This window comes from Streptomyces sp. NPDC001536, from assembly GCF_042894505.1.
Taxonomy (GTDB): domain Bacteria; phylum Actinomycetota; class Actinomycetes; order Streptomycetales; family Streptomycetaceae; genus Streptomyces.
On record NZ_JBIAVQ010000014.1, the window covers coordinates 230,687 to 287,151 of the forward strand.

General features: G+C 71.3%; 51 protein-coding genes (1 of these 51 cut by a window edge). 16 read left to right on the forward strand and 35 right to left on the reverse strand.

Annotated elements, in window-relative coordinates; genetic code table 11:
• Nucleotides 1–59: 59 nt before the first annotated feature.
• Together pruA and ACFY0U_RS33555 are read right to left on the reverse strand one after the other, a co-directional pair.
• Complete coding sequence (pruA, locus tag ACFY0U_RS33550; RefSeq protein WP_388642208.1) at nt 60–1,691, reverse strand: L-glutamate gamma-semialdehyde dehydrogenase; 1,632 nt, start codon at nt 1,689–1,691, stop codon at nt 60–62.
• Between the two features lie 51 nt (nt 1,692–1,742).
• Nucleotides 1,743–2,669, reverse strand: a complete 927-nt coding sequence (locus ACFY0U_RS33555; RefSeq protein ID WP_388642210.1) for a proline dehydrogenase family protein — start codon at nt 2,667–2,669, stop codon at nt 1,743–1,745.
• A gap of 127 nt (nt 2,670–2,796) precedes the next feature.
• On the opposite strand from ACFY0U_RS33555, the gene ACFY0U_RS33560 reads away from it, so the two are divergent.
• Both ACFY0U_RS33560 and ACFY0U_RS33565 read left to right on the forward strand, forming a co-directional pair.
• A complete protein-coding gene (locus ACFY0U_RS33560; protein WP_388642212.1) occupies nt 2,797–3,993 on the forward strand; it encodes a PucR family transcriptional regulator in 1,197 nt (398 codons plus the stop codon).
• 112 nt (nt 3,994–4,105) lie between these two features.
• Nucleotides 4,106–4,747, forward strand: coding sequence for a LysE family translocator (locus ACFY0U_RS33565; RefSeq protein WP_388642214.1), 642 nt, complete (start codon nt 4,106–4,108; stop codon nt 4,745–4,747).
• Nucleotides 4,748–4,859: 112 nt separating this feature from the next.
• Here ACFY0U_RS33565 and ACFY0U_RS33570 read toward each other — a convergent pair whose 3' ends face one another.
• On the reverse strand, nt 4,860–6,269 hold the full coding sequence (locus ACFY0U_RS33570; RefSeq protein ID WP_388642216.1) for a PLP-dependent aminotransferase family protein: 1,410 nt from the start codon (nt 6,267–6,269) through the stop codon (nt 4,860–4,862).
• Nucleotides 6,270–6,316: 47 nt separating this feature from the next.
• On the opposite strand from ACFY0U_RS33570, the gene ACFY0U_RS33575 reads away from it, so the two are divergent.
• The 5 genes from ACFY0U_RS33575 (at nt 6,317) to ACFY0U_RS33595 (ending at nt 12,422) form a co-directional block, all read left to right on the forward strand.
• Nucleotides 6,317–7,495 (forward strand): MFS transporter, encoded by a 1,179-nt coding sequence (locus tag ACFY0U_RS33575; protein ID WP_388642217.1) that lies wholly within the window; start codon nt 6,317–6,319, stop codon nt 7,493–7,495.
• A gap of 66 nt (nt 7,496–7,561) precedes the next feature.
• Entirely contained in the window at nt 7,562–9,043 is a 1,482-nt protein-coding gene (locus ACFY0U_RS33580; RefSeq protein WP_388642219.1) for an ABC transporter substrate-binding protein, read from the forward strand.
• Nucleotides 9,040–10,800 (forward strand): ABC transporter permease subunit, encoded by a 1,761-nt coding sequence (locus tag ACFY0U_RS33585; protein ID WP_388642220.1) that lies wholly within the window; start codon nt 9,040–9,042, stop codon nt 10,798–10,800. Before ACFY0U_RS33580 ends, ACFY0U_RS33585 begins: the two co-directional genes overlap by 4 nt.
• Entirely contained in the window at nt 10,790–11,761 is a 972-nt protein-coding gene (locus ACFY0U_RS33590) for an ABC transporter ATP-binding protein (protein ID WP_388642221.1), read from the forward strand. Before ACFY0U_RS33585 ends, ACFY0U_RS33590 begins: the two co-directional genes overlap by 11 nt.
• Nucleotides 11,748–12,422, forward strand: a complete 675-nt coding sequence (locus ACFY0U_RS33595; RefSeq protein WP_388642223.1) for an ATP-binding cassette domain-containing protein — start codon at nt 11,748–11,750, stop codon at nt 12,420–12,422. Before ACFY0U_RS33590 ends, ACFY0U_RS33595 begins: the two co-directional genes overlap by 14 nt.
• On the opposite strand, the gene ACFY0U_RS33600 is transcribed toward ACFY0U_RS33595, so the two are convergent.
• Nucleotides 12,409–12,993: a TetR/AcrR family transcriptional regulator gene (locus ACFY0U_RS33600; protein WP_388642225.1), complete on the reverse strand. Its 585-nt coding sequence runs from the start codon at nt 12,991–12,993 to the stop codon at nt 12,409–12,411. The two genes, ACFY0U_RS33595 and ACFY0U_RS33600, sit on opposite strands and share 14 nt — an antisense overlap.
• A 96-nt stretch (nt 12,994–13,089) precedes the next feature.
• On the opposite strand from ACFY0U_RS33600, the gene ACFY0U_RS33605 reads away from it, so the two are divergent.
• On the forward strand, nt 13,090–14,637 hold the full coding sequence (locus tag ACFY0U_RS33605) for an MFS transporter (protein WP_388642226.1): 1,548 nt from the start codon (nt 13,090–13,092) through the stop codon (nt 14,635–14,637).
• A gap of 62 nt (nt 14,638–14,699) precedes the next feature.
• On the opposite strand, the gene serA is transcribed toward ACFY0U_RS33605, so the two are convergent.
• The 6 genes from serA to ACFY0U_RS33635 form a co-directional block, all read right to left on the reverse strand.
• Entirely contained in the window at nt 14,700–16,289 is a 1,590-nt protein-coding gene (gene serA / locus ACFY0U_RS33610; RefSeq protein WP_388642228.1) for a phosphoglycerate dehydrogenase, read from the reverse strand.
• 234 nt (nt 16,290–16,523) lie between these two features.
• Nucleotides 16,524–17,522: a ketol-acid reductoisomerase gene (gene ilvC, locus ACFY0U_RS33615; protein WP_388642230.1), complete on the reverse strand. Its 999-nt coding sequence runs from the start codon at nt 17,520–17,522 to the stop codon at nt 16,524–16,526.
• 117 nt (nt 17,523–17,639) lie between these two features.
• The gene (gene ilvN / locus ACFY0U_RS33620) at nt 17,640–18,164 is read right to left on the reverse strand and encodes an acetolactate synthase small subunit (RefSeq protein WP_266821643.1); all 525 of its coding nucleotides are present in this window, start codon (nt 18,162–18,164) and stop codon (nt 17,640–17,642) included.
• 21 nt (nt 18,165–18,185) lie between these two features.
• A complete protein-coding gene (locus ACFY0U_RS33625; RefSeq protein ID WP_388642232.1) occupies nt 18,186–20,036 on the reverse strand; it encodes an acetolactate synthase large subunit in 1,851 nt (616 codons plus the stop codon).
• A 233-nt stretch (nt 20,037–20,269) separates the two neighbouring features.
• Complete coding sequence (locus tag ACFY0U_RS33630) at nt 20,270–23,263, reverse strand: putative bifunctional diguanylate cyclase/phosphodiesterase (protein WP_388642234.1); 2,994 nt, start codon at nt 23,261–23,263, stop codon at nt 20,270–20,272.
• Nucleotides 23,264–23,656: 393 nt separating this feature from the next.
• On the reverse strand, nt 23,657–24,643 hold the full coding sequence (locus tag ACFY0U_RS33635) for a 2-hydroxyacid dehydrogenase (RefSeq protein WP_388642236.1): 987 nt from the start codon (nt 24,641–24,643) through the stop codon (nt 23,657–23,659).
• Nucleotides 24,644–24,720: 77 nt separating this feature from the next.
• Between ACFY0U_RS33635 and ACFY0U_RS33640 the strand changes: the two genes are divergently transcribed.
• A complete protein-coding gene (locus tag ACFY0U_RS33640; RefSeq protein ID WP_388642237.1) occupies nt 24,721–25,719 on the forward strand; it encodes an aldo/keto reductase in 999 nt (332 codons plus the stop codon).
• Nucleotides 25,720–25,849: 130 nt separating this feature from the next.
• On the forward strand, nt 25,850–27,013 hold the full coding sequence (locus tag ACFY0U_RS33645) for a PQQ-dependent sugar dehydrogenase (protein WP_388642239.1): 1,164 nt from the start codon (nt 25,850–25,852) through the stop codon (nt 27,011–27,013).
• A gap of 8 nt (nt 27,014–27,021) precedes the next feature.
• Here the strand turns inward: ACFY0U_RS33645 and ACFY0U_RS33650 are convergent, their stop codons facing one another.
• From ACFY0U_RS33650 to ACFY0U_RS33680, 7 genes are all read right to left on the reverse strand, one after another.
• The gene (locus tag ACFY0U_RS33650) at nt 27,022–27,210 is read right to left on the reverse strand and encodes a DUF6191 domain-containing protein (RefSeq protein WP_388642240.1); all 189 of its coding nucleotides are present in this window, start codon (nt 27,208–27,210) and stop codon (nt 27,022–27,024) included.
• An 88-nt stretch (nt 27,211–27,298) separates the two neighbouring features.
• Nucleotides 27,299–30,334 carry an AAA family ATPase gene (locus ACFY0U_RS33655; RefSeq protein ID WP_388642304.1) on the reverse strand — a complete coding sequence of 1,012 codons (3,036 nt, stop codon included), beginning with the start codon at nt 30,332–30,334 and terminating at the stop codon, nt 27,299–27,301.
• 353 nt (nt 30,335–30,687) lie between these two features.
• Nucleotides 30,688–30,873: a hypothetical protein gene (locus ACFY0U_RS33660; RefSeq protein ID WP_388642242.1), complete on the reverse strand. Its 186-nt coding sequence runs from the start codon at nt 30,871–30,873 to the stop codon at nt 30,688–30,690.
• A 196-nt stretch (nt 30,874–31,069) separates the two neighbouring features.
• A complete protein-coding gene (locus ACFY0U_RS33665; RefSeq protein WP_388642243.1) occupies nt 31,070–31,675 on the reverse strand; it encodes a hypothetical protein in 606 nt (201 codons plus the stop codon).
• Between the two features lie 35 nt (nt 31,676–31,710).
• Nucleotides 31,711–32,283: a GNAT family N-acetyltransferase gene (locus ACFY0U_RS33670; protein ID WP_388642244.1), complete on the reverse strand. Its 573-nt coding sequence runs from the start codon at nt 32,281–32,283 to the stop codon at nt 31,711–31,713.
• A complete protein-coding gene (locus tag ACFY0U_RS33675; RefSeq protein WP_388642246.1) occupies nt 32,261–34,489 on the reverse strand; it encodes an MMPL family transporter in 2,229 nt (742 codons plus the stop codon). Before ACFY0U_RS33675 ends, ACFY0U_RS33670 begins: the two co-directional genes overlap by 23 nt.
• 191 nt (nt 34,490–34,680) lie before the next feature.
• Nucleotides 34,681–34,983 (reverse strand): hypothetical protein, encoded by a 303-nt coding sequence (locus ACFY0U_RS33680; RefSeq protein WP_388642248.1) that lies wholly within the window; start codon nt 34,981–34,983, stop codon nt 34,681–34,683.
• 138 nt (nt 34,984–35,121) lie between these two features.
• Here ACFY0U_RS33680 and ACFY0U_RS33685 point away from each other — a divergent pair, with 138 nt between their 5' ends.
• On the forward strand, nt 35,122–35,931 hold the full coding sequence (locus ACFY0U_RS33685; RefSeq protein ID WP_388642249.1) for a methyltransferase domain-containing protein: 810 nt from the start codon (nt 35,122–35,124) through the stop codon (nt 35,929–35,931).
• A 49-nt stretch (nt 35,932–35,980) separates the two neighbouring features.
• Here ACFY0U_RS33685 and gatB read toward each other — a convergent pair whose 3' ends face one another.
• The 10 genes from gatB to ACFY0U_RS33735 all read right to left on the reverse strand — a co-directional run bounded on the left by gatB (nt 35,981) and on the right by ACFY0U_RS33735 (nt 47,316).
• Nucleotides 35,981–37,495 carry an Asp-tRNA(Asn)/Glu-tRNA(Gln) amidotransferase subunit GatB gene (gene gatB, locus ACFY0U_RS33690; RefSeq protein ID WP_388642251.1) on the reverse strand — a complete coding sequence of 505 codons (1,515 nt, stop codon included), beginning with the start codon at nt 37,493–37,495 and terminating at the stop codon, nt 35,981–35,983.
• 15 nt (nt 37,496–37,510) lie between these two features.
• A complete protein-coding gene (locus ACFY0U_RS33695; protein WP_053747884.1) occupies nt 37,511–37,750 on the reverse strand; it encodes a hypothetical protein in 240 nt (79 codons plus the stop codon).
• Nucleotides 37,747–39,249: an Asp-tRNA(Asn)/Glu-tRNA(Gln) amidotransferase subunit GatA gene (gene gatA, locus ACFY0U_RS33700; protein WP_388642252.1), complete on the reverse strand. Its 1,503-nt coding sequence runs from the start codon at nt 39,247–39,249 to the stop codon at nt 37,747–37,749. The genes ACFY0U_RS33695 and gatA overlap by 4 nt, the downstream gene beginning before the upstream one ends.
• Before the next feature lie 5 nt (nt 39,250–39,254).
• Complete coding sequence (gatC, locus tag ACFY0U_RS33705; RefSeq protein ID WP_007384860.1) at nt 39,255–39,551, reverse strand: Asp-tRNA(Asn)/Glu-tRNA(Gln) amidotransferase subunit GatC; 297 nt, start codon at nt 39,549–39,551, stop codon at nt 39,255–39,257.
• A 127-nt stretch (nt 39,552–39,678) separates the two neighbouring features.
• Nucleotides 39,679–41,919, reverse strand: coding sequence for a putative bifunctional diguanylate cyclase/phosphodiesterase (locus ACFY0U_RS33710; RefSeq protein ID WP_388642254.1), 2,241 nt, complete (start codon nt 41,917–41,919; stop codon nt 39,679–39,681).
• Nucleotides 41,920–42,189: 270 nt separating this feature from the next.
• Nucleotides 42,190–44,382: an NAD-dependent DNA ligase LigA gene (gene ligA / locus ACFY0U_RS33715; protein ID WP_388642256.1), complete on the reverse strand. Its 2,193-nt coding sequence runs from the start codon at nt 44,380–44,382 to the stop codon at nt 42,190–42,192.
• A gap of 15 nt (nt 44,383–44,397) precedes the next feature.
• On the reverse strand, nt 44,398–45,396 hold the full coding sequence (locus ACFY0U_RS33720; RefSeq protein WP_388642258.1) for a methionine synthase: 999 nt from the start codon (nt 45,394–45,396) through the stop codon (nt 44,398–44,400).
• Entirely contained in the window at nt 45,393–46,082 is a 690-nt protein-coding gene (locus ACFY0U_RS33725) for an SDR family oxidoreductase (RefSeq protein WP_388642260.1), read from the reverse strand. The genes ACFY0U_RS33720 and ACFY0U_RS33725 overlap by 4 nt, the downstream gene beginning before the upstream one ends.
• A 26-nt stretch (nt 46,083–46,108) precedes the next feature.
• Nucleotides 46,109–46,648, reverse strand: a complete 540-nt coding sequence (locus tag ACFY0U_RS33730; RefSeq protein ID WP_388642262.1) for a TIGR00730 family Rossman fold protein — start codon at nt 46,646–46,648, stop codon at nt 46,109–46,111.
• Nucleotides 46,645–47,316 (reverse strand): class I SAM-dependent methyltransferase, encoded by a 672-nt coding sequence (locus ACFY0U_RS33735; RefSeq protein ID WP_388642263.1) that lies wholly within the window; start codon nt 47,314–47,316, stop codon nt 46,645–46,647. Before ACFY0U_RS33735 ends, ACFY0U_RS33730 begins: the two co-directional genes overlap by 4 nt.
• Before the next feature lie 76 nt (nt 47,317–47,392).
• Between ACFY0U_RS33735 and ACFY0U_RS33740 the strand changes: the two genes are divergently transcribed.
• Both ACFY0U_RS33740 and ACFY0U_RS33745 read left to right on the forward strand, forming a co-directional pair.
• The gene (locus tag ACFY0U_RS33740) at nt 47,393–47,719 is read left to right on the forward strand and encodes a DUF427 domain-containing protein (RefSeq protein ID WP_388642265.1); all 327 of its coding nucleotides are present in this window, start codon (nt 47,393–47,395) and stop codon (nt 47,717–47,719) included.
• 29 nt (nt 47,720–47,748) lie between these two features.
• Nucleotides 47,749–48,531 (forward strand): alpha/beta fold hydrolase, encoded by a 783-nt coding sequence (locus ACFY0U_RS33745; protein ID WP_388642267.1) that lies wholly within the window; start codon nt 47,749–47,751, stop codon nt 48,529–48,531.
• On the opposite strand, the gene mnmA is transcribed toward ACFY0U_RS33745, so the two are convergent.
• Entirely contained in the window at nt 48,521–49,648 is a 1,128-nt protein-coding gene (gene mnmA, locus ACFY0U_RS33750) for a tRNA 2-thiouridine(34) synthase MnmA (RefSeq protein ID WP_388642268.1), read from the reverse strand. The two genes, ACFY0U_RS33745 and mnmA, sit on opposite strands and share 11 nt — an antisense overlap.
• A gap of 60 nt (nt 49,649–49,708) precedes the next feature.
• Between mnmA and ACFY0U_RS33755 the strand changes: the two genes are divergently transcribed.
• Nucleotides 49,709–50,371, forward strand: coding sequence for an N-acetylmuramoyl-L-alanine amidase (locus ACFY0U_RS33755; RefSeq protein WP_388642270.1), 663 nt, complete (start codon nt 49,709–49,711; stop codon nt 50,369–50,371).
• A gap of 43 nt (nt 50,372–50,414) precedes the next feature.
• Here the strand turns inward: ACFY0U_RS33755 and ACFY0U_RS33760 are convergent, their stop codons facing one another.
• The 4 genes from ACFY0U_RS33760 to ACFY0U_RS33775 are packed head-to-tail and all read right to left on the reverse strand — an operon-like array spanning nt 50,415 to nt 52,318.
• Nucleotides 50,415–50,564 (reverse strand): hypothetical protein, encoded by a 150-nt coding sequence (locus ACFY0U_RS33760; protein WP_388642272.1) that lies wholly within the window; start codon nt 50,562–50,564, stop codon nt 50,415–50,417.
• 58 nt (nt 50,565–50,622) lie between these two features.
• Nucleotides 50,623–51,792 (reverse strand): cysteine desulfurase family protein, encoded by a 1,170-nt coding sequence (locus ACFY0U_RS33765; RefSeq protein ID WP_388642273.1) that lies wholly within the window; start codon nt 51,790–51,792, stop codon nt 50,623–50,625.
• 52 nt (nt 51,793–51,844) lie between these two features.
• The gene (locus ACFY0U_RS33770; protein WP_388642275.1) at nt 51,845–52,111 is read right to left on the reverse strand and encodes a DUF4190 domain-containing protein; all 267 of its coding nucleotides are present in this window, start codon (nt 52,109–52,111) and stop codon (nt 51,845–51,847) included.
• A gap of 42 nt (nt 52,112–52,153) precedes the next feature.
• Nucleotides 52,154–52,318 (reverse strand): hypothetical protein, encoded by a 165-nt coding sequence (locus ACFY0U_RS33775; RefSeq protein WP_388642276.1) that lies wholly within the window; start codon nt 52,316–52,318, stop codon nt 52,154–52,156.
• A gap of 143 nt (nt 52,319–52,461) precedes the next feature.
• On the opposite strand from ACFY0U_RS33775, the gene ACFY0U_RS33780 reads away from it, so the two are divergent.
• The gene (locus tag ACFY0U_RS33780) at nt 52,462–53,088 is read left to right on the forward strand and encodes a TetR family transcriptional regulator (protein ID WP_388642278.1); all 627 of its coding nucleotides are present in this window, start codon (nt 52,462–52,464) and stop codon (nt 53,086–53,088) included.
• A gap of 67 nt (nt 53,089–53,155) precedes the next feature.
• Here the strand turns inward: ACFY0U_RS33780 and ACFY0U_RS33785 are convergent, their stop codons facing one another.
• From ACFY0U_RS33785 to ACFY0U_RS33795, 3 genes are all read right to left on the reverse strand, one after another.
• Nucleotides 53,156–53,515 carry a hypothetical protein gene (locus ACFY0U_RS33785; protein WP_388642279.1) on the reverse strand — a complete coding sequence of 120 codons (360 nt, stop codon included), beginning with the start codon at nt 53,513–53,515 and terminating at the stop codon, nt 53,156–53,158.
• Nucleotides 53,516–53,629: 114 nt separating this feature from the next.
• Complete coding sequence (locus ACFY0U_RS33790) at nt 53,630–54,634, reverse strand: helix-turn-helix transcriptional regulator (protein WP_388642280.1); 1,005 nt, start codon at nt 54,632–54,634, stop codon at nt 53,630–53,632.
• A gap of 62 nt (nt 54,635–54,696) precedes the next feature.
• The gene (locus ACFY0U_RS33795) at nt 54,697–55,551 is read right to left on the reverse strand and encodes a thioesterase family protein (protein ID WP_388642282.1); all 855 of its coding nucleotides are present in this window, start codon (nt 55,549–55,551) and stop codon (nt 54,697–54,699) included.
• A 136-nt stretch (nt 55,552–55,687) separates the two neighbouring features.
• Between ACFY0U_RS33795 and ACFY0U_RS33800 the strand changes: the two genes are divergently transcribed.
• Nucleotides 55,688–56,465, forward strand: partial view of an alpha/beta hydrolase gene (locus ACFY0U_RS33800; protein ID WP_388642284.1) — the 5' portion only. 443 nt of this gene lie beyond the right edge of the window; only the first 778 of its 1,221 coding nucleotides appear in the window; its start codon is at nt 55,688–55,690; its stop codon lies beyond the right edge, outside the window.

The window sequence follows — 56,465 nt, forward strand, 5'->3', positions numbered from 1 at the left end:
GTCCGGAAACGCCGAAGGGCCGGGCAACAGCCCGGCCCTTCAAGCCTTCTGACCTACCGTCAGCCCATGTGCGGGTACGCGTAGTCGGTCGGCGGGACCAGCGTCTCCTTGATGGCGCGGGTCAGGGTCCAGCGCATCAGGTTCTGCGGGGCGCCGGCCTTGTCGTTGGTGCCGGAGGCGCGGCCGCCGCCGAAGGGCTGCTGGCCGACGACGGCGCCGGTGGACTTGTCGTTGATGTAGAAGTTGCCGGCCGCGTAGCGCAGCTTGTCCATCGTGTACGCCGCCGCCGCGCGGTCGCCCGCGATGACCGAGCCGGTCAGGGCGTAGTCGGAGACCGACTCCATCTGGGCCAGCATCTCGTCGTACTTCTCGTCCTCGTAGACGTGCACGGCGAGGAACGGGCCGAAGTACTCGGTGGTGAAGACCTCGTTCTCCGGGTCGGAGCACTCGACGACGGTCGGGCGGACGAAGTAGCCGACCGAGTCGTCGTAGGAACCGCCCGCGACGATCGTGCAGGTGGGGTCGGACTTGGCGCGGTCGATGGCGGCCTTGTTCTTGGCGAAGGCGCGCTCGTCGATGACGGCGCCGATGAAGTTGGACAGGTCGGTGACATCACCCATGGTGAGGTAGTCGACCTCGGCCGCGAACTCCTCCTTGAAGCCGCTGTTCCAGATCGACGCCGGGATGTAGGCCCGGGAGGTCGCGCTGCACTTCTGGCCCTGGTACTCGAAGGCACCGCGGGTCAGCGCGGTCTTGAGGATCGCCTTGTCGGCGCTCGGGTGGGCGACGACGAAGTCCTTGCCGCCGGTCTCGCCGACCAGACGCGGGTAGGTGCGGTACTTCTCGATGTTGGCGCCGACCGTCTTCCACAGGTGCTGGAAGGTCTTGGTGGAGCCGGTGAAGTGGATGCCGGCGAGGTCCCGGTGCTCGAGGGCGACCTTGGAGACCTCGATGCCGTCGCCGGTGACGAGGTTGATGACGCCCTTGGGCAGCCCGGCCTCCTCCAGGAGCTGCATGAGCAGCACGGCGGCGTGGGTCTGCGTCGGGGAGGGCTTCCAGACGACGACGTTGCCCATGAGGGCGGGGGCCGTCGGGAGGTTGCCCGCGATCGCCGTGAAGTTGAAGGGCGTGATCGCGTAGACGAAGCCTTCCAGCGGGCGGTGGTCGAGGCGGTTCCAGACGCCCGGGGAGTTCGCCGGGGGCTGCTCGGCGAGCAGGTCGCGGGCGTACTTGACGTTGAAGCGCCAGAAGTCGACGAGCTCGCAGGGGGTGTCGATCTCGGCCTGCTGGGCGGTCTTCGACTGGCCGAGCATGGTGGAGGCGGCGAGCGTCTCGCGCCAGGGGCCGGCGAGGAGTTCGGCGGCGCGCAGGATGATGGCGGCGCGGTCGTCGAAGGACATCGCACGCCAGGCGGGCGCGGCGGCGAGGGCGGCGTCGATCGCGTCCTGCGCGTCCTGCTGGGTGGCGTTGCGGTACGTGCCCAGGACGGCCTTGTGGTTGTGCGGCTGCACGACCTGGAAGGCGTCGCCGCCGCCGAGCCGCTTCTCGCCGCCGATGGTCATCGGCAGGTCGATCGGGTTCTCGGCCAGCTCCTTCAGCTTGACCTCGAGACGGGCGCGCTCGGGCGAGCCGGGGGCGTAGCCGTGCACCGGCTCGTTGACGGGGGTGGGGACCTGGGTCACAGCGTCCATGAGATCCGTAACTCCTTGTTCTGAGCGGGTGTTGCGAGCGGGTGTGCGGGCTCAGCCCTTGCTGATCATGCTGCGGACGAAGAAGCGCAGGTTCGCCGGCTTCTCCGCGAGGCGGCGCATGAAGTAGCCGTACCAGTCGGTGCCGTAGGCGGTGTAGACGCGCATGCGGTGACCTTCGGCGGCGAGCCGCAGGTGCTCGTCGCTCCTGATCCCGTACAGCATCTGGAACTCGTACTCGTCGAGCTTGCGCCCGGCCCTGTGGGCCAGTTCCTGGGCGATGGAGATCAGGCGCGGGTCGTGGGACCCGATCATCGGGTACCCCTCGCCCTCCATCAGGACCTTGAGGATGCGGACGTACGCCTTGTCGATCTCGTGCTTCTGCTGGTACGCGACCTCGGCGGGCTCCTTGTAGGCGCCCTTCACGAGCCGCACCCGGCTGCCGCTGTCGGCGAGGCGGCGGGCGTCGGCCTCGGTGCGGAAGAGGTAGGCCTGGATGACACAGCCGGTCTGCGGGAAGTCCTTCCGCAGCTCCTCGTGGATGGCGAACATCGAGTCGAGGGTGGTGTGGTCCTCGGCGTCCAGCGTCACGGTCGTACCGATGGCGGCGGCGGCCTCGACGACGGGCCGGACGTTCGCGAGGGCCAGGTCATGGCCTCCTTCGAGCGCCTGTCCGAACATCGACAGCTTCACGGACATCTCGGCGCGGGTGCCGAGGTCCAGCTCCTTGAGCCGGTCGATGAGGAGGAGGTACGCGTCCCGGGCGGCTTCGGCCTGCTCGGGGGTGGTGATGTCCTCGCCGACGACGTCCATCGTCAGCTCCAGGCCCCGGTCCGTGAGCTCCCTGATGATCGGCACGATGTCGTCGACCGTCTCGCCGGGGATGAAGCGGTCGACGACCTGCTTGGTCACCGGCGCCGCCGAGATCAGGCGTCGCATCCGGTCGCTGCGCGACGCGGCAAGAATCACGGGACCCAGCACGGGGCACCTCCACAAACCAGCAGATAGAACCACCGTGAAACCTAAGGATCCCTCCGATCGTCGGCCATCGACAGCTGTCACGCATCCGTGCCGCAGATCTCAGACAGATGTATGAAGAGCCGGAGTTATGCGGGAGAATGCCCGAGTGACAGCCGATGCCGCGTCGTCCAGCCGAGCCGGTGACTACCAGGAGCTGGTCGACGAGATCTCCGAGCTCCTCGGGGTGCCCGCGACCCTGGAGAGCCGCGACTTCGAGCTGATCGCCTTCGGGGCCTACGACAGTGAGGGCGACCTCGATCCGTCGGCGCTGGACCCGGTGCGCGCCCGCTCGATCCTGACCCGCCGCTCGACGGCCGCGGTCCGGACCTGGTTCGAGGGCTTCGGCATCACGCGCGCGACCGGCCCCGTCCGTATCCCGCCGACCCCCGAGGCGGGGGTGTACCGCGGGCGGATCTGTCTTCCCGTACGCCATCGGGGTGTCGTCCTGGGATACGTCTGGCTGCTGGAGTCCGACCCGGGGCCCACCGAGGCCCAGCTGGCCGCCGCCATGGAGGTGACGGTCCGGATCGGCGCGCTGTTCGCGGACGAGGCGCAGCACGGGGCGGATCTCAGCAGGGAGCTGCGGGCGGTGCTGACCGCCGAGCGGGGCTGGCAGGGGGACATGGCGGTGGCGGCGCTGCGTACGGCGCTCGGCCCGCGCGGCGACGGGCCGCACGCGGTGGTGTGTGTCGCGCCGTGGCCGTCCGCCGACCCGGACGACGCGCCGTCCGCGCGGACGGTGCCGCACACGACGGCGCTGTGCACGGTCCCGTGGGGCACGACCGCGCAGAGCCTCGCGATCCTCGTGCGGCTGCGGTCTTCTGAGGTGCGGACGCCGGCGCTCGCGGCGGCGCAGCGGCTGCTGGGGGAAGGCGCCCGGGCGGCGGGCGTGAGCGAGCCCCGCACGGGTCTCGGTGACCTGGCGACGTCCTGGCAGGAGGCCTCGGCGGCGGCCCGCGCGGCCCTCGCGGAGCCGGCGCTCGGCCCGGTCGCGGAGTGGTCGCACATCGGCCCGTACCGGCTGCTGACCTCGCTCCCCGCGGAGACGGCCCACGACCCCGCCGTACGGCCCCTGCTCTCCCCCGCCCACCGCGAGCTCGCGCGCACCGCCGAGATCTACCTCGACTGTGCGGGCCAGGCGGGGCGCACGGCCGCGGAACTGGGTATCCACCGGCAGACCCTGTACTACCGGCTGTCCCGGGTGGAACAGTTGACGGGTCTGGACCTGGACGACGGTGAGGACCGGCTGCTGCTGCACATGGCGCTGAAGGGTGCGCGGCTCTAGCCCCCTTGACGGCTCTAGAGCCCCCTTGACGGCTCTAGCCCCCTTGACGCCCCTGCCCGAATCCGGGCAGAAAGAAGGGGAAATCGACAGCTTCCCTCTCTACAGTGCTGGCATGATCACTGCCTCCGCACTGGGCTCCTTCGCACTGATCGTGGGCCTGCTGACCCTCACGCCGGGCATCGACACCGCGCTGATACTCCGCACCGCCGTCACGGGGCGCCGCACGCGCGCGTGGGGTGTCGTCCTCGGCATCCAGACCGGCACCCTCGTCTGGGGCGTGCTCGGCGCGCTCGGTGTCACCGCCGTGCTGACCGCGTCCCACCTCGCCTACACGGTCCTGCGCTGGGCGGGTGCCGCGTATCTGGTCTGGATGGGTGCCCGCATGGTGTGGGCGACGCTGCGGCGGCGGGGCGGGGACGCCGGGCCGGTGGCGGAGGCGGACGGCGAGGGCGGTTTCTGGGGCGGCTGGCGCAGGGGCGCCCTGACGAACCTGCTCAACCCGAAGGTGGGCGCCTTCTACATGGCGGTCCTGCCGCAGTTCGTCCCCGAGGGCGATGCGCTGAGGCACCTGGCGGCCGGCACCCTGCTGGCGGGCGTGCACATCGCCCTCGGGGTCATCTGGTCCGGCGTCCTCATCCTCTTCGCCCGCACCCTCCGCGACACCCTCCGCCGCCCGTCGGCCCGCCGCGTCCTGGACCGCGTGACGGGCACGATCATCGCCGCCTTCGGAGTTCGCCTGGCTTTCGGGGAGTGACCTAGTGCCGCTGCTCGGGCGGGTGGGGGTCGAGAGGCGGGGCACCGGCCCACCCACGTCGCGCCGGACACCGCCCTCGCCATCCGACTCGGCATCCGCGAGGAGCGGTGACTCAGCGACCGTCGAAGAGGTCCGCCACCGCCGCCACCCCGTCCGCGATCGCACGCTCCATCACATTGCCGAATCCCAGGACGAGTTGAGGCGGATCCGCGGTCTCCGAGGTGCGGCACGTGCTCATGCCGTACAGGCCGACCCCTCGGGCGCGGGCCGCGTTGAGAAGCGTGTGTTCGTCGGTCGTCGCGGGGAGATGGGCCACCGCGTGGAATCCCGCCGCCAGTCCGGACAGCCGTACCGCCGGGGCGTGCGCGGCGAGGGCCTCGACCAGGGTGGTGCGGCGGGTGGCGTATGTGGTGCGCATGCGGCGCAGATGGCGGTCGTAGCGGCCGGACTCGATGAGGCGGGCGAGGGCGAGCTGGTCGAGGGTGGGTGAGCCGCGGTCGGTGACGCGTTTGAGGTCGGTGACCAGGCCGAGCAGGGCCGGTGGGCACAGCAGCCAGCCCAACCGCAGGGCGGGGGCCAGGGACTTGCTGACGGTGCCGATGGAGATCACCCGGTCCGCCGCCAACCCCTGGAGCGCACCGACCGGTTCGCGGTCGTAGCGGAACTCGGCGTCGTAGTCGTCCTCGATGACGTACCCGTCCCGGCGCACGGCCCAGTCGATCAGCGCATGGCGGCGCTCGGGCGCCAGCACGACCCCCGTCGGCCACTGGTGGGCCGGAGTGACGATCACGGCCCGGGCGCCGGTGGCCGCCAACTCCCGTACATCCAACCCAGCTTCGTCGACCGGGACCGGTACCGCCGTCAGTCCCGCCGCCTCGGCCGCCGCCCGCGCCGTGGCCGGCCCGCCCGGGTCCTCGTACGCCACGACCCGCGCACCCCTGCGCGCGAGGGCGCCCAGGGTGAGGCTCAGCCCCTGCGCGTAGCCCGAGCAGACGACGGTCCGGGCCGGGTCGGCGGCGGCGCCGCGCACCCGGCGCAGATATCCGGCGACGACCTCGCGCAGTGCTGAACTCCCGCGCGGATCGCCGTAGTCGAGGTCGGCGGTGGGCATGCGCCGGGCCGCTTCCCTGGTGGCCCAGAGCCAGTCGGCGAGCGGGAAGGAGGTCAGGTCGGGCACGCCGTGGCGGAAGTCGGCGATCAGCCGGGGGCGGGGGTCGGGCGGGGACGCCGGGGCGGGGGCCGCCGGCTGGGCGCAGGCCGCCACGCGGGTGGCCGAGCCGACGCGGGTCACGAGGTAGCCCTCGGCCTGGAGTTGGGCGTAGCAGTCCTGGACGAGTCCTCGGGACAGACCGAGCTCGCGGGCGAGTTCCCGGGAGGACGGGAGGCGTTCGCCGGCCTGGAGCCGTCCGGTGCGGATCGCGTCCCGCAGTTGCCCCTCGACCTGCGCGGACAGCCGCTGCTCGCTGTCCCGGTCAACGGTCAGGAGCAGCTCGGGCGACAGACCGGCCCACTGCACTGGCATGGAATTGGAGCTTAGCGGAGGGCCGGTGCGAACCTATCGTCGACGGCATGACGACTTCGGCCAACCGCCCCGCGCGGACGACCAGTTCACGTCCGCCCCTGCTGACCCGGCCCCTGCTGCTCCGCTTCGTGAGCCTGTTCGGCGCGAGCGTCTGCTTCTTCCTGCTGCTGTCGGTCGTACCCGCCTATGCCGCCGAGTCGGGCGGCGGAGGTGCGGCGGGCGTCGCCACCGGCGCCCTGATGCTCACCACGGTCCTCGGTGAACTGGTCACGCCCCGCCTGGTCGCCCGCCTGGGATACCGGGTGGTCCTGATCGCCGGTCTGTTCCTGCTGGGCGCCCCCGCCCTGGCGCTGACCGCCTCCCGGGACCTTTGGTGGATCGTGGCCGTGTGTCTGGTCCGCGGCCTCGGGTTCGGGCTCGTCATCGTCGCGGGCGGCGCCCTGACCGCCTCACTGATCCCGCCCGAGCGCCGGGGCGAGGGCCTGGCCGTCGTGGGGGTGGTGTCCGGGGTGCCGTCGCTGGTCTCGCTGCCGCTCGGGCTGTGGCTGGTGGAGCACGTGGGCTACGGGACCGTCGCGGCGGTCGCGGGCGGGGCGGCGCTCGCCTCGATCGTCACGGTGTTCGGGCTGCCGGACCGGGACGCGGGCGCCGAACGGCCGGTCGGTGTGGTCCGCGGGCTGCGCACCGGCGCGCTGCTGCGCCCCGTCCTCGTGTTCGCCGCCACCACCGCCGCCGCCGGAATCCTGATCACCTTCCTGCCGTTGGCCGCCGGATCGGCCTCCTCGGGGGTGGTCGCGGCGGCCCTGTTCGCGCAGCCCGCGGCCGCGACCGTCACCCGCTGGCTGGCGGGCCGGCACGGCGACCGGCACGGCAGCGCCCGGCTCATCCTGCCCGGCCTGCTCCTGTCGGCGGCGGGCCTGCTGGCCACCGCCGCGACCGGCAGCCCGGTCGCCGTCGTCGCGGGATCGGCGCTGTTCGGGGCCGCCTTCGGCATGGTCCAGAACGCCACCCTGACCCTGATGTACGCCCGGGTCTCCGCCGCTTCGTACGGCACGGTCAGCGCGCTGTGGAATCTCGCCTACGACGCCGGCATGGGCGTCGGCGCGGCGGGCTTCGGCGTCCTGGCCGGGCTGACCGGCTATCCGTGGGCGTTCGCCGCGACGGCCGCGCTGATGCTGATCGCGCTGGTCCCGGCGCTCAGCGATCTACGTCACACAGATTACTGAAAACGATTATCATCATGCTAGCGTCGGCGCATCCACTCTTGACCACCCCTTTACCCGGAGGGTTCCGTGCGCCTGCCCGCTCGCCACCTGTTCTCGGCCGCCGTGGCGTCCACCCTGCTCACCGGCTGTTTCTCAGGGGCCGCCACCGAAGGCGAGGGAGACGGCCAGCGGGTGCGCGTCGCGATGATGCTGCCGCCGCGCTCGGGCCTCTCCCCGCTCTCCGACGACGCGTTCAAGCTGTCCCGCTGGTCGACGGCGGAGACCCTCGTGAAGCTCGACGCCGACGGGGACGCCGAGCCCGCGCTCGCCACCGAGTGGCAGCAGTCCGGCCGGACCTGGACGTTCGCGATACGCGACGGGGTCACCTTCCACGACGGCACGAAGCTCGACGCCGAGGCCGTCGTCCGCTCGCTCACCGCCGCCGCCGGCGCCTCCCCCAAGCCCCGCATCCTCGACGGCGTCGAACTGACCGCGAAGGCCGAGGACTCCGACACCGTCACCGTCACCACCGCCGACGAGGACCCCCTCGTCCCGCAGCGGCTCAGCTCCCCCCAGCTGTCGATCCTCGCCGCGAAGGCGTACTCCGGCAAGACGGTGAACCCCGTCGGCGCCGGCACCGGCCCCTTCGAGCTCACCAAGGTCGACGGCACCTCCTCCGCCACCCTCGACCGCTACGACGCCTACTGGGGCGGCAAGGCCAAGTCCCCCGGTATCGACGTGAAGTTCGTGCCCGACGGCACCGCCCGGGCCGCCGCCCTCCGCAGCGGCGAGGCCGACATCGTCGAGGCGGTCCCCGTCTCCCAGGCCGCGCTCCTGGACGAGGACCTGATCACCGAGGTCCCGATGCCGCGCACCAACACCCTCTACCTCAACACCGAGAAGGGCGTCTTCAAGGACGCCGCCCTGCGCGCCGCCGCCCGCGAGGCGATCGACGCCGAGTCGATCGTGAAGGGCGTGTACGAGGGGCGGGCGGATGTCGCCGAGGGGCTGCTCGGCCCCGCGCTGCCGTGGGCCGCCGAGCTGCGGTCGGACGTGAAGCGCCCCGCGGCCGCCGATCCGAACGGCCGGACCGTCACCATCGGCACCTTCACCGACCGCGCCGAACTCCCCGAGGTCGCCGCCACCCTGCAACAGCAGCTCCAGAAGGCCGGGTTCAAGGTCAAGCTCGACGTCCGCGAATACGCCAACATCGAATCCGACGCCCTCGCCGGTGAGTTCGACGCCTTCATCCTCTCCCGGGCGACCGTCCTCGACTCCGGTGACCCGGCCGCCTACCTCTACAGCGACTTCGCCTCCGACGGCTCCTTCAACATCTCCCAGCTCGCCGACGCCCAGGTCGACGCCGCCCTGAAGAAGGCCGGCGGGACCGAGACCGGTGAGGCCCGCCGCAAGGCCGTCATCGCCGCCGAGGCCGCCGTGCTCGGCACCGACGCTGCCGTCCCGATGCTGCACGAGCGCGTGATCCAGGGCGACGCAAGCGGGGTCGTGGACGCCGCGCACGACCCGCGCGAGCGCGAGCTGGTCACGGCCGACACGTACGTCAAGTGAGCCGTGTTTCGCGGTGGTTGCCCACCGCGGCCGGGGTGACCCGGGTCCTGTGCCTGCTCGGGGTCGTGACCGCCGTCGGTCTGCTGCCCTGGCTCTCCGGCAGGGACCCGGCGCTCACCGTCCTGCGCGCCCGTTCCGCCGAGCAGGAGCCGACGAAGGAGGCCCTGGACGCCGTACGACAGGATCTCGGCCTCGACGCGGGTCCCCTTTCCCTGCTGGGGAGTTGGGCGTCCGATCTGCTGCACGGGGACCTCGGGACGTCGTGGGTGTCGGGTACCGACGTGCTGCCGTCCGTCGTGTCCGGGCTCCAGGTGTCGCTGGCGCTGATGGGCGCGGCCTTCGGCGTCGCGGTGCTGCTCGCGGGGGCGCTGGTCGCGCCCGTGCTGGTACGGGGGCGCGGGTCGGCCGGTGCCTTGGCCGCGATGCTGGCCGCCGTGCCCGAATTCCTGCTGGCCACCGTGGGGTTGCTGGTCTGCGGGGTGTGGCTGGGGTGGCTGCCGACCTCGGGCTGGCAGGGGCCCGCGTACATGGTCCTGCCCGCCGTCGCCCTCGGCGTTCCCGGGGGCGGGCTGCTCGGGCGGCTCGTCGCGGACGCGCTGCCCGCCGTGCTCGACGAGCGGTGGGTGGAGCTGTGGCGCGGGGCCGGGGTGAGCCGGGCGCGGGTCTCCGCAGCCGCCCTCCGACGCGTACTGCCACCGCTCGTCCCGCAGTTCGGGATGGCCGCCGTCGGGCTCACCGGGGGCGCGGTCGCCGTGGAGACGGTGTTCGCGGTGCCGGGGATCGGCCGGACGGCGCTGGGAGCCGCCAAGTCGCAGGATCTGCCGCTGCTCCAAGGGGCCGTGCTCGCCCTGCTGTTGCTCGGTCTGGCGGTGGGCGCGCTGTCGGCGCTCGCTCGGCGTCGGCTGCTGGGGCCCGCCCTGCGGGACGCCTCGCTCACGCTGCCGCCGGCTCGGCCGGTGCGTACCCGTCCGGCGGTCCCGGCGGCCCTGTTCGCCGTCCTCGCCGTAGCGATCGGCTGGGGGCTGCTGCGCGACCCGTACGCGATCGACACGACGAACCGCCTGGCCTCCCCCACCTGGTCGTACCCGCTCGGCACCGACGGTCTCGGCCGTGACGTCCTGGCCCGGCTCGGACACGGCGCCGCCGCCACGGTCGGCACGGCCGCCGCCGTCTGTCTGCTGAGCCTGGTCATCGGACTGGCGCTGGGCTTCCTGCCCGGTGTCGCCGCGGGCGCGGCCGACATCGCCAACGCCCTGCCTCCGGTGATCGTCGGCATCCTGGTCGCCGCGGCCGCCGGACCCGGCACCGGTGGCGCGGCCCTCGCGGTCGCCCTGATCTCCTGGCCACCGCTGGCCGCGCACGCGGCGGCGCTGGTGCAGGAGGTACGGGCGTCCTCCTTCCTCCTGGCCCAACGCGCCATCGGCGCACCCCCGCTGTGGATCCTGACCCGGCACGTCCTCCCCTCGGTCGCCGCACCCGTAGCCCGCCACGCCCTGCTGCGCCTGCCCGGCATCGCCCTCGCCCTGGCCTCCCTGGGCTTCCTCGGCCTGGGCGCCCAGCCCCCCGCCCCGGAGTGGGGCCTGCTCCTCGACGAGTCCCGCGCCTACGTCGAACGCGCCCCCTGGGCCGCCCTCGCCCCGGCAGTGGCCCTGGCCCTGCTGGCGGGGCTCGCGGTGTCGGGGGCGTCGTACACACAAGGACGGCGAGCCCCCCGTACGGCTTCCGCCCAGAAGAAGGAGGCCCCCGTTGGAGCCTGAAGCACTGCTGTCGGTGCGCGATCTGCGGATCGCCTTCCACGGGGTGGAGGCCGTCCGCGGCGTCTCCTTCGATGTCCGTCCCGGCGAAGTCCTCGCCATCGTCGGTGAGTCGGGTGCGGGCAAGTCCCTCACGGCGCGGGCGCTGCTGGGGATGCTGCCGCCGGACGCCGTCGTGAGCGGGGCGATACGGCCGGACCTCTCCGCTCATCGGGGTCGCCGTATCTCCATCGTGCCGCAGGACGCCTTGTCCGCGCTGTCCCCCGTGCACCCGGTCGGCGACCAACTCGCCGCTGCCGTACGGTCGGTGAGCGGTCTCGGTCGCAAGGAGGCCCGGGCTCGGGCGGTCGCCGCGCTGGACCGTGTCGGCATCCCGGACGCCGAACGCAAGGCGCGCGCGTACCCGCACGAGTACTCCGGCGGCATGCGGCAGCGCGCGGTCATCGCGATGGCCACGATCAACGAACCGGACGTCGTGGTCGCCGACGAGCCCACCACCGCGCTCGACGAGGACCACCGCGACCAGGTGCTCCGGGTGCTCGGCGAGCGCCGGGAGGCCGTCGGTGCGGCGCTCGTGCTGGTCACGCACGACATGGACGTCGTACGGGAGCACGCCGACCGTGTGCTGGTCATGTACGCCGGCCGCCTCACCGAACTGGGCTCGGCGGACGAGGTGTTGAGCCGCCCGCGGGCCCCCTACACCGCCGGTCTGCTGGCCTCGCTCCCGCAGTACGCCCCACCCGGCCGCCGCCTCCCCTCCCTGCGCGGCACCCCGCCCGCGCCGGGCGCCCTCCCGCCGGGCTGCGCCTTCGCCCCGCGCTGCCCGCTCGCGGAGGACGCCTGCCACCGCCGGGAACCCGAGCCGCAGGAGGCGGAGGGACGGCTCGTCGCCTGTCACCGGTGGGCCGAAGTACCGCACCCCGCCGTCGAGTTGTTCCGGGAGCAGCCGTATGTCTCTTCTTGACGTCCGCGACCTCGTCGTCCGCTACGGGACGGCGACCGCGGTGGACGGCGTGAGCCTCGCCCTGGCACCCGGTGAGACCCTCGCCCTCAACGGCCCCTCCGGCTGCGGAAAGTCCTCCACCGCACTGGCGGTGCTTCAGCTGCGCCGCCCGTACTCCGGCGAAGTCCTCTTCGAGGGGCGGGAGTTGACGACCCTGACGGAACGCGAACTCCGCCCCCTGCGCCCCCGCATGCAGCCCGTCTTCCAGGACCCGTACGGCTCCCTCAGCCCCCGCCACCGCATCCGGGACGCGGTCGCGGAACCCCTGAAGGTCCAGGGCCGCTGGAGCTCCACGGACGGCCCCGCCCGCGTGGCCGAACTTCTGGACAGGGTCGGCCTGGACCCGTCGTACGGAGACCGCTTCCCGCACGAGCTCTCCGGCGGCCAGTGCCAACGCGCGGGCATCGCCCGGGCGTTGGCCTCCGAGCCGCGCCTTCTGGTGCTGGACGAGCCGGTGTCGGCGCTGGACCCGTCGGTGCGGGCCGGGGTGCTGAACCTGCTGGCCGACCTCCAGGACGAGCTGGACCTCGGCTATCTGTTCATCTGCCACGACCGGGCGGTCGTACGGCGTTTCGCGGACCGCGCCCTGGAGATGCGGGACGGGCGGATCAGCTCTTCGTGACCCCGGCGATGACCTGGCTCAGGCCCTCGGTGAGCGCGTCGGCGTCGGGCGCGTTCTTGGGGTCGAAGATCCACTGGGTGATGAGACCTGTCATCAGGGTCGTGTAGAACTTGCCGAGGGTGTCCAGGGTCTCGTCCTGGACGTCCTCCTCCCGCATCCCCATGAACAGCGCGACGAGGGCGCGTTCGGCATCCCGCTGCTGCTGCGCCAGGTGATCGCGCACCGCGGGCAGCTGGTCGCCCATGGCCACGATCTCCACGCTGAGGCGCCACATCGAACCGGGCCCCCGCATGGTGCCGATGATGTTCGACCACACCTCCCGGAACCGCTCGATCGAACCGGGCTCCGCCACGATCCCGGCGGCCTCCTCGCCGTCGAAGGCCTCGGAGAGATCACCGACCAGCGACAGATACGCCTCCGCCAGCAGCGCGTCCTTCGAGCCGTAGTGATAGCCGATCGAGGCCAGGTTGGTCCCCGACTCCTTGACGATGTCACGCGCCGTCGTGCGCACGAAGCCCTTGGCCAGCAGGCAGCGCTTGGCGCCTTCGAGCAGGTCCTCACGGTGTCCCATGGCCTCACCCTACCCCGATCCATACAACCGTCCTAGACAAGTGATTTATACAGCCGTACTAGACAACCGTTTAAGACGCTCGTACAGTCGCTGGCCATGACGACGAACCCGACGAGCACCACCCCGTCCGTCCGCGCCGGACGCCGTGAATGGACAGCCCTGACGGTCCTGATGCTTCCGCTGCTGCTGGTCTCGATGGACGTCTCCGTCCTCTACTTCGCGATCCCCTCGATCAGCGCGGACCTGGAGCCGAGCGGCACCCAGCAGCTGTGGATCTTCGACATCTACGCCTTCGTGCTGGCCGGCCTGCTGATGACGATGGGCTCGCTCGGCGACCGCGTCGGCCACCGCAGGCTGCTGCTGATCGGCGCCGCCGCCTTCGGCGCCGCCTCGCTGGTGGCGGCGTACGCGAACAGCGCCGAGACCCTGATCGCGGCCCGCGCGGTCCTCGGCATCGGCGGCGCGACCCTGATGCCGTCGACCATGGCCCTGCTGCGCACGATGTTCACCGACCCCGGACAGCGCGCGAAGGCGATCGGTCTGTGGTCCGGCGTGATGACGGCCGGGATCGCGCTCGGCTCGGTGATGAGCGGGGTGCTGGTCGAGCACTTCTGGTGGGGCTCGGTCTTCCTGGTCAACCTGCCCGCGATGGCCCTGCTGCTGCTCCTCGGCCCGCTGCTGCTCCCGGAGTCGAGGAACCCCTCCCCCGGTCGCTTCGACTGGCTGAGCGTCCCGCTGTCGATGGCCGGCGTGCTTCCCGTGATCTACGGCCTCAAGGAGATCCCCTCGGAGGGCTGGAACGTCCGCTACGTCGTCTCGATCACCGTCGGCCTGCTCTTCGCGGCCCTGTTCGTCCACCGCCAGCGCACCTCGGCCTCACCGATGATCGACCCGGCCCTCTTCCGCGGCCGCGGCTTCGCCCCCGCCGTCGCGCTGAACCTCGTCTCGGCGTTCGGGATCCTGGGGTCGGCCTACTTCACCACGCAGTACCTCCAGTCGGTGCTCGGCAAGAGCGCCCTGGAGTCGGCCCTGTGGGCGCTGCTGCCCTCGGTGCCGATCGGGGCCGCGGCGCCGGTCGCGACCGCTCTGGTCCAGAAGGGCGTCAACCGCGCCTATGTCGTCACCGCGGGCTTCGCGATCTCCGCGTGCGGCTTCGCGCTGCTGGCCCTCGCCGGTACGGACTCGATGTGGCTGGTGCTGGTCTCCTGTGCCGTCCTCGCGGTCGGCGGCGTCACCGTGATGTCCCAGATCATGGACCTCGCGATGGGCACCGCCCCGGTGGAGCGGGCGGGCACGGCGTCCTCCCTGATGGAGGCCGGCGCGGAGTTCGGCGGCGCGCTGGGGATGGCGGTGCTCGGCTCCATCGGTACGGCGGTCTACCGCCACGGCATCCCGGCCTCGGCGCCCGACGTGGCCCACGAGACGCTGGGCGGGGCGCTGGCGGTCGCCGATCAGGTGCCGGGCCTCGCGAGCGTGGCCCGAGAGGCGTTCACCCACGGGATGCAGGGGGCGGCGATCGCGGGGGCGGTCGTGCTGGCGGGGGCGGCGGTGCTGGCGGCGGTGACGCTGCGAGGCGTCGAGGCCCGGCCGCAGGCATGCGAAACGCCGGACGAGCCGAGCAAACTCAGCCCGTCCGGCGTTTGAGGACGAGGCCCCTTCAGGGCCGAAGCGGTTCTCTGGGGGCGGCAGCCCCCAGACACCGCACGTCAGACCAGGTTCACCGCACGAGCCGACGTCGCGCCGATCTCCTCGGCCACCTCGGTCAGCACATTCGCGGGCACCGTGTCGTCCACGGTCAGGACCGCGAGCGCCTCGCCGCCGGCGACCGCACGGGACACCTGCATACCGGCGATGTTGATGCCGGCCTCGCCGAAGACACGGCCCACGGTGCCGACGACACCGGGACGGTCCTCGTACTTGAGGACGATCATGTGGTCGGCGAGCGCCAGGTCGACGTCGTAGTCGCCGACGGCCACGATCTTCTGGATGTGCTTGGGGCCGGCCAGCGTGCCGGAGACGGAGACCTCCTCGCCGCTGCCCAGCGTGCCGCGCACGGTGACGACGTTGCGGTGGTCGGCCGACTCCGAGCTGGTCGTCAGGCGCACCTCCACACCGCGCTCCTGCGCGAACAGCGGGGCGTTGACGTACGACACGGTCTCGTCGACGACGTCCTCGAAGACACCCTTGAGGGCGCTGAGCTCCAGCACCTTCACGTCGTGCTGGGTGATCTCGCCGTAGACCTCGACGTCGAGGCGGACCGCGACCTCGCCGGCGAGCGCGGTGAAGATCCGGCCGAGGCGCTCGGCGAGCGGCAGGCCCGGCTTGACGTCCTCGGCGATGACACCGCCCTGGACGTTCACGGCGTCCGGGACGAGCTCACCGGCGAGCGCGAGGCGCACGGAACGGGCGACGGCGATGCCGGCCTTCTCCTGGGCCTCGTCGGTGGAGGCGCCGAGGTGCGGGGTGCAGACGACCTCGTCGAGCTCGAACAGCGGGGAGTCCGTGCAGGGCTCCTTCGCGTAGACGTCGAGGCCGGCGCCGGCGACCCGGCCTTCCTTGAGCGCCGAGAACAGGGCGGCCTCGTCGACGATCCCGCCGCGCGCGGCGTTGACGATGCGCACGCTCGGCTTGACCTTGTGCAGGGCCTCGTCGCCGATGAGACCGAGGGTCTCGGGGGTCTTCGGCAGGTGCACGGTGATGAAGTCGGAGACCTCCAGCAGCTCGTCCAGCGACAGCACCTTGACGCCCATCTGCGCGGCCCGCGCGGGCTGCACGTAGGGGTCGTAGGCGACGACCTTCATGCCGAAGGCCGACATGCGCTGGGCGACGAGCGCGCCGATGCGGCCGAGGCCGACGACACCGAGGGTCTTCTCGGCCAGCTCGACACCGGTGTACTTGCTGCGCTTCCACTCGCCGTTCTTCAGGGCGGTGTTGGCCTGCGGGATGTGGCGCGCGGTGGCCAGCAGCAGACCGCAGGCCAGCTCGGCGGCGGTGACGATGTTGGAGGTCGGGGCGTTGACGACCATCACGCCGGCCTTGGTGGCGGCGGAGACGTCGACATTGTCCAAGCCGACGCCGGCTCGTGCGACGACCTTCAGCTTCTTGGCGGCGGCGATCGCCTCGGCGTCGACCTTGGTCGCCGAGCGGATCAGGATCGCGTCGACCTCGGCGATGGCCGGCAGCAGCTCGGCGCGGTCCGCGCCGTTGCAGTGCCGGATCTCGAAGTCGGGTCCAAGCGCGTCGACGGTCGCGGGCGACAGCTCTTCAGCGATGAGTACGACAGGTTTCGAGCTCACGTGAGTCCTCACAAGTCCAATGCGTGCGGACGGCCGTCCCGACGGCCGCATGCGGTGGAGGGGGGTGCTAGCCGCGAAGACGCACGACGCTGTGGGCCTGACGCGAATGTTGTGCGCCAGTGTAGTGGCGCGATGGAGGTCGTCTTGCGCCTCCGCGGAAGGATCACCCGTCCGTGCTTCGACGGGTTGGACGACGGGGCCGGAGCATGACGCTCCGGCCCCGTCGTACGAGGCTTACGCGTCCTCGTTCACCCAGCTCATCAGCTTGCGCAGCTGCTTGCCGGTGGTCTCCAGCAGGTGCTCGGAGTCCTGCTGCTTGTACTCGTTGTACTTCTTCAGACCGCCGTGGTACTCGGCCATCCACTCACGCGCGAAGGTGCCGTCCTGGATCTCGGCGAGGACCTTCTTCATCTCGGCCTTGGTGGCGTCCGTGATGATGCGGGGGCCGGTGACGTAGTCGCCCCACTCGGCGGTCTCGGAGACCGACCAGCGCATCTTCTCCAGGCCGCCCTCGTACATGAGGTCGACGATCAGCTTCAGCTCGTGCAGGCACTCGAAGTACGCGATCTCCGGCTGGTAGCCCGCCTCGGTCAGCGTCTCGAAACCGGCCTTGACCAGCGCGGCCGTACCACCGCAGAGAACGGCCTGCTCACCGAACAGGTCGGTCTCGGTCTCCTCGGTGAAGGTCGTCTTGATGACGCCCGCGCGGGTGCCACCGATGCCCTTGGCGTACGACAGGGCCAGCGCGAAGGCGTTGCCCGTGGCGTCCTGCTCGACGGCCGCGATGCAGGGAACGCCGCGACCCTCCTCGTACTGGCGGCGGACGAGGTGGCCCGGGCCCTTGGGGGCGACCATGCAGACGTCGATGCCGGCCGGGGGCTTGATGAAGTCGAAGCGGATGTTCAGACCGTGGCCGAAGAACAGCGCGTCGCCGTCCTTGAGGTTGTCCTTGATGGACTCCTCGTAGACCTGGGCCTGGATCGGGTCCGGCACCAGGATCATGATGACGTCGGCCTCGGCGGCGGCCTCCGACGGCGTCACCACGCGCAGGCCCTGCTCCTCGGCCTTGGCCTTGGACTTGGAGCCCTCGTGGAGACCGACTCGGACGTCGACACCCGAGTCGCGCAGCGACAGCGCGTGGGCGTGGCCCTGGCTGCCGTAACCGATGACCGCGACCTTGCGGCCCTGGATGATGGACAGGTCGGCGTCGGCGTCGTAGAACAGCTCGGCCACTTTGGGTTCTCTCCTTGAGTGCAGGTGTTGCGTCCCACCGTATGACGGCGGGGTGAAGTGAAGTCTCGGGGTCTCGCTATACGGGCGGCCGACGACCTCGGCCGCCCGTACAAAGCGTCACGCGGATCGGTCGAGGGCGCGCAGTGAGCGGTCCGTGATCGAACGGGCGCCGCGGCCGATCGCGATCGTGCCGGACTGGACGAGCTCCTTGATGCCGAACGGCTCCAGCATCTTGAGCATGGCCTCCAGCTTGTCGCTGCCGCCGGTGGCCTCGATGGTGACGGCCTCCGGGGAGACGTCGACGGTCTTGGCGCGGAACAGCTGGACGATCTCGACGATCTGCGAGCGCGTCTCGTTGTCGGCGCGCACCTTCACCAGAACGAGTTCACGCTGAACGGCGCTCGACGGCTCCAGCTCGACGATCTTGAGCACCTCGACGAGCTTGTTGAGCTGCTTGGTGACCTGCTCCAGCGGCAGCGCCTCGACGCTCACCACGATCGTGATGCGGGAGATGTCGGCGTGCTCGGTGACACCGACGGCGAGCGAGTCGATGTTGAAGCCGCGGCGGGAGAAGAGCGCGGCGATGCGGGCGAGGATGCCCGGCTTGTTCTCCACCAGGACGGAGAGCGTGTGCTTGGACATGATCTTTTACGTCTCTCTCGCTCAGTCGTCTTCGTTGTCGCCGAAGTCGGGGCGGACGTCCCGGGCGGCCAGGATCTCGTCGTTGGAGGTGCCGGCGGCGACCATCGGCCACACCATCGCGTCCTCATGGACGATGAAGTCGATGACGACCGGACGGTCGTTGATGGAGTTCGCCTCTTCGATGACCTTGTCGAGGTCGTCCGGGGACTCGCAGCGGATCGCGTAGCAGCCCATGGCCTCCGACAGCTTGACGAAGTCGGGGACGCGGGTGCCGCGGGCCTGCGGGTTGACGTCGTCGGGGCCGGAGTGCAGCACGGTGTTGGAGTACCGCTGGTTGTAGAAGAGGGTCTGCCACTGGCGGACCATCCCGAGGGCGCCGTTGTTGATGACGGCGACCTTGATCGGGATGTTGTTCAGGGCGCAGGTGGTGAGCTCCTGATTGGTCATCTGGAAGCAGCCGTCGCCGTCGATCGCCCAGACCGTCCGGTCCGGGGCTCCGGCCTTGGCGCCCATCGCGGCCGGGACCGCGTAGCCCATGGTGCCGGCGCCGCCGGAGTTCAGCCAGGTCGCGGGCTTCTCGTACTGGATGTAGTGCGCGGCCCACATCTGGTGCTGGCCGACGCCCGCCGCGAAGATCGTGCCCTCCGGCGCGAGCTGTCCGATGCGCTCGATGACCTGCTGCGGGGAGAGCGTGCCGTTGGTCGGGTGGTCGTAGCCCAGCGGGTACGTGTCGCGCCAGCGGTTGAGGTCCTTCCACCAGGCGGTGTAGTCGCCCTGGTGGCCCTCGCTGTGCTCCTTCTGGACGGCCTGGACCAGGTCGGCGATGACCTCGCGGGCGTCACCGACGATCGGCACGTCCGCGGCCCGGTTCTTGCCGATCTCGGCCGGGTCGATGTCGGCGTGGACGATCTTGGCGAACGGGGCGAAGCTGTCCAGCTTGCCGGTGACGCGGTCGTCGAAGCGGGCTCCGAGGGCGACGATCAGGTCGGCCTTCTGCAGCGCGGTGACGGCGGTGACCGCACCGTGCATGCCCGGCATTCCCACGTGCAGCGGGTGGCTGTCGGGGAATGCGCCGAGCGCCATCAGGGTGGTGGTGACGGGCGCTCCGGTGAGCTCGGCGAGAACCTTGAGCTCCGCGGTGGCGTGTGCCTTGAGGACACCGCCGCCGACGTAGAGGACGGGCCGCTTGGCGTTGGTGATGAGCTTCGCGGCCTCGCGGATCTGCTTGGCGTGCGGCTTGGTGACGGGCCGGTAGCCGGGCAGGTCCATGGTGGGCGGCCAGGAGAAGGTGGTCCGCGCCTGGAGGGCGTCCTTGGCGATGTCGACCAGGACCGGGCCGGGGCGGCCGGTGGAGGCGATGTGGAACGCCTGCGCGATCACCCGCGGGATGTCCTCGGCCTTGGTGACAAGGAAGTTGTGCTTGGTGATCGGCATCGTGATGCCGACGATGTCCGCCTCCTGGAAGGCGTCCGTGCCGATCGCCTTGGACGCGACCTGCCCGGTGATCGCCACGAGCGGCACCGAGTCCATGTGCGCGTCGGCGATCGGGGTCACCAGGTTGGTGGCACCAGGTCCGGAGGTGGCCATGCAGACACCGACCTTGCCGGTGGCCTGCGCGTAGCCGGTGGCCGCGTGGCCGGCGCCCTGCTCGTGGCGGACCAGGACGTGGCGCACCCGCCGGGAGTCCATCAGCGGGTCGTACGCGGGCAGGATCGCACCGCCGGGGATGCCGAATACCGTCTCGGCGCCGACCTCCTCGAGAGAGCGGATGAGGGACTGCGCGCCCGTGACGTGCTCGGGGGCGGACTGCTGTCCTCCGGATCGGGGCCGCGGCTGCGGATGGGCCCCGGTGGCCTGCTCGGTCATCGTCATTCTCTTCTCGATGCTGAGGGTTTTTGCGAGATTTGTACGGTGTGGTGCTTTTTACGCCTGGTGTCTGTGCAACAAAAAACCCCTCGTGCCAAGAGGCAAGCGAGGGGAGCGCGCCGTGTGGTCGCTGGGAGTTCCGGGTCGATCCGGACGTCACCAGCTCAGCCGACGCGCTTTCCAAGTACGAGAATTCGGGTGCGCATGGCACTGACCCTCCCCCCGGCGCACACCCAGTGTCAAGCGGGTGGGACGGGAGTCTCATTATGTGAGCGAAGGGCACTTCCGCCTCCGAGAACAGCGGGCACACCACTTGTGTACACCCCCGCACCGCCCCCCGCGAACGCGGGCTCCGCGGGTCCGTGCGGTACCGGATAATGGCCGGAACCGAGCGCCCGGCGCAGCCGGTATTCGTCCAACGGACCGGAAAACGCCATCCCCTGTCCATGGGTGCACCCCATCGCCCGCAGCGCCACGACCTGCTCGGGCAGATCCACCCCGTCGGCCACGGACTGGAGCCCGAGGTCCCCGGCGATCCTGAGCAGCCCACTGGTGATCTTGTGCAGCCGCGCGGACTCCACGACCCCCTCGACCAGACTGCGGTCGAGTTTGAGTACGTCGACGGGGAGTCTGCGCAGTGCCGTGATCGCCGCGTATCCGCTCCCGAAGCCGTCCAGGGCGATCCGGACACCGAGCCTGCGCAGGGCGCCGAGACGGCGTTCCAGCTCGTCGAGGGAGACCCTGGGGTCGGTCTCGGACAGCTCGATCACCAGGGACCCGGACGGCAGCCCGTGCCGGGTCAGCAGGGCCTCGATCGAGCCGAGCGGCAGCGAGCGGTCCAGCAGCCGGCGGGCGTTCATCCGGACGGCCACCGGCACGGTCAGCCCGGTCGCGGCACGCTCGGCGGACTGCTCGACGGCCTCCTCCAGCATCCAGCGGCCCAGCTCGGCCGTCTTGTCACTGTCCTCGGCCACCCTCAGGAACTCGGCGGGCGTGAAGAGCACCCCCTGCGAGGAGCGCCAGCGCGCCTGGGCGGCGACCGAGGTGATCCGGCCGTCCTCCAGACAGACCACGGGCTGGTGCAGCAGCGTGAACTCGCCGTCGTGCAGCGCGGCACGCAGCCGCGTGGCCAGCTCCGCCTTGCGGACGACGTCCTGCTGCATCTGGGGCGCGTACAGCTCGACGCGGCCCTTTCCGGCCGACTTGGCGCGGTACATGGCCAGGTCGGCGTTGCGCAGGATCTCGCCCGCGCCGAGGCCGGGCTCCGAGAACGCGACGCCGATGGAGGCGGCGACACGGACATCGTTGCCGTCGATGAGGTAGGGCTGGGAGAGCGTGATCCTGAGGCGGTCCGCGAGCTCCAGGATGTGCCGCTCGCGGGCGCTGCGGTCACGGGTGCCGTCCCCGACGATCAGGGCCGCGAACTCGTCGCCGCCGAGCCTGGACGCGGTGTCGCCGTGCCGGACCGCGTCCTGGAGTCTGCGCGCGGCCTGGACGAGCAGCTCGTCCCCGGCCTGGTGCCCGATCGTGTCGTTGACGGCCTTGAAGCCGTCGAGGTCGATGAAGAGGACGGCGGTGCCGCGGTCGGAGGCGCGGCGGCCGGAGAGCGCGTGCTGGACGCGCTTGGTGAACAGGGCGCGGTTGGGCAGGTCGGTGAGCGGGTCGTGCTCGGCGTTGTGCTGGAGCTGCGCCTGGAGGCGCACTCTTTCGGTCACGTCCCGGCTGTTGAAGATGAGGCCGCCGTGGTGGCGGTTGACGGTGGACTCGACATTGAGCCAGCCCCCGTCGCCGGACCGGAAGCGGCACTCGATGCGCGTAGTGGGTTCATCGAGAGGGTTGGCGGCGAGGAAGCGGCGCACCTCGTGCACCACGCAGCCCAGGTCCTCCGGGTGGATGAGATTGGCCAGTTCGGTGCCCACGAGGTCCTCCGCGGGGCAGCCGTAGACGCCGGCGGCGGCCGGGGAGACGTACCGCAGGATCCCGTTGGGTGCGGCGATCATGATGACGTCGCTGGAGCCCTGCACCAGGGAGCGGAAGTGGTTCTCCTTCTGCGCCAGTTCCTGGGTGAGGGTGATGTTGTCGAGCAGCATGATGCCCTGACGTACCACGAGGGCGAGCACGACGGTGCCGCCGGTGAGGAGCACCACGCGGTCGACGCTGTGGCCGTTGAGGACGTTGTAGAGGATGCCCAGCGTGCAGACGGCGGCGGCGAGATACGGCGTGAGCGCGGACAGGGAGCCGACGATGGGCCCCGCGGCCGGATACCGGCTGTGATCACCTCCCTGCGGGGGTGCGTGGTGGTGGATGCCGCCGCGCTGTCCCGGCAGATGCTCGTGGACCACGCGTGTGTGCCCCCCTCCGTCCTGCCCTTCGGTGGTCGTCCTGCCCGGCCGGGGTGCGGCCCAGGGCGCGTACGCGAGGAGGAGCGAGCCGGCGAACCAGCCCGCGTCCAGCAACTGGCCGGAGCGGTAGGCGTTCTGGACCAGCGGCGAGGTGAACAGGGCGTCGCACATGACGGTCAGGGCGAGTGCGCCGATCGCGGTGTTCACCGCCGTACGGTTCACCGCCGAGCGCCGGAAGTGCAGCGCGAGCACCATGCTGACCAGGGCGATGTCCAGCAGCGGGTACGCCAGTGACAGCGCGGTCTGCGAGACGCTGGAGCCCTCGGACCGCGCCGCCTGGGCGAGGGCCAGGCTCCACGAGAGCGTGAGCAGCGAGCCGCCGATCAGCCAGGCGTCCAGTCCGAGACAGACCCAACCGGCCTTCGTCACCGGCCGTTTGGCGAGGACCAGCAGGCCCACGATGGCGGGCGGCGCGAAGCACAGGAAGAACCCGTCGGCGTAACTGGGGGTGGGCACGGGCCGTTGCAGCACGACCTCGTACCACCCCCAGACCAGATTGCCCAGGGACGCCATGGCCGAGGAGAGGGCGAACAGCATCCAGGCGAGTCGAAAGCGGACCCGGCGGTTACGGGCGTAGAGGAAACAGGAGACGGCGGCGATGCCCGCCGCGGCGCTCAGCCCGAAGTCGCCCATGATCAGAGCGACTTCCTGAGAGCCCCAGCCGAGCGCGGAACCGACGGCGTATCCCGCGCACACCAGGGCCAGTACGAGTTGATGGACCAGGCTCGCCCGGCTGCCGGAGGCCGGCGGCCGGGGTAGCGGCGCCCCTGGCGAAGGCTGTGCCCGCAGCGCTCCGTTGAGGGTGGTCGTGGGAGGCGGCGGCGAACTCACCGAACCCTCCTGGTCCGCGCCGCTCCAGGGTCCCGGGAGTCCGGGGTCGCTGGATGCGCATGCCTCCTGCGGCTGCTGTGCCTGCGGTGGTGATGGCTGTGCCGGCAGCTGTGGCTGCCGTGGTGACCGCGTCTGCGCGCGGCCGTGCGCCAGGGTCGCCGTCGGCGGCTTCGCCGCGTCGGATCGTTCGTCCATAGGCCGTGCATCGCCCGTCGCCCCCCTCACAGTCTGCAATGTCCATCCCCGGCGCCGAACGGTGCGCGGCGCAGCCCCTGTCGGGACGATACACCAGTCTCGTCACTCAGGGACATAGTTCCTCTACGCTCCGTGACGACCAGCGGCGATGCGAGCACGGACCGCGTCCGGAAGGTAGCGGAGGGTACCGGAAACGGATTACGCGCTTGTTGCTCCGCGGATGTCAGCGCTTGTGGGGCCCGTCGTAAGGATCACGTTGCGCAGCGGCTCCCGGTTCACGAATCGCCCCAACTGGTCCACCAGCAGCCGCTTGGCGCGCGGCAGGAACGCGGACGTCGGTCCGCCCACATGGGGACTGATGAGCACGCCGGGCGCCTGCCACAACGGGTGACCCGCGGGCAGCGGTTCGGGGTCGACGACGTCCAGGGCCGCGGTGATCCGGCCGCTCTCCAGTTCGGCGAGCAGGGCCTTGGTGTCGACGACGCCCCCGCGCGCGACGTTCACCAGCAGGGCGCCGTCCTTCATCCGGGCCAGGAAACCGGAGTTCACCAGACCTCGGGTGGTGTCGTTCAGCGGGGTGGAGAGGATGACGACGTCCGCTTCCGGCAGCAGGGCGGGCAGTTCGGTGAGCGGGTGCACCGGTCCGCGCTCCGTGGTGCGCGCGGAGCGCGCGACGCGCGCCACCCGCGCGACCTCGAACGGTACGAGCCGGTCCTCGATGGCGGCGCCGATGGAGCCGTAGCCGACGATGAGCACCGACTTGTCGGCGAGCGCCGGGTGGAAGTCGCCCTGCCAGTGCTCCTGTTGCTGGGCGCGGACGAAGCCGGGGATGCCGCGCAGCGAGGCCAGTGTGAGGGTGAGGGCGAGTTCGGCGGTGCTCGCCTCGTGCACACCGCGCGCGTTGCACAGGTCCACGCCGGGCACGATGTCGTCCAGTTGCGCCAGGACGTCGTCGACGCCCGCCGTGAGCGTCTGGACGAGCCGCAGGTTGCGCATCTCCTTCAGCGGGCGGACCTTCACGGGCTGCCGCTTCATGTACGGCACGACGTACACGGCGCAGTCGGCCGGGTCCCCGGGGAACTCCTGCTTCCCGTCCTCACCCCCGTCCCAGAAAAGGTAGTGGGGCCCCTCGGGGAGCCCTGCGATCTCTTCCGGCGGGATGGGGAGCCACACGTCAGCGGTCATGGTCCGAGGCTATGTCAGGTGCGTGAGGGTGCAGAGGTTAGGTTGTGGGGTGCCGGAAGAGGGAGGGTCACGAGCAGGTGGAGCGCAGGACGATCGGGGCGGCGGCGCTCGCGGTGGGGGATGTCGGACTCGGTTGCATGCCGATGAGCTGGGCCTACAGCGGGTCGCGGCAGCGGGGCGAGGAGTCGTTCAGGGCCGTGCACCGGGCGCTGGACCTGGGTTCGACACTGCTGGACACGGCCGACATGTACGGCCCGTTCACCAATGAGCTGTTGGTGGGGCGGGTGTTGAAGGAGCGGCGCGGGGAGGCCTTCGTGTCGACGAAGGTGGGGCTGCTGGTCGGCGAGCAGCACATCGTGGCCAACGGCCGCCCCGGCTATGTGAAGCGGGCGTGCGACGCGTCGCTGCGGCGGCTCCAGACGGACGTGATCGACCTGTACCAGCTGCACCGGGCCGACCCCGAGGTGCCGGTCGAGGAGACCTGGGGCGCGATGGCGGAGCTGGTGCAGGCCGGGAAGGTGCGGTCGCTGGGGCTGTGCGCGGTGGGTGCGCGCGGTGGCCGCCGGTCCGGGGCCCGGCTGCACGACGCGACGATCCGCCAGCTTCAGCGGGTCCAGCAGGTCTTCCCGGTGAGCGCGGTGGAGGCGGAGCTGTCGGTGTGGTCGCCGGAGGCCCTGGAGTCGCTGCTGCCGTGGTGCGAGGCGCGTGGCGTCGGCTTCCTGGCGGCGATGCCGCTGGGCAACGGCTTCCTCACCGGCACCCTGACCCCCGGCGAGGGCTTCGAACCGGACGACGTCCGCGCCCGCCACCCCCGCTTCACCGCGGAGATGATGGCCGCCAACCAGCCGATCGTCGTCGGCCTGCGCCGCATCGCCGCCCGCCACGGCGACACCGTCACGCCCGCCCAGGTGGCCCTGGCGTGGGTGCTGTCACGGGGCCGCCATGTGGTCCCGGTCCCGGGTGCCAAGCAGGAGCGCTGGGTGACGGAGAACGCGGGGGCTGCCGACCTGCGGTTGTCCGCGCAGGATCTGGCGGAGGTGGCGGGGCTGCCGGCGGCGCGGGGATCCTGGGACTGAGGGGTTCTTGGGACTGACGGGTTCCCGCGGCTGAGGGGCCCCTCGTGGTTCGGGTCCCGGAGATCGGGAACCTGTGAGGCCCGAGCGGTGTAAGAACAGTAGAACCCACCGCGTCGAAGGGACCGAGATCGTGCAACGACGAGCAGTGGCGGCCGTGTTGGCCGCAACCGCGCTCCTGGCGACGGCCGGATGTTCCTCGGACGACGGCAGCGGGCCCTCGGGTGGTGGTACGACACCGGGCGGCGGTACGACATCGGCGGCCTCCCCCACCCAGCAGGCCGCCGAGGAGACGCCTCCCGCGAAGGGTTCGGTGAAGGTGCTGCGCACGGCCGCCACCGGGCTGGACACGCCCTGGGGCCTGGCCCCGCTGCCCGACGGCGATCTGCTGGTCTCCTCCCGGGACGAGGCGACGATCACCCGGGTCGACGGGGAGACCGGGAAGAAGACCGAGCTGGGCGAGGTGCCGGGGGTCTCCCCCGCCGGTGAGGGCGGGCTCATGGGCCTCGCGCTGTCCCCGGACTACGCCTCGGACCACATGGTCTACGCCTACTTCACCTCGGCCTCGGACAACCGCATCGTCCGCATGCTCTACGAGGAGGACAAGCCGTCCGGCGAGCAGCTGGGCGCCCCGGACACCGTCTTCAGGGGCATCCCCAAGGGCTATATCCACAACGGCGGGCGGATCGCCTTCGGCCCGGACAAGATGCTGTACGCGGGCACGGGCGAGAGCGGCAACACCGGTCTGTCCCAGGACAAGGAGTCTCTCGGCGGCAAGATCCTGCGGCTGACGCCGGAGGGCGATCCGGCCCCGGGCAATCCGTTCCCCGACTCCCCGGTGTACTCGTTCGGCCACCGCAATGTGCAGGGCCTGGCCTGGGACGCCAAGCAGCGGCTGTTCGCCTCGGAGTTCGGCCAGGACACCTGGGACGAACTGAACGCGATCGAGCCGGGTGGCAACTACGGCTGGCCGGAGGTCGAGGGCAGGTCCGACGACGGCGACTACCGCAACCCCATAGCCCAGTGGGCCACGGACGACGCCTCCCCCAGCGGTATCGCCTACGCGGAGGGCTCGATATGGATGGCGGGACTGAGGGGCCAGCGGCTGTGGCGCATCCCGCTGAAGGGCACGGAGGCCTCGGCCGACCCGCAGGCGTTCCTGGAGAGTGAGTACGGCCGGCTGCGCACCGTGGTGTCGGCGGGCGGCGACAAGCTGTGGCTGGTCACCAGCAACACGGACGGGAGGGGTGATCCCAAGGACGGGGACGACCGGATCCTTCAGGTGCAGGTGAGCTGACCGGGCCGTCAGTCCTGGGCGGACTCGTCCTCGTCCGGCGTGGGCCGCCGGACGACGACCTTGCCGGACGCGAGGTCTATCGGCCCTCGTCCCGGGTCGTTGTCACCGACGTCCTCCCGTGTCAGTGCCAGCCGGTTCTGTTCGTCCTGGGTGTGTTTTCGACCGGGCGCGAACAGTTCCTCGAAGGTGTTGAACACGGGACCTCCCTGGGCCGATGTCCTTTACAGCGTAAGCCTGGCGCCGTTCGTCCGACCGGTGAGCCTGTGGCCCCGCTCCGGCCGGGCCTCACCCCGCCGTCCGGCCGGTGAACGGTTCCGCCGGGAACAGCCCCAGCCGGTGCGCCACCGCCGCGGCCTCGCCCCTGCCCGAGACACCGAGCTTGGCCAGGATGTTCGAGACATGGACGCTGGCCGTCTTCGGGGAGATGAACAGCTCCTCGGCTATCTGACGGTTGGTGCGGCCGGCGGAGACCAGGCGCAGGACATCGCGCTCCCGGCCGGTGAGGCCGAGGGAATCGGCCGAGGGGACCTGGGACCGCTTCGGGGCGTGGGTCAGGGGGAGGCGGGCGCGCTGGGCGAGCTGGGTGACGGCGTCGGCGAGGGGGCGGGCCCCGAGGTGGCGGGCGACGGCGTGGGCGAGACGGAGCAGCTCCGTGGCACGGTCGCGTTCGTCCTCGCCGCCGGTGCTCAGGAGGGACTCGGCGAGGCGGTGGCGGACGCGCGCGAGGTCGTAGGGGCGGTCCAAGCGCTCGAAGGCGGCGGCCACCTCCGACCAGTCGTCGGGGTCGCTCTTGCCCTCGGCGCGCAGGAGCTCGGCGCGGACCCAGCGTTCATAGGCCTGCCAGACGGGGACGTTGGTGGCCAGGGGCTTGGCTGCCGTGCGGATGCGTTCGAGGAGTTCGGGGCGGCCGGGGTCGGCGGCGGGCAGGCCGAGGGCGTCGGCCTCCATGGCGGCGGCGGTCAGGAGGAGGGGCCAGGCGTAGCGCTGGGTGTCGGGCGGGAAGCCCGTGTCCATGGCGCGTTCGAGTTCGGCGCGGGCGTCCAGGAGGCGGCCCTCGCCGGCGGCGACGCCGATGGCGACGCGGGCGAGGGGGATCTCGTTCTGGGGCGGCCGATCGTGGCTGCCGAAGTGGCCTCGGGACGCGGCCAGTTGGTGACCGGCCTCGGCCAGGTCCCCGCGGGCGAGGGCGAGTTCGGCGCGCAGGAGGGCATGGAAGCCGCGGGGCTTGGCGCTCTGCCCGACGCGCCCGGCGTTGTCGGAGGCTTCGGCGGCCTCGTCCCAGCGGCCCAGGCTGCACAGGGATTCGGCGAGGTTGCCCCAGGCCCAGGCCTCGCTGTCCGGGAGGCCGTACTGCCGGGTGTAGGCGAGCCCTTCCTCCAGGATGGGCACGGCCTCGGCGGAGCGTCCGACGGCTTCGAGGGCGTCCGGGAGATTCACATAGACGCGGCCGGCGATGGCGGACAGACCCTGCTCGACCGTCTGCCGCTTGACGTCCAGCATCTCGCGCAGGCCCGCGTCGATGTCACCGGCGTGGACCATGAGGCTGCCCAGGGTGAGCCGGGCGTTCATCTCGATCTCGCGGACGCCGAGCATGCGCGCGTACTCCACGGCGCGCTCGGCGGCGGAGAAGGCGTCGGGACCGGGGACGTGCACCATGGACCAGTTGGCGACGTTGGCGAGCACCTCGGCATGCACCTCCGAGGGCGGCAGGCCGCGTACCAGCTCCTGGGCGGTGGCCAGTTCCGCCCAGCCGTCGCCCCGGGACAGCGCCGAGATCAGCCGGGAGCGCTGTACCCAGAACCAGGCGCTGCGCAGGGGATCGCCCTCCTCCTCCAGGAGGTGCAGCGCCCGCTTGGTGATCTTCAGGGCGCGTTCCCGCTCCCCGCAGAGCCGGCCGGCCACGGCGGCCTCGGCCATCAGGTCGAGGTAGCGCAGCGGGGTGGCCGGGTCGCAGCCGCAGGCGGGGTAGACCTCGGCGTAGTCGACGGGGCGCAGGGCGGCCCGGACGTCCTCGGGGGCGGTGTCCCAGAGCTCCATCGCGCGTTCCAGGAGCCGCAGTTGTTCGGAGTAGGCGTGCCGGCGGCGGGCGGTGACGGAGGCGTCCAGGACGGCGGGCAGGGCCTTGGCGGCGTCGTGGGCGTGGTACCAGTAGCTGGCCAGCCGCATGACGCGGCCGTCGGCGGGCACGAGCGCGGGGTCGGCCTCCAGGGCCTCGGCGTAGCGGCGGTTGAGGCGGGAGCGCTCGCCGGGCAGCAGGTCGTCGCTGACGGCCTCGCGGACCAGGGAGTGGCGGAAGCGGTAGCCGTCGCCGTCGGGTGCGGCGATGAGGATGTTGGCGTTCACGGCGGCTCGCAGCGCTTCGATGAGGTCGTCCTCGGCGAGCCCGGCGACGGCGGCGAGCAGCCGGTACTCGACGGTGGAGCCGCCCTCGGCGACGACCCGGGCGACCCGCTGGGTGCTCTCGGGCAGTCCCTCGACGCGGACCAGGAGCAGGTCGCGGAGGGTGTCGGTGAGGCCGGTGCAGCAGCCCTCGTGGGCGGCGACGGCGAGTTCCTCGACGAAGAAGGCGTTGCCGTCGGAGCGTTCGAAGATGTCGTCGACGGTGGCCGGGTCGGGTTCGGAGGCGAGGATGCCGGCGATCTGGCGGCCGACCTCGGTGCGGTTGAAGCGGCCGAGTTCGAGGCGGCGGACGGTGCGCAGCCGGTCGAGTTCGGCGAGCAGGGGGCGCAGCGGGTGGCGGCGGTGGATGTCGTCGGCGCGGTAGGTGGCGAGGACGACGAGGCGGCCGGTGCGCAGGGTGCGGAAGAGGTAGGCGAGGAGGTGGCGGGTGGAGGCGTCGGCCCAGTGCAGGTCTTCGAGGGCGACGACGACCGTGCGGTCGGCGGCGAGGCGCTCCAGCACCCGGGCGGTGAGTTCGAAGAGGCGGGCCATGCTCTGCTCGTCGTGGCGTCCCGAGGGTGCCTCGCCCAGTTCGGGCAGGAGCCGGGCCAGTTCCTCCTCCTGGCCCGCGGCCGCGACGGTCATCTCGTCCGGCAGTTCGCGGCGCAGGGCACGCAGCGCGGTGGAGAACGGGGCGAAGGGCAGTCCGTCGGCGCCGATCTCGACGCAGCCGCCGAGCGCGACGACCGCGCCCTGTCCGCCGGCGACGGTGGCGAACTCCTCGACGAGACGGGTCTTGCCGACACCGGCCTCGCCGCCGATCAGCAACGCCTGCGGCTCGCCCGCGGCGGCACGGGCGAGTGCCTCGTTCAACTGGGTGAGCTCGTCGGTGCGGCCGACGAACACGGGACTGACGGACCTGGTCTCCACGGGCCCGAGCATCGCACGGGTGTCCGACAGCACGGCACCGGTTTTCGCGGGGCGCGGGCGCTCGGACGCCGCCCCGGCCGACGGCACGACACCGCCGGGCACCGCCCCCTTCGGCGGGACTGCGGTCCTGGCGGCGTCCCTCGCCGAGGGAACCCCGGACCTGGCCACCGCACCCGCTTCCGTCAGCTCGGGCCTCGGTGCCACCCCCGTCTCCCCCACCACGGACTCCACTGCCGCCCCGGCCTTCCCTGTGACACCCCGCGACGCCGCCCCTGCGTGCGGGACGGCGTCGATTCGCTGGTGTGTGTCGGTGTTCGGGGGGACGGCCGCCTCGGTCGGCGGGCGGCCGTCCCCCTCCCCCGCGTTCACGCGGCGCGCAGGAACCGGAGCCGGCGGGTGCGCCCGGTATGCACCTCGCCCTCGGTCTCGTGGCCGGCTGCCTCGCGGCGGGCGGCGCGACGGCCGCGGACCGCCTCGCGGGCCAGTCGCTCCTGCTGGGCCTGACGGAGCAGGTCGGCGGAGCGAAGCTGGGAGAGCTCGTACTCATACATGGTGTCCCCTTGGGAGAGTCGGTTTCGTGCTTCGCTTTCTGCGATGCCTCAACCTTCGTCTCCGAGGCGGGTCCGCCACATCGGGAGAGTTCCGCATCTTCGGACGCCGTGGGGGCCTTAGACGTGCCCAAGGGGCCTCAGGCGCCGCGTAAGGTGCTTACGGCGGGCCTAAGACCCCTTGGTGACCTGCGGTGATTCAGCTCGTGGACGGCAGTCCGAGCAGGACGTCGGTGTACTTGAGGACGGCCAGGAGCAGGCCGATGACCCCGAGCGAGACACCCGCCCAGCCGACCGACTTGATCCACGGGGCCTGCGGCTTGCCGGGCGCCCCGAAGGCGGGCCGGGCCAGCACGAAGACGCCCACGATCAGCGCGGCCAGCGCGAAGAAGCCGGCCCACAGCGCGGAGGTCTGCCAGGCGTCGCCGTAGATCTCCTTGACCTGTGTGGCGACGGTCGCGGTCGACGCCGTCTCCAGCTGGCCCACGAGGGTCTCGCGGGCGGCGGCGACCGTACCGATCCAGCCACCGGTGAGGGAGACCAGACCGAGCACCGCGGACACGACGGCGGCCGCACCCTGGCCGACGCCGGACGGGCCCTCCTTCCCGTCCTCGGCGAGGCCCTCCAGGACCTCGGCCTCGTCGCCGTCCTCGGCGTCGTCGACCTCGGTCCCGGGCGCGGATTCGGCCTCGGTCACCTCGTCGGCGCCCACGGCGTCGCTCTTCGTGACGTCCACCTTCTCCTCGTCGGTCCTGGCCTCGGGGCCCGTCTCGGCCCCGGTCTCGTCAGCAGTCTTGGTTCCCATACCTCGCACCGTACGGACGCAGTCTGAGAGGTCTCTTAATGATCGTTGTGAGCGGCACGCGTGCGTGCCTCACGCCACTCGGGCGCCAGCACCGACCAAACCTCGAGATCGTGCCGCTTCCCACCATAGAGGTGCGCCTGACGGTGGACGCCGTCGCGGGTCATCCCGAGGCGCCGGGCCACGTTCAGGCTGGGGGTGTTCCCGGCGGCGGCGACCCATTCGATCCGGTGGGCGCCGCGTTCCTCGATCACCCAGTCGATGAGCAACCGCATCGCCCGGGTGATCAGCCCGCGTCCGGTGGCGGCGGGCTCCAGCCAGCAGCCGACCTCGCAATTGCCCTGCGCCGCGTCGAAGTTGAGGGTGAGGACCCCGCCGACGAGTTTTCCGTCCAGCCAGATGCCGTGGTAGCCGCCGGTGTCGTCGGCGCGCATCTGGGCGTAGCGCTGGAGGGTCTCGCGCGCGGACTCGACGTCGACGACCTGGGAGCCGAAGGCGATGAACTGCCCGATGAACTCCCGGCCGCGCTCCAGGTTCGCCAGGAACTCCTCGGCGTGCCAGGGCTCCAGCGGCCGCAGTTCGGCACCGTCACCCAGCGATATCGCGTACATCCTCGTCCCGCTCCCTCTCCAGCTCCGCCACGACGGCGTCCACCCTTTCATGGGCGGCGCGGCATTCGGGCGGCTCGATGCTGATGCGCGGCATCCGGCGGTCCAGCCAGCCCGGCAGCCACCAGTTGGCGCCGCCGAGCAGATGCATGAGGGCGGGGACGAGCAGCGTACGGAGAACGAAGGCGTCGAGGGCGACAGCGGCGGCGAGCGCGATGCCGAACATGGCGATCACGCGGTCGCCGCTGAGGACGAAGGCGAGGAAGACCGAGATCATGATGACCGCGGCGGAGTTGATCACCCGGCTGGTCTCGGCGAGGCCGACGCGGACGGCCCGTCGGTTGTCACCGGTCTCCAGCCACTCCTCGTACATCCGGCTGACCAGGAAGACCTGGTAGTCCATGGAGAGCCCGAAGAGCACGGACACCATGATCACCGGCAGGAAGGGTTCGATCGGTCCCGCCCGGCCGAGGCCCAGGAGCTCGCTGCCCCAGCCCCACTGGAAGATCGCGACGACGATCCCGAAGGCGGCGGCGACCGCGGCGACGTTCATCGCGGCGGCCTTCAGCGGGATGCCGACGGACCGGAAGGCGAGCAGGAGCAGCAGACAGCCCAGGCCGATGACGACGCCGACGAACAGGGGGAGCTTGCCGACGATCACCTCGGCGAAGTCGTCGTACGACGCCGTCACACCGCCGACCTGGATGTCGAGCGAGGTGCCGGTCTCGGCGCGCGGCAGCACCTCGCCGCGCAGCCGGTCGACGAGGTCGCTGGTCTTCTGGGACTGCGGGGACGACTCCGGGACGATCGTGAAGTACCCGATGTCCCCGCCCGCGTCGTAGGTCACCGGGGTCGACGAGGCGACGCCCTCGGTGGTGCGGATGGTGGCGTCGAGGTTGTCGAGGAGGAGCTTGTCCTCGGCGCCGTCGATGGGGGTCACCAGGGTCAGCGGGCCGTTGACACCGGGGCCGAAGCCGTCGGCGAGCAGGTCGTAGGCCTGGCGGGTGGTGGACGCCTTCGGGTTGTTGCCCTGGTCGGAGGTGCCCAGGTGCAGCCCCAGCGTGGGCAGGGCCAGGACGGTCATGACGACCAGGGCGACCGCGCCGAGCAGCTTGGGGTGCCGTTCCACGAACGCCGACCAGCGTGCGGCGAGCCCGGTCGGCAGCTCGGGCTGGGGCCCGTGCTCGTCCAGGTGCCGTCGCTCGCGCCTGCTGAGGGCGCGCATGCCGATGAGGGAGAGCAGGGCGGGCAGCAGGGTGACGGAGGCCGCGACGGTGAGGACGACGGTGAGCGAGGCGGCTATGGCGACGCCGTTGAGGAAGCTCAGCCGGAGGATCAGCATGCCCAGCAGGGCGATGCAAACGGTGGCACCCGCGAAGACGACCGCCCGTCCGGTGGTCGCGACGGCGTTGGTGATCGACTCGGCGACGTCGAGCCCGCGTTTCAGTCCGCGCCGGTGTCTGGTGACGATGAACAGGGCGTAGTCGATGCCGACGCCGAGCCCGATCAGCATGCCGAGCATGGGGGCGAAGTCGGCGACGGTCATGGCGTGCCCGAGCAGCACGATCCCGGCGTACGCCGTGCCGACGCTGACCAGCGCGGTGGCGATGGGCAGCAGTGAGGCGGCGAGCGAGCCGAAGGCGAGGAACAGCACGACCGCGGCGACGAGCACGCCGACGGCCTCGGCGAGATGTCCGCCCGAGGACTCGGTGAGCGCGATGGCGCTGCCGCCCAGCTCCACCTGGAGCCCGTCGCTCGCGGCCTCCTTGGCGGTGTCGACGACGGCCTGCGCCTCGCCCTTGTCGATGTCCTCGACCCGGTCGTCGAAGGTGACGGTGGCGTACGCGGTACGGCCGTTCTCGCTGATCCGGCCGGCGCCCTGCTCGTCGTACGGACTGACGACGGCGGCCACTCCCGGCAGCTCGGCGATCTCGTCGAGGGTCCGGGTCATGGTCTGTTCGACCGCGGAGGCCCGGACCGTGCCGGACGTGGTGTGCCAGACGACGGTGTCGCTGTCACCGCCGAGCTCGGGGAAGCCCTCCTGGAGCAGCTGGGTCGCGCGGCCGGACTCGGTGCCGGGGACCTCGTAGTCGTTCGAGTACGCCGAGCCGGTGGCCACGGCGGCTGCGGTCACCCCGCCGAGGGCGAGGAGCCACAGCAGGACGGCGACGAGGCGGCGCTGGACACACCAGCGTGCGAGGGCTGCCACGGAACGTGCTCCCGGGTGGATTTGTGGATCTTTGACCGGGAACAGTCGTCGATGAGATGAACGGCCCGCAAAGAACGCATGAGCAATGCGGAGACCACTCTTGCAGCCAGAAATGATCGTTTACCGCATTCGTGCGTTTATTCACAGGAGTGGGAGACAGATCACAGGACAGTAACGTCCTCTCTGTCACCTCAGTCGAACTGGTCGCCCAGCGCCATCACCATCACGCCGGCGATCAGCAGCCACAGCGCCCTGCGGGTGCGTCCCCGGGAGCCGAGGACCGCCGCGAGCGCGCACATCACGGCGCCGGAGGCGTAGGCGGCCGGCACCAGCGTGGGGGCGGCTCCGCTCAGCCGGAGCGCCGACGCGGCCAGGCCCGCGAGGGCCAGCAGCGCCCCGGTGCCGGACGCCGTCCAGCGGGCCCGCCGGGCGTCCAGCACCTCGTCGTCGTACTCCTCCTGTATGTCGGACTCGGAATCCTGGTGCGCGTTCATGGCGGGCGAGCGTAGCGTGTCCGGCTGAGAATCCCGGGCGCCTACGCCCCTGGCCCAAGCAGGTGCATTGTTTGAAGGTCCGACCGAGCTCCTACGCATCTCTCTTCCCTACGAAGGACTCAAGGAGCCCGTTCACCGATGTCAGACATCACCCCGAGGACCTCGGATGAGGACCTCGTCCAGCGGCTGACCCAGGCCCGCTACCCGCGCAGCAACGGCTACGACGTCCGCTGGGTCATCGAGAACCAGATGGGCCCGAACGCGCTGTGGCTGCTGGAGTGGCTGGCGCCCGCGCTGGGGCTGGAGAACCTGCGCCCCGGCGCCCGCGTCCTCGACCTGGGCTGCGGCCGCGCCATGACGTCCGTGTTCCTCGCCAAGGAGTACGACGTCCAGGTCACCGCCGCCGACCTGTGGATCAAGGCCGACGACAATGCCGTACGCGTCGCCGAGGCGGGTGTCGCCGACCGTGTGCTGCCGGTGTACGCCGAGGCGCACGACCTGCCGTTCGGCGAGGGCACGTTCGACGCGATCGTCTCCGTCGACGCGTATCAGTACTTCGGCACGAACGACCTGTATCTGCCCACGCTGGCGCGGCTGTTGAAGCCGGGCGGGCGGATCGGGATCGTCGTACCGGCGCTTCGGGAGGAACTGGAGGGCGACGAGCCTCCGGCGCATCTGAAGGAGTACTGGGAGAAGGACCCCGGTTTCTGGGCGTTCCACTCCCCCGCCTGGTGGCGGCGGCTGTGGACGCGCAGCGGGGCCGTGGCGGTGGAGACGGCCGACTGGCAGGAGGACGGCCGGCGCGACTGGCTGCTGTGGAGCGAGGTGTGCGCCACGGAGAGCCCGAGCGAGTTCATGGCGGACATGGCGCGCTGGTCGGTCGACCTGATGCACGCCGACGTCGAGCATGTGCTCGGTTTCGCGCGGGTCGTGGGACGCCGTAAGTGACAGCGGGGCCCCGGAGGTACGTCCTCCGGGGCCCTGCCCACGACGGGTCTCAGCCTTCGCTGACGCCCAGCTTCTCCAGGATCAGTTCCTTGACGCGGGCCGCGTCGGCCTGACCGCGGGTCGCCTTCATGACCGCGCCGACCAGGGCGCCGGCCGCGGCGACCTTGCCGGAGCGGATCTTGTCGGCGATGCCCGGGTTGCCGGCGATGGCCTCGTCGACGGCGGTGCCGAGGGCACCCTCGTCGGAGACGACCTTCAGACCGCGCTTCTCGACGACCTCGTCCGGGGTGCCCTCGCCCGCGAGGACGCCTTCGATGACCTGGCGGGCCAGCTTGTCGTTGAGGTCGCCCTTGGAGACGAGCTCGGTGACCCGGGCGACCTGCGCCGGGGTGATCGCGAGCTCGTCGAGCGCCTTGCCCGACTCGTTGGCGCTGCGGGCCAGTTCGCCCATCCACCACTTGCGGGAGGAGGCGGCGTCGGCACCGGCGTCGATCGTGGCGACGATCAGGTCCAGCGCACCGGCGTTCAGGATCGCCTGCATCTCGATGGCCGAGATGCCCCACTCCGCGAGGAGACGGTTGCGGCGGACCAGCGGCAGCTCCGGCAGACCGGCGCGGATCTCCTCGACCCACTCGCGCGAGGGGGCCACGGGGACCAGGTCCGGCTCCGGGAAGTACCGGTAGTCCTCGGCCTCCTCCTTCACCCGGCCCGAGGTCGTGGACCCCGTGTCCTCGTGGAAGTGCCGGGTCTCCTGGATGATCGTGCCGCCGCTGCTCAGCACCGCGGCGTGCCGCTGGATCTCGAAGCGGGCCGCACGCTCCACGGAACGCAGCGAGTTGACGTTCTTCGTCTCGGAGCGCGTGCCGAACTTCTCGCGGCCGTGCGGGCGCAGCGACAGGTTCACGTCGCAGCGCATCTGGCCCATCTCCATGCGGGCCTCCGAGACGCCGAGCGCCTTGATGACCTCGCGCAGCTCACGGACGTACGCCTTGGCGACCTCGGGAGCGCGCTCGCCCGCGCCCTCGATCGGCTTGGTGACGATCTCGATGAGCGGGATGCCGGCACGGTTGTAGTCCAGGAGCGAGTGCGAGGCGCCGTGGATACGGCCCGTCGCGCCGCCCACATGGGTCGACTTGCCGGTGTCCTCCTCCATGTGGGCGCGCTCGATCTCCACACGGAAGGTCTCGCCGTCCTCCAGCTGGACGTCGAGGTAGCCGTTGAAGGCGATCGGCTCGTCGTACTGGGAGGTCTGGAAGTTCTTCGGCATGTCCGGATAGAAGTAGTTCTTCCGGGCGAAGCGGCACCACTCGGCGATCTCGCAGTTCAGCGCGAGACCGATCTTGATCGCCGACTCGACTCCGGTCGCGTTGACGACCGGGAGCGCGCCGGGCAGGCCGAGGCAGACGGGACAGGTCTGCGTGTTGGCGTCCTGACCGAGTTCGGTCGAACAGCCGCAGAACATCTTGGTCTTGGTGCCGAGTTCGACATGGACCTCAAGGCCCATGACGGGGTCGTACGACGCGAGAGCGTCCTCGTACGACACCAGGTCGGTCGTGGTGGTCACGGTGAAACTTCCCTCTCAGCCCAGCAGGACGTCGTCGTCGCCCAGCCGCTTCAGCTCGCGGTACAGGATGGCGAGGCCGGTGACGATGGCGACGGCGGACACGGTGGCGTCGATCAGGACCAGGGTGTCCTTGTCGGCGCGGGCCTTCTTGAGCCGCTTGGCGACGCCGATCGCGCCGAACGCGGTCCCGGCGATGGACAGGTACGTGCCGGACTTGGACTTCTTGAAGCCCTTGGCCTTGGTCAGTGCGCTCACAGCGACGGTGCCTCCTCGAGAAGCGGGTGCCCCCACCTTTCCACGAAGGCGGCCTCGACGGCGGCGCCGACCTTGTACAGCCGGTCGTCCTTCAAAGCCGGGGCGATGATCTGCAGGCCGACCGGGAGGTTGTCCTCCGGGGCGAGACCGCAGGGCAGCGACATGGCCGCGTTGCCCGCGAGGTTGGTCGGGATGGTGCACAGGTCGGCCAGGTACATCGCCATCGGGTCGTCGGCGCGCTCGCCGATCGGGAAGGCGGTGGTGGGCGTCGTCGGGGAGACGATGACGTCGACCTGCTCGAAGGCCTTCTCGAAGTCGCGCGTGATGAGCGTGCGCACCTTCTGGGCAGAGCCGTAGTAGGCGTCGTAGTACCCGCTCGACAGCGCGTACGTGCCGAGCATGATGCGGCGCTTCACCTCGGGGCCGAAGCCCGCCTCACGGGTGAGGGAGGTGACCTCTTCGGCCGAGTGGGTGCCGTCGTCGCCCGTACGGAGGCCGTAGCGCAGGCCGTCGAAGCGGGCGAGGTTGGACGAACACTCGGACGGCGCGATCAGGTAGTACGCCGACAGGGCGAGGTCGAAGGAGGGGCAGTCCAGCTCGACGATCTCGGCGCCCAGCTCCTTCAGCAGCGCGACGGACTCGTCGAAGCGCTGGATGACACCGGCCTGGTAGCCCTCGCCGCGGAACTGCTTGACGACGCCGACGCGCATGCCCTCGACGCTGCCGTTGCGGGCGGCCTCGACGACCGGCGGGACGGGCGCGTCGATCGACGTCGAGTCCAGCGGGTCGTGTCCGGCGATGACCTCGTGCAGGAGCGCCGCGTCCAGGACCGTACGGGCGCAGGGCCCGCCCTGGTCGAGGCTGCTGCTGAACGCCACCATGCCGTAGCGGGAGACCGCGCCGTACGTCGGCTTGACGCCGACCGTGCCGGTGACGGACGCCGGCTGGCGGATGGAGCCGCCGGTGTCGGTGCCGATGGCGAGGGGGGCCATGTGCGCGGCGAGCGCGGCGGAGGAGCCGCCGCCGGAGCCGCCGGGGATCTTGGTGAGGTCCCAGGGGTTGCCGGTGGGCCCGTAGGCGCTGTTCTCCGTCGACGACCCCATGGCGAACTCGTCCATGTTGGTCTTGCCGAGGATGACGACGTCGGCGGCCTTGAGCCGCTTGGTGAGGGTGGCGTCGTACGGCGGGATCCAGCCCTCGAGGATCTTCGAACCGACGGTCGTCGGGATGCCCTCGGTGGTGAAGATGTCCTTCAGCGCGAGCGGGACGCCGGCCAGCGGGCCGAGCTTCTCGCCCTTGGCGCGCTTCTCGTCGACGGCACGGGCCTGCGCCAGCGCGCCCTCGCGGTCGACGTGCAGGAAGGCGTGCACCTTCTCGTCGACGGCCTCGATACGGGCCAGGTGGGCCTCGGTCACCTCGACCGCGGTGAGCTCGCCGGAGGCGATCTTCGCGGCGGTCTCGGCGGCGGTGAGCTTGATGATGTTGACGTTGTCCGTCATGGCGGTTAGTCCTCCCCCAGGATCTGCGGCACCTTGAAACGCTGCTGCTCCTGGGCCGGGGCGCCGGAGAGCGCCTGCTCGGGGGTGAGCGACGGACGGACCTCGTCCGCGCGCATGACGTTCGTCAGCGGGAGCGGGTGCGAGGTCGGCGGTACGTCTTGGTCGGCGACCTCACTGACGCGTGCGACCGCGCCGATGATGTCGTCCAGCTGTCCCGCGAAGTGCTCGAGCTCTTCGGGCTTCAGCTCCAGACGCGCCAGCCGTGCGAGGTGGGCGACCTCCTCGCGCGTGATGCCAGGCATGCAGCGATCCTCTGGGGTGAGTGCGTGTGGTTTGGGGCCAATCCTATGGGGCGGCGCACTGTGCCCGTGAAACGGTTTGCCTGTCAGCCCGTCCGGCGTCTGAGGACCAGGCCCCTTCAGGGGCGAGTCACTCGTCGGCGGCGGCCGCCGGCAGAGCCGCCCGTGGCCGCTGCCACCCCCGCGATCCCCGCGCCCGCAGCCACGCCGTCGTCTCCTCGGCCGGCATCGCCGCCGCGACCAGCCAGCCCTGCACGGCGTCGCAGCCCAGGTCGCGCAGCCGCTCCCAGGTCTCGTCGTCCTCCACGCCCTCCGCGACGACCAGCAGGCCGAGCGAATGTGCGAGGTCGACCGTGCAGCGCACGATCTCCGCGTCCTCGGTGTCGATGGCCAGCCGGGCGACGAAGGAACGGTCGATCTTCAGCTCGCTGACCGGCAGCCGACGCAGATGCACCAGCGACGAGTAGCCCGTGCCGAAGTCGTCCAGGGACATCTTCACGCCGTGCCCGGTCAGCCCGGCGAGGGTGTCGGCGGCGCGCTGCGGGTCCTCCAGGAGCACGTGTTCGGTTATCTCCAGCTGGAGCGAGCCCGCGGGGACGCCGTGCCGGGCCAGCCGGGCGGCGACGGAGCCGGCGAAGCCGGGGGTGTGGACGTCGCGCGGGGAGACATTGACCGCGACCGGGACGTACAGGCCCTGGGCGCGCCATACGGCGACCTGGGCGAGCGCGGTGTCGAGGACGTACTCCGTGAGGTGCGGCATCAGCCCCGACGACTCGGCGATGGCGATGAACTCGTCCGGCGGCACCTTCCCGCGCTCCGGGTGCACCCACCGGACGAGGGCCTCCAGGCCCGCCACCTGTCCGTCGAAGCGGACCTTGGGCTGGTAGTGCAGCTGGACCTCGTGCGCGTCCAGCGCGCGCCGCAGGTCGCCCAGCAGACCGAGGCGGTCGGGGGTGTTGGAGTCCCGCTTGGACTCGTACACCTCGACGCCCGTACGGTCCCGCTTCGCCTGGTACATCGCCACGTCCGCGCGGCGCAGCAGCCCTTCGGCGTCCAGGGCGTGGTCGGGGAAGACGGCGACGCCGGCGCTGGCCTCCAGGACGAGGGTGAGCCCGTCGAGGTCGAGCGGGGAGCTGAGGGCGGCGACGAGATTGCGGGCCACCCGGGTCGCGGACGTCGTGGAGTCGGCGACGGGCAGTAAGACGGCGAACTCGTCACCGCCGAGCCGTGCGGCCTCCGCCCCGCGCGGCAGGGCCGCCTGCAACCGGTCGGCTATCTGGAGGAGCAGCCGGTCACCGGCCAGGTGGCCCAGGGTGTCGTTGACCGACCGGAAGCGGTCGAGGTCGATGAGCATCAGGGCGGCCCGGGCGCCGATGCGCTCGGCGTCGTCCAGGGCGGTCCAGATCCGTTCGAGGAGCCACTGCCGGTTGGGGAGCCCGGTCAGCGGATCGCGCAGCTGCTCCTCCGCCCGGGCCCTGGCTATCCACAGGGTGGAGTCGAGGGCGATGAGCGGGATCGAGAAGAGCGGCAGCAGCACCGGTTTGGCGACGGCGACGACGCAGACCAGCGGTGCGATGCCGAGCAGCGCGACCGCGACCAGGCCCTGTCTGACGAGGGCGGTGCGGGCCACGGTGGGCAGGCCGCCGGTGCGCGGGGCGTGCAGGTACCACAGCAGGGTGCGGGTGACCGCGAGGTAGGCGGCCGCGACGAGGAGCACCTCGGGGGCGGTGTAGAACGTCCAGGTGTCGGGGTTCCAGGGGGCCTCGACGGACGGGACCCGGCCGAAGGCGGCCAGCACCAGGGCGCCGGCGCCGATGCCCAGGATGTCCACCGCGCCGTGCAGGACGCCCTGTCGCCAGCGGTTCCGCCTGGCTATGCCGACCAGGACGACGACGGTGAGGCTGACCATCCCGGCGGGCACCCAGCCGTACAGCATCAGTACGGCGAGGGTGAGGGCGGCGCCCGAGCCGGTGCCGCCCCACCAGCGGGCGCGGCCCAGCGCGACCAGGTGGCCGACGATGACGCCGGTCAGCACGGCCAGGGACCAGCCGACGGTGCCGGACGGGAAGAGCGCGTGGCCCCCGGTGAAGGCGCGGTAGAAGCCGGCGCCGAGCACGAACCCGGCCGCCGCGACGACCCCGGTGGGCAGCGCGGGCCAGGACAGATGCCGCTCGGGCCCGGAGCCCGGCAGTCCGGGGGTGTGTTCGGCGAGCTGTACGGCGTTGCGTCCGCCCGCCGCCGAGTACGGTCCGAGGGCGCGCCCCTCCTCGCCCGGACGGTTCGCGGACCGCGTCGGCCACCGGCTCCCCCGCCAGGCGCCCGTCAGTCGGCGCAGCCGTGAGTCCGGGGCGGCGCTCTCGGTCGGTTCCATTCCCGTCCCTCTCACAGCCGGCGGTGCCCACGCCACGCGGCCAGTTGCCCGACAAACCCTCTACGGCGCCGCGTTGGAAAGCCCTTCCCCCTGCTCTCGAGGAGCAAGGGGTTGCCCCAACCGCAGCTGGGCACGGCAGGCGCACATCTCAACAGTAGGCCGCAGAAGGCTTCCACGGGCAGCGGTCGTCGACGGTTGCCCGAATGCGCCCCGGCCACCCGTATGCATCTGGTATGCGCCGATCGGGTGGCCTTCAACCGCTACTCCGTCCTACTCCTCGGTCGGAAGCGCGACTTCGGCGGCCGCCTCGGGGCCCTGTTCCAGCAGGACGTCGAAGCCGTCCTCGTTCAGAACCGGCACCTTCAGCTGCATCGCCTTGTCGTACTTCGAACCTGGATTGTCACCCACAACGACGAAAGACGTCTTCTTCGAAACAGAACCGGTCACTTTCGCACCCCGAGTTTGCAAAGCCTCCTTCGCGGCGTCACGGGTGAAGCGCTCCAGAGTGCCGGTCACGACGACGGTGAGGCCTTCGAGGGGGCGGGGGCCCTCGTCCTCGCCGGAGCTCTCCTCCTCGAAGGAGACTCCGGCCGCCTTCCACTTGCGGACGATCTCGCGGTGCCAGTCCTCGGCCAGCCACTCCTTGAGGGACTTGGCGATGATCGAACCCACGCCGTCGGTGCCGGCCAGCTCCTCCTCCGTCGCCTGCTCGATCCGCTCGATCGAGCGGAACTCACGGGCCAGCGCCTGGGCGGCGACCGGACCGACATGGCGGATCGAGAGCCCGTTGAGGAAGCGGGCGAACGGACGGCTCTTGGCCTCCTCGATGTTCTTCAGCAGGGCGAGCGTGTTCTTCTTCGGCTCGCCCTGCTGGTTGGCGAAGACGGTGACGACCTTCTCCTCGCCCGTCTTCGGATCACGCTTGGGCAGGCCGCTGTCCTGGTCGAGGACGTACGCCTTGATCGGGAGCAGCTTCTCCACGGTGAGGTCGAAGAGGTCGCCCTCGTCGACGAGCGGCGGGTCGGCCGGCTCCAGCGGGCGGGTGAGCGCGGCCGCCGCCACATCGCCGAAGTGCTCGATGTCCAGGCACTCGCGCCCGGCGAGGTAGGAGACGCGCTCCCTCAACTGCGCGGGGCAGGTGCGCGCGTTGGGGCACCGCAGGTCGATGTCCCCCTCCTTCATGGGCTTCAGCGGCGTCCCGCACTCCGGGCACTCGGCCGGCATCACGAAGGCGCGCTCGCTGCCGTCGCGCAGGTCCACCACCGGGCCGAGGATCTCCGGGATGACGTCACCGGCCTTGCGGATCACCACGGTGTCACCGATGAGGACGCCCTTCGCCTTGACGACCTCCTGGTTGTGCAGCGTGGCGAACTCGACCTCGGAGCCCGCGACCGTGACGGGTTCGACCTGGGCGTACGGCGTGACGCGACCGGTGCGACCGACGCCGACCTTGATGTCGATCAGCTTGGTGTTCACCTCTTCCGGCGCGTACTTGTATGCAATCGCCCAGCGGGGCGCGCGGGCCGTGGAGCCGAGACGCCCCTGGAGACGGATCTCGTCCAGCTTGACGACCGCGCCGTCGATCTCGTGCTCCACCGAGTGCCGGTTCTCGCCGAAGTACGCGATGAACTCCCGCACGCCGTCGAGGCCGTCGACCACCTTGTTGTGCTGTGCGGTGGGCAGGCCCCAGGTCTTGAGCAGGTCGTAGCCCTGGGAGAGGCGGGTCATGCCGTCGAAGCCCTCCAGGGCACCGATGCCGTGCACGACCATGTGGAGCGGGCGGGTGGCGGTGACGCGCGGGTCCTTCTGGCGCAGTGAACCGGCCGCCGCGTTGCGCGGGTTGGCGAAGGGCTTGTCACCGGCCTCGATCAGACGGGCGTTGAGCTCCTCGAACTTCTCCATCGGGAAGTAGACCTCGCCGCGGATCTCCACGAGGTCGGGGACCTTGTCACCGGTGAGCCGGTCCGGGATCTCCGCGATGGTCCGGACGTTGGGCGTGATGTCCTCGCCGGTGCGGCCGTCGCCCCGGGTCGCCGCCCGGACGAGACGGCCCTGCTCGTACGTCAGGTTGACGGCGAGACCGTCGACCTTCAGCTCGCACAGGAGGTGGTAGTCGGAGGTGCCGACATCCTTGGCGACGCGCTCGGCCCAGGCCGCCAACTCCTCGTCGTTGAAGGCGTTGTCGAGGGAGAGCATGCGGGAGCGGTGCTCGACGGAGGTGAACTCCGTCTCATAGGCCCCCGCGACCTTCTGCGTCGGCGAATCCGGCGTCCGCAGCTCGCTGTACTCCTCCTCCAGCGCCTCGAGCGACCGCAGGAGCTTGTCGAACTCCGCGTCGCTGACGACCGGAGCGTCCTTCACGTAGTACCGGAAGCGGTGCTCCTCGATCTGCTCAGCGAGCTTCGCGTGCTGCTCCCGTGCCTCCGCGGGCACCGTCGTCTCCGCTTGCTTGTCGCCGGCCACCGTGTTGTCCTCCCGTTACTCTGGGTTGTCCGCGAGGGATCTCGCCGCCTGGGCGCAGTGGGCGAGCACCGTCCGCGCGTAACTCGGGGAGGCCCCCGCGAGCCCGCACGCCGGAGTGAGCGTGACCGTCTCCGCGAGAAGCCCCGGATGCAGCCCCAACCTGCGCCACAGCGTCCTGACACCCATGACGCTACCGGCAGGGTCTGACAATGCCGTGTCCGTGCCGGGCACGACACCGGCGAAGAGCCGGGTGCCGCTCTCCACCGCCTCACCGATCGCGTCGTCGTCACGCTCGGTGAGAAGGCCGAAGTCGAAGGAGATCGCCGCCGCACCCGCCCTGCGCAGGAGGGCGAACGGGACGTCCGGTGCGCACGAGTGGACCACGACGGGGCCGCCGGCGTGAACCCCGACGACGTCGCGGAGAGTCGACTCGATGACCTGCCGGTCGACGGCGCGGTGGGTGCGGTAGCCGCTGGCGGTCCTGATCTGTCCGCGGAGCACGGCGATGAGGGAGGGCTCGTCGAGCTGGAGGACGAGCCGGGCGCCGGGGACGCGGCGCTGTACCTCCGCGAGATGGTCGCGCAGCCCCTCGGCGAGGGAGGCGGCGAGGTCGCGGCAGGCGCCGGGATCGCCGAGGGCGGCCTCGCCGTTCCTCAGCTCCAGTGCGGCGGCGAGGGTCCAGGGGCCGACGGCCTGCACCTTGAGCAGGCCCTCGTACCCCTGGGTGAACTCCTCCAGGGCGTCCAGGTCCTCACCGAGCCAGGACCGGGCACGCTTGGTGTCCCGGCCCGGCCGGTCCCCGATCCGCCATCCGCTGGGCTCGACGCGCGCGTACATCTCGACGAGCATCCCGGCGGTCCGCCCGATCATGTCCGCGCCGGGCCCGCGCGCGGGCAGCTCGGGCAGGAACGGGAAGTCCTCGAAGGAACCGGTGGCCGTCCTGGCGGCCTCCCTGGCGTCGCCGCCGGGCAGGGAGCCCACGCCGGTGGCGGGCGCGAAGGCGAATCCGGTCACCGTCCCGGCCTCACCGTCAGGTCGTTGATCTCCGCGTCCCTGGGCAGGTCGATCGCCGTGAGGATGGTCGTGGCGACGGACTCGGGGTCGATCCACTCCGCGGGGTCGTACTCCTTGCCCTCCTGCTGGTGGACCTTGGCCTGCATGGGGCTCGCCGTGCGGCCGGGGTACACGGAGGTGACGCGGACGCCGTTGGCGTGCTCCTCGTTGCGCAGCGAGTCCGCGAGGGCCTTCAGGCCGTGCTTGGAGGCGGCGTAGGCCGACCACTCCGCGCTGGCCCGCAGGCCCGCACCCGAGTTGACGAACACCACGTGCCCGCGCGCGGTGCGGAGTTGGGGCAGGAAGTGGCGGGTCAGCTCGGCCGGGGAGATCAGGTTGACGTTGAGCTGGTGACGCCAGGACTTGGGGGTCAGGTCACCGACCGGCCCCAGGTCGACCACCCCGGCGATGTGCAGCAGGGAGTCGACCCGGTCGGGAAGCGTCTGGTGGGAGAAGGCCCAGGACAGCTTGTCCGGGTCGGACAGGTCTCCGACGAGGGTCCTCGCCCCGGGGAACTCCGCCGCCAGCTCCTTCGCACGGCCCGCGTCGCGCGCGTGGAGCACGAGTTCGTCTCCGCGCGCGTGCAGACGGCGGGCCACCGCCGCGCCGATGCCCGAGCCCGCCCCGGTGATCACATGTGTAGCCATGCCGCCATGCTCGCATCACCCGGGGGTCACGCGATGCCCTGGCTCTCCTCCAGGTACGCCAGCGCCCCCACCGGCTCCTCCGCGAAGAACACCAGGTCGGTCAGCGGGCGCGGCAGGAAGCCCTCGTCGTCCATGCGCCGGAACTGCTCCTTGAGGCCGTCGTAGAAGCCCGCGGTGTTCAGCAGCACGACCGGCTTGTCGGTGTGGCCGTGCTTCTTCAGCTCCAGGATCTCGGTGGCCTCGTCGAGCGTGCCCGTGCCGCCGACCATGATCACCACCGCGTCGGCCTTCTCCAGGAGCAGCTTCTTGCGCTCGGCGAGGTCCTCGGCGATCACCATCTCGTCGACCCCGGGCCGGACCTTGGCGGCCAGGAACTGGACGGAGACGCCGACGAGCCGGCCGCCCGCCTCCTGCACGCCGTCCGCGACGACCTTCATCAGCCCGACGTCCGAGCCGCCCCACACCAGGGTGTGGCCGCCCTTGCCGAGCAGTTCCGCGAACTCCCGCGCGGGGCGGGTGTAGCGCTCGTCGAGGTCGGCGGCGGAGAGGAAGACGCAGATGTTCATGGGCCCACGGTACGGGCCCGGTCCGACATCAGGGTCAAGCGCATCTTCGACTGCCGGTACGGCAGCCGCTCCCAGTCGTCCATGAACCGGGCCTTCAGACCGTGGCGGGCGGCGAGTCCGGCCAGGGTCCGGGTGCGGTAGGAGAAGTCGTCGTGCAGCACCTGGCGTTCGCGGCCCTCGCTGCGGTTGAAGGTGAAGTCGAAGAAGCCACCGGGCGCGAGGACGCGGCCCACATGCGCGAGGCACTGCTCGACGACCTGCCGGGGCGAGTGCGCGAAGACACTGTGCGCGTGGACGACGTCGAAGTACCCCTCGGGCAGGAAACCGAAGGTCAGATCACCGACGAGCACCAGATGCGGCAGTTTGGACTGGAGACCCTCGCGTACGAGCGTGTCCTGGGCGGCGAGCAGGATGGCCGGTGAGACGTCGATGCCGTAGTAGTGGCCGGCGTCCAGGTGCTCGATGAGGAGGCGTCCCGCGCGGAGGATCCCGCAGCCGATCTCGAGCACGTGGTGCTCCGGCCGCAGGCCGTGGGCCAGCAGGTAGTCGAACTGCATCCGGCCGATCTGCGCCCGGCGTTCACGCGACAGGTCGCGCACCGGCGCCGGCTCGGGACGGACCCGGTGGACGGTGTTGTGACGGTCTAGGAACGGATCTGCGGCTCCCATGAGGCCTCCTCGGGAAGAACTCGGGGCCGAGGCGCGCTGCACCTTCAACAGACGGCTACCCCAAGGAGGCCCGACCGTGCCCCAAGGACATCGCATCACCGTCGAGAAAGGCACCGAGCACGTCCGCGTCGTCCACGGCGACCTGGTCCTCGCGGAGACCGACCGGCCCCTGGTCCTGCGCGAGACGGGCTCTCCCGTGCGCTACTACATCCCCGCCGAGGACGTCCGCCTGGACCTGCTGACCCCGTCCGACACCCACACCGTGTGCCCCTTCAAGGGAACGGCCTCGTACTGGTCGCTGCCGGACGCGGCGGACCTGGTCTGGGCGTATCCCGACCCGAAGCCGGGCGTGGCCGAGATCAAGGACCACCTCTGCTTCTACGAGGTGGAAATCACCGATTAGTCCGGCGGCCGGTGGGAGTCTTCACCGGCATGGACAAGAAGACTCTTTCCCGTGACGGCACACCCATCGCCTACGAAAGCAGCGGGCAGGGCCCTGCCGTGATCCTCGTGAGCGGGGCGATGTCGACGGGCGGCACGGTGGCGCCGCTGGCCGTGCCGCTGTCGGACCGGTTCACGGTCCTCGTGTACGACCGCCGGGGCCGCGGCGAGAGCGGTGACACGGCGCCGTACGCGGTGGAGCGCGAGGTCGAGGACCTCGCCGCGCTGATCGAGGCGGCGGGCGGTGAGGCGTGTCTGTACGGGATCTCGTCGGGCGGGGCGCTGGTGCTCCGGGCGGCGGCGAGCGGGCTGCCGGTGCGCCGGGTCGCCGTGTACGAGACGCCGTTCGCGGACTTCTCCGAGGGCGGGGCGAAGGAGCGGGCCGAGTACACCGAGAACCTGACCGCCGCCCTCGCGCAGGGCCGGCGCGGGGACGCGGTCGAGCTGTTCCTGCGGCTCGTCGACATGCCCGACGAGATGATCCAGGGCGCCCGCCAGTCCCCCATGTGGCCCGGCATGGAGGCCGTCGCGCCGAGTCTGGCCTACGACAACGCCGTCCTGGGCGACGGTCTGGTGCCCCGGGATCGGCTGGCCGCGATCACCGTCCCCGTCCTGGCGGTCGCGGGCGGCGCGAGCCCCGAGTGGCTCCGGGAGGCCACCCGGGCGGTCGCGGAGGCGGTGCCGAACGGGTCGTACCGGAACCTGGAGGGCCAGACCCACATGGTGGATCCGAACGCCCTGGCTCCGGTACTGGCCGACTACTTCACGCCGTAGCGCCCGCCCTCGCGCGCGTGGTCGTCGCGATCGTCGCCGAGCCGACCACGCGCGTGTCGTCGTACAGCACGATCGCCTGGCCGGGGGCCACACCGCGGACGGGCTCGGTGAACGACACCCGCAGCTCGCCGTCCACCAGCTCCGCGGTCACCTCCGTCTCGCCGCCGTGGGCGCGGAGCTGGGCGGTGTAGGTGCCGGGGCCCTCAGGCGCCACCCCGCACCAGCGGGGCTTGATCGCGGTCAGCGCGTCGACGTCCAGGGCGGCGGCCGGGCCGACCGTCACGGTGTTGTTCACCGGGGAGATGTCGAGGACGTAGCGCGGCTTGCCGTCGGCGGCCGGGGTGCCGATCCGCAGCCCCTTGCGCTGGCCGATGGTGAAGCCGTACGCGCCCTCGTGGGTGCCGAGCTTCGCGCCCGACTCGTCGACGATGTCGCCCTCCGCCTTGCCGAGGCGGTTGGCCAGGAAGCCCTGGGTGTCGCCGTCGGCGATGAAGCAGATGTCGTGGGAGTCGGGCTTCTTGGCGACCGCGAGGCCGCGGCGCTCGGCCTCCGCGCGGATCTCGTCCTTGGTGGTGACGGTGTCGCCGAGCGGGAAGAGCGCGTGGGCGAGCTGCTTCTCGTCGAGGACGCCGAGGACGTACGACTGGTCCTTCGCCATGTCGGAGGCGCGGTGCAGCTCGCGCGAGCCGTCCTCGCGGACGATCACCTGGGCGTAGTGGCCCGTGCAGACCGCGTCGAAGCCGAGCGCGAGCGCCTTGTCGAGCAGGGCGGCGAACTTGATCTTCTCGTTGCAGCGCAGGCAGGGGTTCGGGGTGCGCCCCGCCTCGTACTCGGCGACGAAGTCCTCGACCACGTCCTCGCGGAAGCGGTCGGCGAGGTCCCAGACGTAGAACGGGATGCCGATGACGTCCGCGGCGCGGCGGGCGTCGCGGGAGTCCTCGATGGTGCAACAGCCACGCGCGCCCGTGCGGAACGATTGCGGGTTCGCCGAGAGGGCGAGGTGGACACCGGTCACGTCGTGGCCGGCTTCCGCGGCACGGGCGGCGGCGACGGCGGAGTCCACACCGCCGGACATGGCGGCGAGGACGCGGAGGGGGCGCTGCGTGGAGTGAGTCATAACTCCTCCAGGGTACGGGGACACGGGAACCGGAGCCCACGAGTATCCGTTGACGATCACATGGCGGCGAGAGAAGCATCCAAGGACGGCGACCGGCGCATCGGGCGGCGCGCCCTGCTGATCGGCGGGGCGGCGGCCGCGGTGGGCACCGGTGTGCTGGCCCGGGACGAGCTGGCGCGTCTGTGGTGGCGTACGCCCGGCGTGGAGAAGCCGCGCAAGGCGGGCGAGGTCGACTACACCGGCGCACGCTGGGTCGCGGCCTCTGACGCCAACTGGCGGCGCGCGGACCGGCCCGACGACTACGGCATAGACATGGTGATCGTCCATGTCACCCAGGGCAGCTTCGCCAGCGCGGTGAAGGCCTTCCAGGACCCGGGGCACCAGGCCGCCGCGCACTACATAGTCGGCAAGGACGGCCGGGTCACCCAGATGATCCGCGAGCTGGACGTGGCGTACCACGCGGGCAACCGCGACTACAACGAGCGCAGTATCGGCATCGAGCACGAGGGCTTCGTGGACCGGCCCGAGGACTTCACGGACGAGATGTACGAGGCCTCGGCCCGACTGACGGCCCGGATCTGCGCGCGCTACGAGATACCCGTCGACCGCGAGCACATCATCGGGCATGTGGAGGTGCCGGGGACGGACCACACCGACCCGGGCGAGCACTGGGACTGGGACCGGTACATGAAGCTCGTCCGCGAGGTCCCGGTGAAGGTGTGACAGCCCTCGGCGAAGGTTCCGGCACCGTCGCCGGGTGACTCGGTCACCGAAGCCGCTTCGAGGTTGCGGCGACCGCGTCCTGCGCGCCGTCGTCGTTCAGGTCCACGGTGACGACGTGGCGGGTGGTGACGGAAGCCTCCGCCGAGGTGTCCAGGGGGGTGTACGTCGGGGAGCCCCCTCCGGACTCAGTCATGTCGGCGGCGTCCGGGGGCGTGCTCAGCATCTTCTGCCACGCCGGAAGCGACCGCCGTCTACGTCAGCCCCGCCGCCCGCGCCCGCTCCACCGCCGGGCCGATCGCCTTGGCGACCGCCTCCACATCGGCCTCGGTGGAGGTGTGGCCGAGGGAGAAGCGGAGGGTGCCGCGGGCGAGGTCGGGGTCGGTGCCGGTGGCGAGGAGGACATGGCTGGGCTGGGCGACGCCGGCGGTGCAGGCGGAGCCGGTGGAGCACTCGATGCCCTGGGCGTCCAGGAGCAGGAGGAGCGAGTCGCCTTCGCAGCCCGGGAAGGTGAAGTGGGCGTTGGCCGGGAGCCGGCCTCCCTCGGAAGGGTCGCCGCCGAGGATCGCGTCCGGGACCGCCGTACGGACCGCTTCGACCAGGGCGTCACGCAGGGCGCCGATCTCCCGGGCGAACCACTCGCGCTGCTCGGCGGCGAGCCGGCCCGCGACCGCGAAGGAGGCGACGGCGGGGACGTCGAGGGTGCCGGAGCGGACGTGGCGCTCCTGGCCGCCGCCGTGCAGGACGGGTACGGGGGTGTACTCGCGGCCGAGGAGGAGGGCGCCGATGCCGTAGGGACCGCCGACCTTGTGGCCGGAGACGGTCATCGCGGCGAGTCCGGAGGCGGCGAAGTCGACGGGGATCTGACCGTAGGCCTGGACGGCGTCCGCGTGCAGCGGGATGTCGAACTCCCCTGCCACATCCGCCAGTTCGCGGACCGGCATGATCGTGCCGATCTCGTTGTTCGCCCACATCACGGTGGCGAGGGCGACGTCGTCGGGGTTGCGCTCGACGGCCTCGCGCAGGGCGTCGGGGTGGACGCGGCCGTACGCGTCGACGGGGAGGTACTCGACCGTGGCGCCCTCGTGTTCGCCGAGCCAGTGCACGGCGTCGAGGACGGCGTGGTGCTCCACGGGGCTGGCCAGGACTCGGGTGCGGGCCGGGTCGGCGTCGCGGCGGGACCAGTACAGGCCCTTGACCGCGAGGTTGTCGGCTTCGGTGCCGCCGGAGGTGAGGACCACCTCGCTGGGGCGGGCGCCCAGTGATTCGGCGAGGGTCTCACGGGCCTCCTCGACGGTGCGCCTCGCGCGGCGGCCGGATGCGTGGAGGGAGGAGGCGTTGCCGGTGACGGCCAGCTGTGCGCTGAGTGCCTCGACTGCCTCGGGAAGCATCGGGGTCGTCGCGGCGTGGTCGAGGTAAGCCATGGTGACCCGATTCTACGGGCCCTGTTGAGAGGACTCGGCGCAAGGGTTGGGGCTAGAAGCTCCAGGACACCGTGCTGTCCATCTGCATGAACGCCACCAGCACCAGGAGGTCGGCGACGCCCAGGCCCAGACCCAGGAAGGCGCGGCCGCGGCGGGCGGTGCCGCGCCACAGGGCGACCGAGGCCAGGACGATGGCGATCGGGCCGAGGAAGAGGTTCAGGACGAGGAGGCCGACGAGGCCGAGGATGAAGGCGGCCACGGCCATGCCGTCGGCGTCGCGGACCGCGGTGCGGTGGGTGGTCGGTGCGGTGAGCTGCATGGTGATCAGTCCCCTGGGTGCGATGGCGGGTGGGCCGACGGGTCAGCGGGTCGAGGCGTGGCGGCGGGCGTGCCGCTCGCGGAGCGCGAAGATGCCGAGCCAGGCGGCGATCACGGCGGCGGCGACGACGGTGAAGGTGAAGGGCGCGTGGGCGACGGTGCCCAGGACGGCGCCGAAGAGCAGGAGTGCGGCGACGAGGAACAGCATGGGATGGATCCCCCTCCGAGATGCTTGCGTGGTGCTTCTCGTGACAAGTCGGTGAACAGTTGTAGTAACAGTTGTTCACTGACTCCAGAGTCTAGCGCGTCCGACGACTTCTCAATTCCAGAGAACAGTTGTTTACTGATGACATGAGTCACACCCTCGGCATCCGGCAGGCCCAGAAACAGAAGACCCGACAGGCGCTCCTCGACGCCGCGTTGGGACTGCTGGAGGAGCAGAGCCTGAGCAGTCTGGGCCTGCGCGAGGTCACGCGCGCCGTCGGCGTCGCCCCGACCGCCTTCTACCGCCACTTCCGCTCCACCGCCGACCTCGGCATCGCCCTCGTCGAGGAGGCGCTGGGCAGCCTCCACCCGATGATCCGCACCACGGTCACCTCGGCCGACAACGCCGACGAACGCATCGTCCGTGCCGTCGAGTTGATCGCCCACCACGTGGCCACGCACCCCGCCCATGTCCGCTTCATCGCCCGTGAGCGGCACGGCGGGGTCCAGCCCGTGCGGGAGGCCATCCGGGGCCAACTGGCCCGGTTCGCCGAGGAGGTGAAGGAGGAGCTCGCCAAGGACGTGGAGTCCGAGGGCTGGAGCGACGACGACCTGCTGATGCTGGCGAACCTCTACGTCGACCAGATGCTCATCACCGCCTCCCTGTTCCTGGAGGCACTGGAGGGCTCGGAGCAGGAGCGGGAGCGGGTCCGGCAGGTCGCCACCAGCCAGCTGCGGCTCATCAGCATCGGCCGGGACCACTGGCGCGTCTGAACGGCGACGCCCAGGGGCGGCACCCCCGTTCACCGGGAGTGCCGCCCCTGTCGTACGACGTGACAGGTCAGCTCTTCGTGGCCGACTCCGACGGCTGCTGGGTCGGGGCACCGCTGGGCGCCGCACCACCGCCGCCGGGACCACCGCAGCCGCCGCCCTGGCCGCCGCCGGGACCGCCCCCGCCGGGACCGCCACTGGGCGCACCGCTGGGCATGCCCGAGGGGGCGCCGGACGGCTGGGCCGTGCCGTTGGCGCTGGGCGCGCCCGACGGGGCGCCGCTCGGTGCGCCGGAGGGCGCCTGACACGCCTGCTGCCCGGAGTTGCCACTGTCGGACGAGGACGACGAGTCGCCCGAGCCGCAGGCCGCCAGGGCGAGGGGCGAGAGCGCCAGCAGGGCCACCGCGGGGATGAGACGCACACGCTTCATGAGAAACAACTCCAAGAAGGATGAGGGAGTCCTGAGGGCTGGAACTCAATCAACGCGGCTTGGGGCTTCCTTGAGCGATCACTGTCCCCTGCCTGTGCGCGAGGCAAAGACCGCCTAAAAGACCCCGCCTGACCTGGTGTCATCCCCTGCCCCGTCTCCTGCTCGCCGGTACAAGCCCGTGACAGAAGCGGCCGCCCGGAACAGTTCCTCGCGCACTTCGGGCGGCGAGAGCACCTCGATCCGGTCGGAGAACTGCAGCAGTTGACGGGCCTCGCCGAGCACGCCGTACGACAGCCGAGCGGTCACCCACTCGCCCTCGCCCCCGTCCTCGGGGGGTTCGGTCAACCAGGCGGCGTTGAGGCGCAGGAACAGGTCGAGGCGGTCGCGCCGGACCCGTACGACGACGTCGACACCGCCGGGGCGTTCCTCGACCTGACGGCGCAACACCTCCCAGGCGTCGGCGAGTTCGACGCCCGGCCGCCGCCGCACGGGGTCGTCCAGCACGGTCGCCGAACGCACCCGGTCCACGCGGAACAGCTGCGGCCTGCCCCGCCGGTCGGCGACCAGGTACCAGACACCGGCCTTGGAGACGAGGCCGTACGGGTCGACGGTGTACGTCCGTGGCTCGCGCTGCCCGCTGTGCCGGTAGCGCAGTCGCAGCCGGCGGTCGGCGAAGACCGCGTCCTGCAACACGTCCAGGTCCACCGCGACTTGGGGGCCGCCCTTCCAGCGGGTGGCGTCGACGAGGATGCGCTGCGAGGTCGCCTCGGCGGCCGGACGGTGCGGGGCCGGGAGCGCCGCCATCACCTTGCGCAGCGCCGAACCGAGCGCCGCGTCCAGGCCGAGCGCGGCGTGTGCGCCCTGGGCGGCCAGGATGAACAGGGCGCGGGACTCGTCGGCGGTCAGTCCGGTGACGTCCGTACGGAATCCCGCGAGCAGTTCGATGCCGCCGTGCCGCCCGCGTTCGGCGTAGACGGGGACGCCCGAGGCGGACAGGGCCTCGATGTCCCGGTAGATCGTGCGGACGGACACCTCCAGGCGTTCCGCGAGTTCGTGCGCGGGGACACGGCCGCGGGTCTGAAGGAGCAGCAGGATCGACAGGAGGCGGTCGGATTTCACCCCGCCAGGATCCCTCGGTGTGCGGTGAGCGCGGGGACCCCCTGGGCCCCATCGGCCTCGAATCAGCCGAGCCTGACGCGGGCGAGCTGTCGGGACTGCGCCACCAGGCGGTCCGCGCTGTCCCAGACCTCGGCGTCCTCCTCCAGGAAGCCGCCGGCGAGGTTGCGGGTGGTGATCGAGACGCGGAGGGGGCCCGGGGCCGGGCGGCAGCGGACGTGGACCGTCAGCTCGACCGTCGGGACCCAGCCCTTGAGGCCGATCTCGAAGGCGGTCGGCGGCAGCGCGTCCACCGCGAGGAGCAGCGAGAAGGGGTCGGCGTCACGGCCGTCGGCGAGGCCGAACCAGGCGCGCATCTCGCCCTTGCCGGACGGCGCGCCGAGGGCCCAGCCCAGGGTCGACGGGTCCAGCTTGAGCATCAGCCGGTCGGCGATGGCGGAGCTGCCGTCGACCGGGGCAGGTCCGTCCTCGGGGCCGAAGCACTGGTCCATGGGCGGGAAAGCGGGCGGCTTCGCCGTCGTACGGACGTCGTCGGGCAGGGCGCCCAGGTCGCCGTAGGAGGCGAGGACGCGGATGCGCTCGATCTCGTTGCCCTGCTCGTCGTACTGGAAGAGCGAGGCCTGGCCGGTGGAGAGGGTGCGGCCGGTGCGGACGATGTCCGTGCGGACGACCGCGGGGCCGGGCTGGGACGCGGTCAGGTAGTGCGCGGAGATCGTGAACGGGTCCGCGTGCGGCAGGGCGTCCGCGAGGGCGCGGCCCAGGACGGCCAGAAGGTAGCCGCCGTTGACGGCGCTGATGATCGTCCAGCCGGCGGAGAGGTCGATGTCGTAGACGCCGGGTTCGCGCAGGGTGAGCGCGGTGTCCCGGTCGAACTCGCTGTCGCCGATCGTGGCCTGCGTGGCGGTAGCTGCTTCTGGCATGGCTGAACGGTACAACAAGTGATTACTAAGCGGTAGCTTTGCATACGATCAGCCGAGGGTGAGAGCGGGGCAATTTCCTGGTAAGTGTCCGCACTCGTCCGTAAACCCGGCGCCCCGCCGCCCCCTCTGTAGGGGCATGAGCCTCACCGGGACCACGTTCCTCTACACACTGATCGTGCTGTCCGTCGTCGCCGTCGTCCTTCCGCTCGCCCTGTGGTCGCGGCTGCGGGGCCCCCGCGCCCTGCGCACCGCGGCCCGGCTGCTGATGGTGGTGTTCGCCCAGGGGACCGCCGTCGCCCTCGTCTTCGTCCTGGTCAACAACCAGAACAACCTGTACGACGACTGGGCCGACCTGCTCGGCACCGGCGACCATGTCCAGCAGGCCGCGAACCTGGGCCCCGACGGCACCGGCGGCATCGCGCTGAAACGCCTGCCGAAGGTCCGGCAGCACTTCACCGACGCCTCCGGACCCGGGCTGCGGGGGGTCCGCGAGACCCAGCTCAAGGGACGGATCTCCGGCGTGAACGCCGAGGTCTACGTCTGGCTGCCGCCCCAGTACGGCCGACCCGCCTACCGGCACCACAGGTTCCCCGTGGTGGAACTCCTGTCGGGCTACCCGGGCTCGGCGAAGGCCTGGTTCGGATCGCTGCACGCGGTCGACCGGTTGCGACCCCTGATGCGGGACGGCCGGGTGGCGCCCTTCATCCTGGTCGCCCCGCGCATGAACCTGCTGGCCGGGGTGGACACCGGATGCGCCAACATCACGGGCACGGTGAACGCCGACACCTGGCTCAGCGTCGACGTGCCGAAGATGGTCACCGACAACTTCCGCGCCCAGGCCGGGCCGGCCGGCTGGGCGGTGGCCGGATACTCCGCGGGCGGGCACTGCGCCACCAAGCTCGCCGTCGCCCACC

Bases quoted from the DNA above. Each gene is read 5' to 3' on its own strand.
- pruA (WP_388642208.1), bottom strand. From the start codon at position 1,691: ATGGACGCTGTGACCCAGGTCCCCACCCCCGTCAACGAGCCGGTGCAC.
- ACFY0U_RS33560 (WP_388642212.1), top strand. From the start codon at position 2,797: ATGCGGGAGAATGCCCGAGTGACAGCCGATGCCGCGTCGTCCAGCCGA.
- ACFY0U_RS33565 (WP_388642214.1), top strand. From the start codon at position 4,106: ATGATCACTGCCTCCGCACTGGGCTCCTTCGCACTGATCGTGGGCCTG.
- ACFY0U_RS33570 (WP_388642216.1), bottom strand. From the start codon at position 6,269: ATGCCAGTGCAGTGGGCCGGTCTGTCGCCCGAGCTGCTCCTGACCGTT.
- ACFY0U_RS33575 (WP_388642217.1), top strand. From the start codon at position 6,317: ATGACGACTTCGGCCAACCGCCCCGCGCGGACGACCAGTTCACGTCCG.
- ACFY0U_RS33595 (WP_388642223.1), top strand. From the start codon at position 11,748: ATGTCTCTTCTTGACGTCCGCGACCTCGTCGTCCGCTACGGGACGGCG.
- ACFY0U_RS33600 (WP_388642225.1), bottom strand. From the start codon at position 12,993: ATGGGACACCGTGAGGACCTGCTCGAAGGCGCCAAGCGCTGCCTGCTG.
- ACFY0U_RS33605 (WP_388642226.1), top strand. From the start codon at position 13,090: ATGACGACGAACCCGACGAGCACCACCCCGTCCGTCCGCGCCGGACGC.
- ilvN (WP_266821643.1), bottom strand. From the start codon at position 18,164: ATGTCCAAGCACACGCTCTCCGTCCTGGTGGAGAACAAGCCGGGCATC.
- ACFY0U_RS33625 (WP_388642232.1), bottom strand. From the start codon at position 20,036: ATGACGATGACCGAGCAGGCCACCGGGGCCCATCCGCAGCCGCGGCCC.
- ACFY0U_RS33635 (WP_388642236.1), bottom strand. From the start codon at position 24,643: ATGACCGCTGACGTGTGGCTCCCCATCCCGCCGGAAGAGATCGCAGGG.
- ACFY0U_RS33655 (WP_388642304.1), bottom strand. From the start codon at position 30,334: ATGCTCGGGCCCGTGGAGACCAGGTCCGTCAGTCCCGTGTTCGTCGGC.
- ACFY0U_RS33660 (WP_388642242.1), bottom strand. From the start codon at position 30,873: ATGTATGAGTACGAGCTCTCCCAGCTTCGCTCCGCCGACCTGCTCCGT.
- ACFY0U_RS33665 (WP_388642243.1), bottom strand. From the start codon at position 31,675: ATGGGAACCAAGACTGCTGACGAGACCGGGGCCGAGACGGGCCCCGAG.
- ACFY0U_RS33670 (WP_388642244.1), bottom strand. From the start codon at position 32,283: ATGTACGCGATATCGCTGGGTGACGGTGCCGAACTGCGGCCGCTGGAG.
- ACFY0U_RS33680 (WP_388642248.1), bottom strand. From the start codon at position 34,983: ATGAACGCGCACCAGGATTCCGAGTCCGACATACAGGAGGAGTACGAC.
- ACFY0U_RS33685 (WP_388642249.1), top strand. From the start codon at position 35,122: ATGTCAGACATCACCCCGAGGACCTCGGATGAGGACCTCGTCCAGCGG.
- gatA (WP_388642252.1), bottom strand. From the start codon at position 39,249: ATGACGGACAACGTCAACATCATCAAGCTCACCGCCGCCGAGACCGCC.
- gatC (WP_007384860.1), bottom strand. From the start codon at position 39,551: ATGCCTGGCATCACGCGCGAGGAGGTCGCCCACCTCGCACGGCTGGCG.
- ACFY0U_RS33710 (WP_388642254.1), bottom strand. From the start codon at position 41,919: ATGGAACCGACCGAGAGCGCCGCCCCGGACTCACGGCTGCGCCGACTG.
- ACFY0U_RS33725 (WP_388642260.1), bottom strand. From the start codon at position 46,082: ATGGCTACACATGTGATCACCGGGGCGGGCTCGGGCATCGGCGCGGCG.
- ACFY0U_RS33730 (WP_388642262.1), bottom strand. From the start codon at position 46,648: ATGAACATCTGCGTCTTCCTCTCCGCCGCCGACCTCGACGAGCGCTAC.
- ACFY0U_RS33735 (WP_388642263.1), bottom strand. From the start codon at position 47,316: ATGGGAGCCGCAGATCCGTTCCTAGACCGTCACAACACCGTCCACCGG.
- ACFY0U_RS33745 (WP_388642267.1), top strand. From the start codon at position 47,749: ATGGACAAGAAGACTCTTTCCCGTGACGGCACACCCATCGCCTACGAA.
- mnmA (WP_388642268.1), bottom strand. From the start codon at position 49,648: ATGACTCACTCCACGCAGCGCCCCCTCCGCGTCCTCGCCGCCATGTCC.
- ACFY0U_RS33755 (WP_388642270.1), top strand. From the start codon at position 49,709: ATGGCGGCGAGAGAAGCATCCAAGGACGGCGACCGGCGCATCGGGCGG.
- ACFY0U_RS33760 (WP_388642272.1), bottom strand. From the start codon at position 50,564: ATGACTGAGTCCGGAGGGGGCTCCCCGACGTACACCCCCCTGGACACC.
- ACFY0U_RS33765 (WP_388642273.1), bottom strand. From the start codon at position 51,792: ATGGCTTACCTCGACCACGCCGCGACGACCCCGATGCTTCCCGAGGCA.
- ACFY0U_RS33770 (WP_388642275.1), bottom strand. From the start codon at position 52,111: ATGCAGCTCACCGCACCGACCACCCACCGCACCGCGGTCCGCGACGCC.
- ACFY0U_RS33775 (WP_388642276.1), bottom strand. From the start codon at position 52,318: ATGCTGTTCCTCGTCGCCGCACTCCTGCTCTTCGGCGCCGTCCTGGGC.
- ACFY0U_RS33780 (WP_388642278.1), top strand. From the start codon at position 52,462: ATGAGTCACACCCTCGGCATCCGGCAGGCCCAGAAACAGAAGACCCGA.
- ACFY0U_RS33785 (WP_388642279.1), bottom strand. From the start codon at position 53,515: ATGAAGCGTGTGCGTCTCATCCCCGCGGTGGCCCTGCTGGCGCTCTCG.
- ACFY0U_RS33795 (WP_388642282.1), bottom strand. From the start codon at position 55,551: ATGCCAGAAGCAGCTACCGCCACGCAGGCCACGATCGGCGACAGCGAG.